A 57,671-nucleotide genomic window follows, 5' to 3' on the forward strand; every position below is an offset into this window, starting at 1 on the left:
AAGTCAACATTCTCTTTTCTTTCATCCGTTGCAGACATGGCTGATGCAACAAAATCAACTTGTTCGGAGTTAAGTGCTTGAATCAGTCCACCAAAATCCATATCTTTAATTTCTAAATTGTATCCTAGCTTTTCAGTCACTGCTTTTGCGATATCAGCATCAATCCCAATAATTTCCTCTCCTTGTGCTGTATCGATATATTCAAATGGTGGATAATCAGCTGACGTACCCATTACTAATGTTTTTTTATCGTTATCGCCACCCGCTTCTTCACTTGATCCACATGCAGCTAAAAATCCTGCAATTAATACCAATAACGCACTTAAAAGTATCCATTGTTTCTTCACAATCTTTCCTCCTAAAAATTATATAGTATGAAAATAAATTTCGTTTTTAATCAATTAATATTTATTCATCTAGATGTATTTTAACACATTCACATGAATATGCAATGATATATTTGCATAATTATATTTTTATAATATTTTTTTGATTTTTCTAACTAATTTTCAGTATAAAGGAAGGAATTGTATATGAAAAGAAAAAGTTTACTAGTTTTCAATTCTCTATTAAAAAATGGTAGAAGTGTTAAATGCAAAAAAAAGAATAACCGTACGGAACGGCTATTCTTTCCATGATAAAATAATGATATTATACTTCTTCACAATGTTCTTCGAATGATGCTTGAAGCTTTTGAACAACTGCCATTGGATCGTGTCCCTCAATATCATGGCGTTCAACCATCGTAATAATTTCTCCATCTTTTAACAAAGCAAAGGAAGGTGAAGATGGTGGAAAACCTGTGAAATATGAACGTGCTTCAGCAGTTGCTTCTTTATCCTGACCAGCAAATACTGTTACTAAATGATCAGGGCGCTTATCATAATGAATAGAGTGTGCTGCAGCAGGACGAGCAATTCCCCCTGCACACCCACAAACAGAGTTAACCATTACGAGCGTTGTTCCTTTTTTATCTAATGCTTGTTTCACATCTTCTGCTGTTCTTAACTCTGTATATCCTGCATGAACGATTTCTTTACGAGCTTGTTGCACAACATCATTCATAAACAAATTAAAATCCATACTCATGATTTCATTCCCCCTAAAGAATAATTAGGATCAAAGTGTCCTTATACGTTTTATTCGTTTACGTATAATTATATCATACCAAGGTCGTGAGTTTTTTTACAGTATAGAAACTTTTATCTTTTAGTTTTAAAAGAAAAACTTTGGGGTAACATACAATATATAACCCTCCCCCTGGGTGTTCCTGCTAGTAAAGCAGGCTTATATATACTAGAACTGCCCCTATCACGGTGAAGGGGCAGCTTTTTTTATTCTCTTGTATACCGCCTAAAAAGTTCCTCGACAACCGCTGTTACGGTTCGGTTACCTGCAATCACATCATTTTCAATTTTAGGCAGCATTTCTTTCACGACAGGTGAACCAAAAAAACGATAATGAAGTTGATCTGTGATCATGGAATAAATCCATTCTTTCGCTTGTTCTCTTCTTCTCTGCTCGAAGACACCAGAAGTTTGTGTATTGGCAATAAATTGTTGAATCACTTCCCACACTTCTTTTATACCTTCTTCATAAAGGGAAGAACAAACATAAGCCCTAGATGGCCATCCTTTCGTTGCAGGTTGAAGGAAATGAAGAATCTTTTCATATTCAGCTTTCGTTTTTTTGGCTGCATGTTTATTTTCCCCATCTGCTTTATTAACGATAATCGTGTCTGCTAACTCCATAATTCCCTTTTTCATTCCTTGCAGTTCGTCACCAGCTCCAGTTAAAACAAGGAGCATGAAGAAATCAACCATATCACGTACAATCACTTCGCTTTGACCAACACCGACCGTTTCCACTAAGATGACATCAAAACCAGCCGCTTCACATAAGATCATCGTTTCTCTTGTTTTGCGATGGACACCACCTAGTTTTCCTGATGTTGGTGATGGACGGATAAATGCGAGAGGATTTCTGGCGAGTTGCTCCATTCTCGTTTTATCACCAAGAATACTACCACCACTTAATTTTGAACTAGGATCAACAGCCAAAACAGCTACTTTTGCCCCTAACTCATTACATAAATACGAACCAAAAGATTCTATAAAAGTACTTTTCCCTGCACCAGGCACCCCAGTAATGCCAATACGAATAGATTGATTCGCATGTGGTAAAACTCTATGCAATAACTCTTGAGCTCCTTGAAAATGATGCTCAGCATTACTCTCTATTAAAGTAATGGCACGAGCAAGTGCACTTCGGTTACCTTCTAATAAGCCTTTTTCCAGTTCATCAATGGGTGGAGAGGTTTCTTTTTTCTTTTTAAAGTTACTTCCTCTTGTCAGAGACGAAAAACTGGATGAGAAGTCACCAGCCTGAACAGAATCTGTAAAAGCTTCATTAGACGGCCTTCCACGCTTCTTATATGTGTCCATATTAATTCGTCACTTCCTCATAGCCTAAACGATGATAAATCTCTCTTATTACCTTTTGCGCAGCCACTGGAATCACTGTTCCTGGTCCAAAGATAGCTGATGCACCATTAGCAAGCAAATACTCATAATCTTGCGGTGGAATTACGCCTCCTACGACAACTAAAATATCTTCACGCCCTAGCTTTTTTAACTCAGCCACTAATTGTGGTAACAATGTTTTATGACCAGCAGCAAGAGAACTAAACCCAACCACATGCACGTCATTTTCGACTGCTTGAATCGCTGTTTCCTCTGGCGTTTGAAAAAGTGGTCCAATGTCCACATCAAACCCTAAATCTGCAAAGGCTGTAGAAATGACTTTCGCTCCTCTATCATGTCCATCCTGTCCCATTTTAGCAATTAAAATACGAGGTCTTCTCCCCTCATTTTCTAAAAATTCATCAGCCATTGTCTTTACTTCATTAATTTCCTCTTCATTAGAAAAATGGGAGCTATATACACCACTAATAGAGCGAATCATCGCTTTATGTCGTTTAGCTACCAATTCAATACTATCAGAAATTTCTCCTAAAGATGCCCGCACTCGTGCCGCCTGAACGGATAAAGCTAAAAGATTCCCTTCACCTGTCTCAGCTGCTCTCGTAATAGCTGCAAGCGCTTCTTTCACCTTATCTTCATCTCTTGTCGCTCTTAAATGCTCTAAGCGTTCTATTTGCTTTACCCGCACTGCAGTATTATCAATATTTAGAATATCTAGAGGCTCCTCCTGCTCAAGCCGGTATTTATTTACACCAATGATTGTTTCTTTATTCGAATCTATCTGTGCTTGCCTTCTTGCAGCCGCCTCCTCAATCCTCATTTTTGGTAATCCTGTTTCAATCGCTTTAGCCATTCCGCCAAGTTCTTCAATTTCCTCAATATGCGCCCAAGCTTTCTCTACCAACTCATTTGTTAGACTTTCTACATAATAAGAACCGCCCCAAGGATCGATTACATTGGTTATGCCTGTTTCCTCTTGTAAAAATAACTGTGTATTGCGCGCAATCCTTGCTGAGAAATCGGTTGGTAAGGCAATCGCTTCATCTAGTGCATTTGTGTGTAGTGACTGTGTATGTCCCATCGCTGCTGCATGCGCTTCTATCAAAGTTCTTGTCACATTATTGTATGGATCTTGTTCTGTTAAACTCCAACCGGAAGTTTGCGAGTGTGTTCTTAACGCCATCGATTTCGGATTTTTTGGTGCAAAGTTTTTCATCATCTTTGCCCATATAAGTCTAGCCGCTCTCATCTTTGCCACTTCCATAAAATAGTTCATCCCAATTGCCCAAAAAAAGGACAATCTAGGAGCAAAAGAATCGATATCAATCCCTGCTTTCATCCCTGTACGCACATATTCAAGTCCATCTGCGAGCGTGTATGCTAATTCTATATCTGCCGGCGCACCTGCTTCTTGCATGTGATAACCAGATATACTGATACTATTAAATTTAGGCATATAATGTGACGTATACTCAAATATGTCTGCAATGATTTTCATTGACATATCGGGTGGGTAAATATAGGTGTTTCTCACCATATACTCTTTAAGGATATCGTTTTGAATCGTCCCCGCAAGCTTTTCCTGGCTCACTCCCTGCTCTTCAGCCGTGACAATATAGAACGCCATAATCGGTAAAACTGCTCCATTCATTGTCATGGAGACTGACATTTGGTCTAAAGGAATGCCATCAAACAATATTTTCATATCTAAAATACTATCAATGGCTACGCCTGCTTTTCCGACATCGCCAACCACTCGCGGATGATCGGAATCATAGCCACGATGTGTAGCAAGATCGAAAGCGACTGAAAGTCCTTTTTGCCCCATCGCTAAATTACGACGATAGAACGCATTACTTTCTTCCGCTGTTGAAAACCCAGCATATTGCCTAACAGTCCAAGGTCGATTAACATACATCGTTGGATATGGACCTCGTGTGTAAGGTGCGATTCCTGGCATATCATCAAGATGTTCCATCGACGTTAGATCATTATGGGAATAAATTGATTTAATATTTATACTTTCATTTGTTTCAAACACATCATGATGGATTTTATCAGGATGTTGCGCTTTGTCACCCTCATCAAATAATTTCACTTTCGTAAAATCAGGTTTGGTCATTTCACTTCACCCTCCCAATCTTCCACAATGGTGCTTAGTATATGGTAGCAATCACTTTTCATATGGAGAAACTCGGTGATGCCCGCCTCTTTCCAACATTTTTGTTCCTCTACTGTAGGATGACCAGCCAAATATAGTTTAAATATGCTTTGTTTCTCTGTCATTACTAACTTCACAGCAGTTAAAAGATCATCATCATATTGATCGTTTGCACCACAAATCACGTAATGAGATAAAGGATTATTTTCTATTTGTTCCTTTAGGTTCTCTGTATGCATAATTGGTATAAAATGAGAACGAATACCACCTGGAGCTAAAAAGCCGGTTACAAAATCCATACGCGGCTTATGCTTTTTTAAATCTCCAAGACATAATAAGCCCACCTGAATATCAACGCTACTCGCCTTCATCATTTCTACTTGATAGCGCAGCTTTTCATATGGAATGGATAAACGGTTGCCTAGGGTCACTGCATTCTGCAGCGGTGATTCATCTAAATTCGCATATTTGTTCGTGCCAACAATACTTTGCTTTCGCGTATAAATATCAGCTAACCGCTTTTTTTGCACTTGCGTAATCTGTTCTTGAATCCAACCTGTCTCTATGGCAACTTCCATACCACCTTGATCTTCTATTGCTAAAAATAAATCCCAAGCTCTTTCAGCAATTTGATTCGTGATTGATTCAATATAATAAGACCCTCCTGCCGGATCAATGACTTTATTTAGATGCGCTTCTTCCCTTAAAATCAATTGGGTATTTCGAGCAATTCGATTCGCAGTAAAAGAGGAGGCTTCACTAGGTTCATCAAATGGTGACACGTGTAAATAATTGATCCCACCTAGTATGGCTGCAAAGGCCTCATTCCCTGCCCGTAAAAGATTGACATAGGGGTCGTACAATGTTTTTGTAAATGGTGAAGTTTGAGCAGAAATGGTCATGTTCATTAGCTTCTCATTTAGTCCGTATGCTTCTAAAACTTTAGACCATAGGATTTTTGCCGCTCTTAATTTACTGATTTCCGTAAAAAACTGAGCGCCAATGGAAAAATGAAATACGACCTTATCTACTATTTCTTCTATAGAGAAGTCTTCGCTGAGCAAGCGCTCAATATGAGAAACAGCAGAAGCAATGGCAATTGCCAGTTCTTGAATAGCATTTGCACCTAGTTCATGATATATGGTCGTATGAATTAAAATGGTTTTTAGCTTAGGTGAGGACTTTTTCGCATGTACAATTGCTTCTAACCAATCATTATCGTAACCTTTACTATTATTCATTAAACTGGCTAACGGATCTTTCCCAATAAACCCCTTCGAATTTTGCTGACCAATCGTTTTGTATAAATCTAGTGAAGAATTTTCCGTCATTAAACAAAATGGATATTCTTCTAAGCCTTCAACAATCGCTGATACTTCTGAAAGCTTGTAAAGATCAGGGTTAAATGAAATGGCTGATTGCCCTTTATTTAATTCTTCTAATAATTGTTTTTTCATTTCTTTTGCCGATGTAGAAGAAAGCCGTTGCGAGACGTTCCATGGTTCTTCAAGATATCCTGAAGAGGTATATCCTCGACGAAAGTCTGAACTTCCTGGAAGTGGATTTTGGATAGGTGATGGTAAATCTTCTCGTGAATAAAGCGGTTTCAATTTAATCCCTTCATAAGTGACTGTTGATAAACGATCGATGGACCCACCCTTTAATGATTCCTCTGCTTTCTCCTGCCAATCGCGTAAAGTCGGCTTTGTAAATGTCTCATTTTTCATTTTATTTAAATTCATAAAATATCTGTCTAAAAAGACAGGACCTCCCCTCATCATAGCGATCAAAACATTAATAAAATTCTAATAAATCTTAATTTTATTGTAGTATAGATAGGAAAAAGCTGCAATCTTTTGTAGAATTCCATCAATTTATCATCTAGAAATACTTTATTTATGGGGTAATTTATTGTGGTTCTTGAAACTTGATATTTATTTTCATAAAAAAAAGAGAGGCGAATGGCCTCTCTTTTTTTACGATCACTTCTTAGTATACAGATGTATTTTCTTTAGAAGTATTTTCAAGAATTTCTCTTACACGTTGCATGAATTGACCACATACTAATCCGTCTAGTACACGGTGGTCAAGTGACATACAAAGGTTAACCATGTCACGAACAGCAATCATACCGTTGTCCATAACAACTGGACGCTTCACAATAGATTCTACTTGAAGAATCGCTGCTTGAGGGTGGTTGATGATGCCCATTGATTGAACAGAACCGAATGAACCAGTGTTATTTACAGTGAATGTACCACCAGACATATCAGCACCTGTTAATTTACCAGCACGTACTTTACCAGCTAACTCACCGATTTCACGCGCAATACCTTTGATTGTTTTTTCATCAGCATTTTTGATAACTGGTGTATAAAGAGCGTCTTGAGTTGCTACTGCAATATTCAAGTTGATGTCTTTTTTACGTACAATTTTGTCGCCAGCCCACATAGAGTTGATTTGTGGATATTCTTTAAGTGCTTGCGCAACTGCTTTTACGAAGAAAGCAAAGAATGTAAGGTTGAAGCCTTCTTTCTTCTTGAACTCACCTTTAATTGAGTTACGATACTCAACAAGATTTGTTACGTCTACTTCCATCATTGTCCAACCATGAGGAGCCTCATGTTTGCTCTTAAGCATGTTAGCTGCAATTGCTTTACGTACACCAGTCACAGGAATTTCTTCATCTCCTGGTACAACTGGTACATTTGTGCCTGCTGCTTTTGCTGGTTTAGAAGCTGCCGCTTTTGGTGCTTCTTGCTTAGGTGCTTCTGCTTTTGCTGGTGCTTCTGCTTTTGGTGCATTATCAGCAGTTGGAATATTACCAGACTCAATAATTTTGTTTAGATCTTTACGTGTGATTCTTCCGCCTGCTCCAGTACCAGCTACTTGGCTAAGGTCAATGCCATGCTCTTGAGAAAGCTTAAGTACAGCTGGAGAATAACGTCCACCTTTAGGTGCATCTGCTGCAGGTGTAGAAGCGACTGATTTGCTTTCTGATTTTGGCGCTTCTTCTTTTGCTGGTGCAGAAGTTTCTTCAGAAGCTTGAGGCTCGCTGCTTCCGCCACCTTCAGTTTCAATTGTTAAAATGACTTCTCCTACTTCATATGTGCCGTCTTCTTCGGCAATTAGCTCTTTAATTACTCCATCAAAAGATGAAGGAACCTCAGCATTTACTTTATCAGTCATTACTTCTGCAAGTGGATCGTACTTATTTACTTTATCCCCAACAGATACTAACCATTTACTAATTGTACCTTCTGTTACACTTTCACCTAATTGAGGCATTTTTATTTGTTCGATAGCCATTATTAAAGTGACCTCCTTATTACTTATCAACATCTATTTGGAATGTGGCAAAAAGAGTCGGATTTCCGCTCTCATTGCCACTTTTGATTAATATTCAGCTAATTCTCTCATTGCTTTTTCTACTTTATCCGGGTTAACCATGAAGAATTTCTCCATTGTTGGTGCATATGGCATTGCTGGTACATCTGGACCTGCAAGGCGCATAATTGGTGCATCTAAGTCAAATAGGCAGTTCTCAGCAATAATCGATCCTACTTCACCCATAATGCTTCCTTCTTTTGTATCTTCTGTAAGAAGAAGGACTTTACCCGTTTTAGAAGCTGCTTCGATAATCGCTTCTTTATCTAATGGATAAACCGTACGTAAGTCTAAAATATGAGCAGAGATACCATCTTTCGCTAGTTTTTCTGCTGCTTGAAGAGCAAAGTGTACGCATAATCCGTAAGTGATGATTGTAATATCTTCACCTTCACGTTTAACGTCAGCTTTACCAATTGGAAGTACATAATCATCTTCAGGTACTTCACCTTTAATTAAACGGTAAGCACGCTTATGCTCGAAGAACATAACAGGATCGTCATCACGAATCGCTGCTTTTAAAAGTCCTTTTGCGTCGTATGGTGTAGAAGGCATAACAATTTTTAAACCTGGTTGGTTTGCAAATACAGCTTCTACTGATTGAGAGTGATAAAGGGCACCATGGACACCGCCACCATATGGTGCACGAATAACCATTGGAGCACTCCAGTCGTTATTTGAACGGTAACGAACTTTTGCTGCTTCTGAAATAATTTGGTTGACAGCAGGCATGATGAAATCAGCAAATTGCATTTCTGCGATAGGACGCATACCGTACATTGCCGCACCAACACCAACACCAGCGATTGCAGATTCTGCAAGTGGTGTATCTAGCACACGGTCTTCACCAAATTTTTCATATAAGCCGTTTGTCGCTCTGAAAACTCCACCTTTACGACCAACGTCTTCTCCTAGTACAAATACTTTTGGGTCTCTTTCCATTTCTTCGCGCATCGCTAAAGTGATCGCGTCAATATAAGACATTACTGCCATGTGTTATTCCCCCCTACTTATTCTGCGTACACATATTTCAATGCATCTTCTGCATCTGCATATGGTGCATTTTCAGCATAATCAGTTGCTTCATTCACGATTTTCATAATACGATCGTTCATTTCTTTTTCTTTTTCATCATCGAAAAGACCAATTTCTTTTAAGTAGGCTGCAAAAGTAATAATCGAATCTTTTTCTTTCGCTGCATCTACTTCTTCACGATCACGGTAGCTGCGATCATCATCATCAGAAGAGTGTGGAGTTAAACGATAAGAAACTGTTTCAACTAATGTAGGACCTTCACCTTTACGTCCACGATCAGCTGCTTCTTTAACTGCTTGGTACACTGCTAATGGATCGTTACCATCTACAGTTACACCAGGCATACCGTAACCGATTGCACGATCTGATACTTTCTCACATGCCAATTGTTTTTCAATTGGTACAGAGATCGCATACTTATTATTTTCACACATGAAAATAACTGGTAATTTATGAACACCTGCAAAGTTTGCTCCTTCGTGGAAATCTCCTTGGTTAGAAGAACCTTCACCGAAAGTAACAAATGTACAAAGATCTTTATTTTCCATTTTCCCAGCAAGTGCAATACCTACTGCGTGAGGAACTTGTGTTGTAACTGGAGAAGAACCTGTTACGATACGGTTTTTCTTTTGCCCAAAGTGACCTGGCATTTGACGGCCACCTGAGTTTGGATCTTCCGCTTTAGCGAATGCTGATAACATTAATTCTTTCGCAGTCATACCGAATGCAAGAACAACACCCATGTCACGATAATATGGAAGGGCATAATCTTTCTCTCTGTCTAATGCAAAAGATGCACCTACTTGCGCAGCCTCTTGTCCTTGACATGAAATAACGAAAGGAATTTTACCTGCACGGTTTAAAAGCCACATACGCTCGTCAATACGGCGTGCTAAAAGCATGGTTTCATACATTTCTAATACTTGCTCATCACTTAAACCTAAAGCTTTATGACGATTTTTAGTTTTACCCATTTCAAAACCTCCTAAATATATATAGAAGAACGTGGAACGCTCTTATATTCTCCACTTAATGAAGTGAGGCTTCTAGATTTCCAACAAAATCTAGAAGTCCACTTTAATAAATCCTAACGCTTATCCGTGAATTGCTTTTCCGTCTACTGCTAATGCAGCTTCTCCGATTGCTTCAGATAAAGTTGGGTGAGGGTGAATCGTATGTGCTACTTCCCAAGGTGTAGCATCTAATACTTTTGCAAGACCTGCTTCAGAAATCATATCTGTCACATGTGGTCCAATCATGTGTACACCTAAGATGTCATTTGTCTCTTCGTCAGCAATAATTTTAACAAAGCCGTCAGACTCACCGAATACAAGCGCTTTACCAATCGCACGGAACATGAATTTACCGACTTTCACTTTATAGCCTTGTTCCTTCGCTTGATCTTCTGTAATACCTACACTTGCAGCTTCTGGTGAAGAATAGATACATTTAGAAATAAGATCATAATCCATTGGCTCTGGATTTTGGTCTGCGATATGTTCTACTGCATGAATACCTTCATGTGAAGCAACATGTGCAAGTTGAAGTCCACCAATTACATCACCAATTGCATAAATATGAGACTCTTTTGTTTGGTAATGCTCGTTCACAACGATGCTTCCTTTTTCTACTTGAATATCAGTATTTTCAAGACCAATACCTTCAGTATTTGCTTGACGACCTACAGATACAAGAAGCTTTTCAGCTGTGAATTCTTTTGTTTCGCCTTTTACTTCAGCAGAAACCGTTACACCGCCATCTTGTTTCAATGTTTCAGGAAGTACTTTCGCTTTAGTAACGATATTTACGCCACGTTTTTTCAGTAGACGTTGCATTTCCTTACTTACATCCTTATCTTCAGTAGGGATAATACGGTCAGCAAATTCTAGTACAGTTACTTCTGCACCGAAATCAGCAAGCATAGAAGCCCACTCGATACCGATTACACCGCCACCAACGATAATAATTGACTTAGGAATTTCCTCCATCGATAATGCTTCATCAGAAGTCATTACATTTCCGCCAACTTCTAAACCAGGTAATGTTCTTGGACGAGAACCTGTTGCCACAATAACATTTTTAGGTACAAGCATTTCATTCTCATCACCATTATTCATTTCAACAGAAATTGTTCCTGCTGTTGGAGAGAAGATGGATGGTCCTAAAATACGTCCAAAACCGTCGTATACATCAATTTTTCCTTGCTTCATAAGGTGTTGAACACCTTTATGCAATTGATCAACAATTTTGCCTTTTCTCTCTTGCACTTTTGCAAAGTTTACTGATACTTCGCCAGTAGAAATACCGAACTCATCACTATTCTTAGCAGTCGCAAAAACTTCCGCACTTCTTAGCAATGCTTTACTTGGGATACAACCTTTATGAAGGCAAGTACCGCCAAGATTTCCTTTTTCTACTAACGCTGTTTTAAGACCAAGTTGAGAAGCACGAATAGCAGCTACATAACCACCAGTACCTCCGCCAAGAATGACTAAATCATATTCTTGTGCCATTAATAAACCCTCCTATTACTACTTACTTAACTGTTGTTGTATTTAATTCATCAATAGAGTAATTCTTAGCTTCTTCTTCGCCACGAAGAACACGAAGTGCACCTTCTGCAAGCGCTTGAAGTTCATCTTCACCAGGTTCAATGATGACATCTGCAATCCAGTTAACATAGCTTGAAATATCATTTACAAATGCTTTCCCATAAGCTAGTCCACCTGTTAAAATGATCGCGTCTACTTTACCTTTTAATACCGCACTTGCAGTACCAATTTCTTTTGCAATTTGGTAACCCATCGCATCGTAAACGAGCTTCGCTTTTTCATCGCCAGCTTCAATCATTTTTTCCACTTTAACAGCATCGTTCGTACCAAGGTAACCTACAAGTCCACCTTCACCAACTAACATGCTCATGATTTCTTCACGGTAATATTCACCAGAGAAGCACATATCAATAAGGTCGCCAGCTGGAACAGTTCCTGCACGTTCAGGACTGAATGGCCCTTCACCATGAAGTGCATTATTCACATCAATTACACGGCCTTTTTCATGAGCACCAACAGAAACTCCGCCACCCATATGTGTAACAATTAAGTTTAAGTCTTCGTATTTCTTACCTAATTTTTTTGATACTCTTCTTGCTACTGCCTTTTGATTTAATGCATGGAATATGCTTGTTTTATCAATTTGTGGGAAACCAGTAACGCGGGCGATCGGTGCTAATTCATCAACAACAACCGGATCGACAATAAAGGAAGGAATATTTAGACCTGAAGCAATTTCGTAAGCCAAAATCCCACCTAAATTGGATGCGTGCTGACCAGCATAACCAACTTTTAAGTCCTCAATCATCTCTTTATTAACCGCATAAGTACCACCAGGAATTGGGCGTAAAAGTCCTCCGCGACCGACTACTGCGCTTAGTTTTGAAATGTTAATTCCTTCAGCGTCTAAAGTTTCTAAAATAGCGTTTTTACGGAATTCATATTGATCGAAAATTGTTTTAAACTTTTTAATCTCGTCTGTATCATGTCTTAATGTTTTTTCAAACACAGAACTATCATTATCGAAAACACCGATCTTCGTTGAAGTAGATCCTGGGTTGATGACGAGCATTCTCTTGATTTGATCTTGCACAACAGACCCTCCATTATTTATCCATTTTTGAAATTACATAAGGAAATAGCTAGCGCCTTATGAAGGCGCTCGCCACTTCAATATGAACCATAATTACTTACGGCGGCTTAAGATGTGATGACCATTTTGAAGGAATGTGCTGCGAGATTGTTTCATTGTCGCAATTCTTTCTTCTGCCATACGGTCAGCAGCTTTATAAGTTGGGATATTTTCTTCTTTAGAAATTTGCATAATACGGTCAATTGTATCGTATAGACCTTCAACTTTTTTCATTGCACGTTCAGCATTGTAACCATAAAGTTCGTCAGCAACGTTAATGACACCACCAGCATTGATTACATAGTCAGGAGCGTATACGATACCCATTTCGTGGATTTGATCGCCATGACGTTCTTCTTTTAATTGGTTGTTAGCAGAACCTGCGATTACTTTTGCTTTAAGTTGTGGAATTGTATCATCATTTACAGTTGCACCTAATGCACATGGGGCATAGATATCACATTCAACACCATAAATGTCATTAATTCCTACTGCTTCTGCACCGAAATCATCAACTGCACGTTGAACAGCTTCTTTGTTAATATCAGTTACGATTAATTTTGCTCCTTCTTCATGAAGGTGTTTACATAAGTGATATGCAACATTACCTACACCTTGAACAGCAATTGTTTTACCTTCAAGAGAGTCAGTTCCGAATGCTGCTTTTGCTGCTGCTTTCATACCTACGTACACACCGTAAGCAGTTACAGGAGAAGGATTACCAGAAGAACCAAATGCTGGAGAAATACCAGTTACATAATCAGTTTCTTCATGAATTAAGTCCATATCAGCTACAGTTGTACCAACATCCTCTGCAGTGATATAACGTCCGTTAAGACCTTGAATATATCGTCCGAAAGCACGGAATAATGCTTCATTTTTATCTTTCTTAGGATCACCGATGATAACTGTTTTACCGCCACCAAGGTTAAGTCCAGCTGCAGCATTTTTATAAGTCATACCTTTCGCAAGACGAAGAGCATCTTCAATCGCTGCTTCTTCTGACTCATAAGTCCACATACGTGTTCCGCCTAATGCAGGTCCTAAAGTTGTATCATGAATAGCGATGATTGCTTTTAATCCTGATTCTTTATCTTGGCAAATAACGACTTGTTCGTAATCATATTTCTCTAGATATTTAAAAATTTCCATGGTTGTAAATCCTCCTTGTTTTTAAAAGAAAATATATTATTTAGCAGAGCAAATAGCTAAAGCAAGTGAATATAATTTACTCTCTGCTGAGTCTGCTCTGGAAGTTAAAACGATTGGTGCTTTTGCACCTGCAATCACTGCACCAACTTTTGCTTGAGCAAAGTAGATCAATGATTTGTATAAAGCATTTCCAACTTCAATAGTAGGCACAAGTAAGATATCTGCTTGTCCAGCAACATCACTTGTAATACCTTTATGCTCAGCAGCTTCAATAGAAACTGCATTATCAAGTGCTAAAGGTCCATCAACGATGCAGCCTTTAATTTGACCACGTTGATTCATTTGCGTTAATGCCGCTGCATCTAATGTTGCTTGCATATTTGGGTTTACTACCTCAACCGCAGCAATTGGTGCAACTTTAGGCATTTCCACCCCGATACTCTTAGCAATACCTACTGCATTTGCTGTTATTTGCGCTTTTTGACTTAAATCAGGCGCAATGTTCATCGCAGCATCAGTGACAATCGTAAATTTGTCAAAGTTAGGAACTTCAAAAACAGCAACATGTGAAAGAACGCTACCAGTTCTCAAGCCATATTCTTTGTTAAGTACGGCTTTTAGAATAACTGCTGTAGGAACATTTCCTTTCATAAGTACGCTTGCTTTTTTTTCTTTGACAGATTTAACCGCCATTTCAGCAGCTAAAGCAGCTGTTTCAGCATGCATAATTGTTAGGTGGTCGCTACTAGCGACATCTGCATGGTTTGCATTCAGTATTTGCGTAATCTTTTCAGAGTTACCGAATAATAGAAAGCTTGCCATGTTCTTCTTTAGTGCACCAGCTACAGCTTCTAAGACTTCTTCGTCTTCTGCTGCGGCAACTGCAACTACATTGCCTTCATATTGGGTTGCTTTCTCTATAAGCGAATCCAATTTCATCTGTCTCAACCCCTTTACTTCAAAGTGCGTGCAAGTAAAAAGTTTTTTTGCTGCACTCATATTTTTATTATGCAATTACCGTGCCAAAATTAAAATGCGATGAAAACGCTTTATTGCTCAAAATCTACCGTGAAATTTATTGCAAACCATGCAAATTATTGCATGCTTTTATTTTCAATTTGATATTTTTCCAATTTATAGTATAAATTCCTTACAGATAGCCCTAAATGTTTGGCTGCTTGTGTCTTATTACCATCCGCTTGTTTCATTGCTTTCGTAATAATTTCTTTTTCAAAACCTTCCAGTTGCTTTGCTAATGGCTCTCCTTGTTGAATAGATGCATGCATTTCAGAATCTACGAGAACTGGACTGTCACTATTCGCTAATGTAGATAAATGTTCACTGTCAATATGTGTTTGATAGCCCATAAATATAATCGCTCTTCCAATAATATTATCTAGTTCACGGACATTACCTGGCCAATCATATGCCATTAAAACCTTCATCGCTTCTTCTGTTACACCTTCTACATTACGGCCATATTCAATATTGATTTTTTCAATTAAGCGGTCCACTAGTAAAGGGATATCTTCTTTTCTTTTTCTCAAAGACGGAATATGAATTGGCATTCGATTCAAACGGTAGTATAAATCCTCTCTAAATCCGCCGTTCGCAATGGCTTTTTCCAGATTAACATTGGTTGCAGCAATAATTCGGACGTTAATCTGAAGAGGCTTTGTACCACCTACTCGGGTAATCTCTCCTTCTTGTAGCACCCTTAATAGTTTAGCCTGTGTGCTGGCAGTTAACTCGCCAATTTCATCCAAAAAGATACTTCCTTTATCCGCTTCTTCAAATAAACCCCTTTTTCCGCCTCTTTTCGCGCCAGAAAAAGCACCTTCCTCATAACCAAATAATTCACTTTCCAGTAGTGATTCCGATAAGGCAGCACAGTTTACACGAACAAATTTATTATATTTACGGTCACTTGCATTATGAATGGCATGTGCAAATAATTCTTTACCTGTTCCAGATTCACCTCTCAATAGAACGGTTGCTGGCGTTTTTGCTCCAAGTTTAGCTTGTTCAATTGCAATGGCCATTTCATCAGACTGACCAATAATATCTTCAAAAGTATACTTAGCTTCTAAATTTCGAATAATTTGTCTCGCGCGGTTTAATTCGCGACTCATACTTTGTAGATCTGAAACGTCATGCAAAACCCCGACGCTTCCTTTTAAAATACCATCTACAATTACCGGAGCTACATTGACGACAACTTCTTTTCTCTTCGGACCTACACGCATTGGTACACCCCTGATGGCTCTGCGTGTTTTAAGCACCTTCATATGAACACTTTCACCTTCTGAGATATCAGCAGTTGCCGGTTTACCAATGACTTCCTCTTCTGCTAATCCAGTGATTTTTGAATAGGCCGGGTTAATAATTAACCCCTTCCCATCTTCATCTACTACAGAGATCGCTTCATCACTTGATTGTATAATAGCTTGAAGCATTGTTTTTAAATTTTTCAAATCAGTAATTTCTTCAGCTAAATCAACTAATTCCGTAATGTCTTTAAAAATAGAAACCGCACCGATTAATTGACCGTTATCACCGATTACAGGAATTCTCGTAGTAATAATTTTCAACCCACTACCTAAAACAAACTCTTGGTTTGTTTCCACTCTCCTTGAATGCAACACTCTCGGCAGTAAGCTTCCGCTAATTACATCTCCGATCTTTTTACCTATCGCCTGTTTCTTTTCTATTCCTGTCATCGTTTCTGCGCTTTTATTAAAAAGTATAATTTCCTCGTCAGGATTGATGACGATCATACCGTTATCGGTCGTATTAAATATGAGGTTGAATTTATATGTTTGATTAGAAAGTGCGGATATGAGCTCTTCCTTTTGAGACAAAAGTTTGGCCATTAAATAAGCGACACTACCAGGGATAAAAATTACCTCTTCTTTGATTGAAGATCTAATTTGTTTACTAACTTCTTCATCTCCTGTTACTTCAATAATAATATCAACAGGTTCTTTAATAAATTGGCGCCAATCATAACCAATTTGCACACCATCTTCACTCGCAAGTTGAAGTCCTTTTGCTTCGCGATTAATATCAACAACCGCTGTTACTATTAACATTTCTGTTTCTTTCAATAATCGATATATCGAGGAGCCACCTTGACCAGCCCCGATGATAATTACTTTTTGCATACTTTCACCTTACCCTGAATATTCTTTCAAATCTACTATGCAATTTCTTTCATTTATAATGTAACCTTAATTGTTCTTGTTGACAAATATCTTATACTGTTAGTGTTAATATTTTTTCTCATATGATGCACCTATGAAATCTCCCTTTAATAAACGTTTCCTATCATATATAATGAGTTTATTGAATATTTTAGCAGCGGAAGAAAGGAATAATATGATTAGACTAATTGCATTAATGATACTTGTACTTCCCGGTGTTTTAGCGGTATACGGAATTAAATTAATGAGGGATATGGTATTTGGCATTTTACAAAGCCCTTTCCCATCTTTACCTTTGCAGTTTGTGTGTGGATTATTATTTGTTATATTAGGAATTGGCTTTATTGCCGGATTTATTTTGCATCGTGATCGTAAAAGAAATAAAGTGCAAGACCGTTTTAAGAAAGAATCATAAAAAGCGTCAGCATAATAAAAATGCTGACGCTTTTTTGTTTATTCGTGTGGACGATATGTTCACACGCCTAGCTTTTTCAAGAAGCCTTATGCTCTAACCTTAACTTATCGGCAACCATTGCAATGAATTCTGAGTTTGTTGGCTTGGCCTTTGTCATGCTGACTGTATAGCCAAATAAAGAAGAGATAGAGTCAATATTTCCTCTGCTCCATGCCACTTCAATTGCATGACGAATTGCCCTTTCCACTCTACTAGCTGTTGTATTATACTTCTTGGCAATGTCAGGATACAGAACTTTTGTAATTGAGCCAAGTAACTCAATATCATTATATACCATTGAAATCGCCTCTCTTAAATATAAGTAACCCTTTATATGAGCAGGCACACCAATTTCATGTATGATACTTGTAATACTTGCATCGAGATTTTTGGGTTTTGTCTCTGCTTGTGAACGGTAATTGGTTGTAGAAGGTGATTTACGAATCATCGGACTTGATTTTCCGCTCACTTGGCGGATATGACTAGCCAAATTATCCATGTCAAAAGGTTTCAATATAAAATAAGATGCACCAAGATCAACAGCTTTCTTTGTCACGTCTTCTTGACCAAAAGCAGTTAACATAATAACGCTAGGAAGAGTTTTTAAGTTAAGTTCTCTCATTTTTTCGAGAACTGCAAGTCCATCAAGATGCGGCATAATGATGTCTAATACAAGCACATCTGTTTCGATTTCATCAAGAATATTTAAACAGTCTTGTCCATTATGCGCCACTCCGACTATTTCCATATCTTCTTGAGAAGAAATATACTCTTCAAGTAAAGCTACTAGCTCTCGATTGTCATCAACTACACATACTTTGATTTTTTTCACTAATTTTTTCCTCCTCAACCCATAGTTGAATCTATTTTCTATTTTTTTGTCTCTATTTGCTAAGTGACAATTTCGACAAAGGGGATAAAAATCCTTTACCAAATTTTATTTTTCTTTAAAAAACTAATAAAATCTTAAGTTTTCTTTGTTTTCCTCTATTTTTCGACTATAATCGATATCTTTCTTCTTCATTGTCGAAAAATCTTTGTTTCTTTGCTTATTTTAACATATATATGTTAGTCATGCTTTTTCAAATTGAATGATTTAAATCCACATTCACCTTATATATCTAAACAAACAAAAAAGCGGGCAAAACCGCTTTTTTGTTTAAGATGCTCGCTCTTCATGGTTTTCGTAAATATTAATGCCCGCTTCATTTAACATCCATTCAATATGCACACCATAACCACTGGTCGGGTCATTCACAAAAACATGTGTTACCGCTCCTATAACCTTGCCCTTTTGAATAATCGGGCTGCCACTCATACCCTGGACAATACCCCCTGTTTTTTCGAGCAATTCATCGTCAGTGACCTTAATGACCATTCCTTTTGTAGCAGGAAATTTTTGCGGGATCGTACTAACAATTTCGATATCAAACAGTTGAACTTTATCATTTTCAACGACTGTTAGAATTTTTGCTGGTCCTTCCTTTACTTGATGTGAAAGAGCAATTGGCATTGGTTTATCCATTAGCCCGTTAGCCAATCCACGATTAAGCCTTCCAAAAATGCCAAATGGACTATTTCGATCAATGTTGCCTATAACTTCTTTTTCATCTTTAAAGCGTGCTAATTTTTCTCCTGGATTCCCATTACTCCCCTTTTCAATGGAAGTAACAGTAGACCGTAGTATTTGACCATCATCAACGACAATTGGCCTTTTTGTATCCATATCAGAAATAACATGACCAAGAGCACCATATTTTTTTGATTGTGGATGATAAAAAGTCATTGTGCCTATTCCAGCCGCTGAATCACGTATATATAATCCAAGCTTAAAGTTTGGTTCATTTTTATCTTTCAATGGTAATAATTCTGTCTCAAATTTCCCTTCATCACGAGTAACTGATATTTTTAGGGGTTTACCACTATCTCCTGCTGCTTGTACAAATGGAGCAACATCAGACATTTTTTCAATTTTTGTTCCGTTTATTTCTGTAATAATATCACCTATTTTAATACCTGCTAAATCTCCCGGTGACATCTTTCCATTTATTGTATTAATTTGGTGATGTCCGACCACCAATACGCCAACTGTATTCAATTTTACACCTATTGATTGCCCACCCGGTATAACTTTAAAGTCCTTTAAAACTTCCACATCTACTTTTTTTATCGGAAAACCAGCCAAATCAAGAAACATTTCATTCTTGCCTGGTTCATTAGCAGAGAGTGTAATGACTTCTTTATCCTGAACAACCGCCAATTGTCCATCGGGTGCTTGTGTTGTTGCATTTACTGTTTCCGCCATATTATATCGTACTTGTTCACCCTCAAATACGGTAAGGTTTATAGGAATGTGAATATACTCTTGAAACGGTTTAGAAAATCCTATACATATGATTGAAACAAGGAGAATTCCACCAATTATTTTTCTCAATATATCTCTTGTCATTTCAACACTCTCCTCGCTTCTTGTTTCATGGCTACATATATAATTTTGCCTGCTTCAAGAGCAATTATAACTGGCAACTTAATAAAAAAAGCTACCCTCCATTGGATAGCTTTTCATGGTATTTTTACATTTTTGGCAAGGCTCAGTAATTCCTTCGCATGCTCCCTTGTCAGTTCAGTCATTTCCACACCAGAGATCATACGACCAATTTCTTTAATCTTTTCCTCGTCATCCAACGGCTTTACCGTTGTTTTTGTACGGCCAGCTTTGAGTGTTTTAGAAATAAATAAATGCGTATCTGCCATTGCAGCTACTTGTGGCAAATGGGAAATGCAAAGAACTTGCGAATCAATCGCTACTTGATGAATTTTTTCGGCTATAGCTTGTGCGACTCTTCCACTTACCCCTGTATCAACTTCATCAAAAATAATAGATGTTACCCCTTGATGTTTAGAAAAGATACTCTTTAAAGCAAGCATAATTCGGGATAGTTCACCACCTGATGCAATTTTTGATAATGGTTTTAACGGTTCTCCTGGGTTAGTGGATAAGTAAAATTCGACTGTATCAATACCTTTTTTATGAAAGCTTTCTTTATCCGTAATAAAATGGACCTCAAATACAGTCTTTTCCATATAAAGTGCTTTTAATTCACGATGAATCATTTTTGTTAATCGTTCCGCAGCATTTCTTCTTAATTCACTCAATTCCTTTCCTTCGACAAGTAAATCAGCTTGTAATTCTTTAGCCTGCTTGAGCAAGTGTTCGATATGAGTTTCTTTGTTGGTTAATGTTTCAATTTCTTCCTCAATCTTTGCAACATATTCCAATATTTCCTCTATTGATGGTCCATATTTTCGTTTGAGCATATTGATTTCATTTAATCGCTCTTCAATTTCATTCAATCGAACAGGATCAAATTCCATAAAATCTAATTTACTCCTTAAAATAGCTACCGTGTCCTCTAATTGATAAAAACTGTTGGCAACAACTTCTTGCAACTCAACTAACTCTTCATCAACTTCTGCCGATTGTTGAAGGTGATTCATAGCTAAACTAATCCAATCAAGCCCTTTTTGTTCTCCTTGCAAAGCATTATAGCTAATTTTTACGCCTTCATACATCTTCTCAAAATTAAGTAAGCGGTTTCGCTCTTCTAAAAGTGCATCATCTTCATTGAATTTTAAATTGGCGTTTGTTATTTCTTCATATTGAAATTGAATAAGATCCAGGCGATGAGCCATTTGCTGTTCATTTTCTGTTAATGTCTTGATTCTTTTCATTGTTTGCTCGTATTCTCTATAGACCTCTTCGTATTCTTGTCTGCTTTTAGCGATTTTGGTACCACCAAATTGATCTAATAAAGGCAAATGCAAACTTTCATTCATTAATTCTTGGTGTTCATGTTGACCATGTATGTCAATTAGAGTACTACCAATTTCTCGAAGAATAGAAATGGTTACAAGTTTTCCATTTATTCGACAGACACTTTTACCTGATTTAGATATATCTCGTCTTAGAATCAACATTCCTTCATCGATATCTATACCAAATTCTTGCGCCCGTTTGTAACACGGATGTTGTTCATCATCTAATATGAATAAACCCTCTATCTCAGCTTTCTCTTCACCATGTCTTACATACTCTGAAGAACCCCTGCCACCAACAAGCAGGTGAACGGCGTCAATAATAATTGATTTTCCTGCTCCTGTTTCTCCTGAAAGCACAGTTAGACCTTTATTAAAGGCAATTGTGATTGATTCGATAATAGCAAAGTTTCTAATTGATATTTCATTTAACACTGACATTTCACCCCAGCTTATAGCATTTCTAAAAATCTTTTGGAAATCACTTCAGCTTCTTCAGGTGTTCGACAGATAATTAAGCAAGTATCGTCGCCACAAATTGTTCCTAATATTTCATCCCAATCTAGGTTATCCATCAATACACCAATCGCCATTGCATTCCCTGGCAAAACTTTCATCACAAGTAAATGACCGGCAGAATCTAGACGAACAAATGCATCCATTAAGTTACGCTTTAATTTTTGTAAAGGGTTAAAGCGTTGATCAGCTGGTAAACTGTACTTATATCTTCCATCCAAAAGGGGAACTTTCACTAAATGTAGTTCTTTAATATCTCTTGAAACCGTTGCTTGTGTGACGTTAAACCCAGCATTTCTTAACTCTTCTACTAGTTCATCTTGGGTTTCAATATCATTGTTCGTAATTAAATCCCTAATCTTAATATGTCGTTGTCCTTTATTCATTCTTTTCACCTCTATGAATACAAAGCGCTGCCTGAAATCAGCAACACGATTCTTATTATCTTTTAATTCATATGTTAGCTGATTTTCTCTATATTGTACAATTTATTCTGCATAATTTGTGTTTTTTTGGTAAAAAAGATTGTTTCATAAGAGAATTTCAAATCTCATTTATATCCGTTATGATGCCTGACACAAAAGAACAGGCTGGAAAATGCTCCCCTAGCCTGCTCACTTTAGTCTGTGTTCATTCTTTCAGTTTTGCTTTTAATTGCTTGTGGGCTTCTTCTACTACTGATTGGATATCAAAATCATTGGTAGCATGCACTTCCTCTGAACCATGTGGCCACTGCAAATGAGCGAGGAATTCAATATTACCATCTCCACCTGTAATCGGAGAATAGGATAAGCCTTTAATATGATATCCTTCCGTTTGAGCGAAGGTTAGAATTTTATCAATTACTTGTTCATGTACTGACGAATCACGAACAATTCCCTTCTTCCCAACTTGTTCTCTTCCTGCTTCAAATTGAGGCTTGATTAATGCGATCACGTCGCTACCAGGTACGAGTAATGTTCGCAAAACAGGAAGAATTAGTTGTAAAGATATAAATGAGACATCAATGGAAGCTAAATTTGGCATTTGACCGACTAAATCAGCAGGTGTAACATAGCGAAAATTAGTCCGCTCCATTACAACCACACGTTCATCCTGTCTTAGCTTCCAGGCTAACTGATTATATCCAACATCTAGGGCATAAGACATTTGTGCCCCATTTTGCAATGCACAATCTGTAAAGCCCCCTGTTGATGCCCCAATATCTAATAGAATTTTATCTTCAACGGTTAAATCAAATACCTCTAATGCTTTTTCGAGCTTTAAGCCACCTCTACTTACGTAGGGCATTGCTTTCCCTTTGATTTGTAATGGAATATCACTCTTTACCTTTTCTCCAGGTTTATCTAGCCTCATTTCATTACTATAGACGATGCCTGCCATTACCGCTCTTTTTGCTTTCTCTCTTGTTTCTGCCAAGCCTCGTTCTACAAGAAGAACATCCACTCGTTCCTTTTTACTCATTATCGCTTCATGCCCTCTTTTGTTTTTTTTCAGCTAATCTACTCATGCGCTTTACAATTTCTTCAGATGTTAAATTTATCTCTTCTAAGAGTTTGTCCACACTACCATGTTCAATAAAATGATCCGGGATACCAAGTCTATCCACTTTCGCATGATGGTAATGATGATCATGAGCAAATTCTAACACGGCGCTACCAAATCCACCTTGTAAGACGGCTTCTTCAACTGTCAAAATAGGCATGTTCATACTAAAAATATCATGTAACATTGTCTCATCTAATGGTTTAATAAAACGGGCATTAACAACTTTTACTGAATAGCCTTTCGCTTCAAGAAGAGCTGCCGCTTCCATAGCCATTGGAATGGTTGTTCCAAATGTTAAAATAGCTGCGTCTTTACCTTCTTTTAACACTTCCCATGAACCAATTGGAAGTGCCGTCATCTTCTCATCAATCTCAACTCCAAGTCCATTTCCTCTTGGAAACCTCATTGCAATTGGACCATCATTGTATTGAATAGCGGTATATGTCATATGACGACCTTCATTTTCATCTTTTGGCATCATCAGTACCATATTTGGTAAATGTCTTAAAAAGGCAATATCGAAAACACCTTGGTGCGTTTCTCCATCAGCACCTACTAACCCAGCACGATCGATCCCAATAAAAACATTTAGGTTTTGCCTAGCAATATCGTGGACCACTTGATCATACGCTCTTTGTAAAAATGTCGAATAAATTGCTAAAAATGGCTTCATTCCTTGTGTAGCAAGACCTGCCGCTACTGTAGCCGCATGTTGTTCCGCTATTCCTACATCAAACATGCGATCGGGAAATTCACTTGCAAAACCTTCTAACTTAGATCCCACAGGCATCGCAGGCGTAATGGCAACAATTCGTTCATCTTCTCTTGCCAATTCTCTGACTGTTTCACTAACTAACTTACTCCATGCCGGTGCAGTATTAACAGGTTTCAGGAAGTCACCTGTTTCCGTTTTATAAGGGCCTGTTCCATGCCAAGTACCAACTGTATCACGTTCTGCAGGTTCAAAACCCTTTCCTTTTTTCGTAATTACATGTAAGAGAACTGGACCTTCTGTTTTCTTGGCATAATTAATGTTCTCAAATAATTCTTCATAATTATGACCATCAATTGGTCCAAGATAAGTAAAGCCGAGTTCCTCAAAAAACACGCCTGAAACAAGTAAATACTTTAAGCTATCTTTTAATCTTTCAGCTGTTGAAGCAATTTTACCACCGACAGCTGGGATCTTTTTCAGAAAAGCTTCTAACTCATCTTTTGCCCATTGGTATTTCCCCGCAGTTCTAAGACGACCTAAAACATTATGAAGGGCGCCAACATTAGGAGCGATTGACATTTCATTATCATTCAAAACAACAATCATGTTTTTCTGCTCGTGACCAATATGGTTGAGCGCTTCTAATGCCATTCCACCAGTCAAGGCACCGTCCCCTATTACTGGTATCACATGGCTATTTTCTTTTTTAATATCTCTTGCAATGACCATTCCCATAGCACCTGATAAAGAGGTGGAGCTATGGCCGGTTTCCCATACATCATGAGGACTTTCGATCATTTTAGGAAACCCGCATAATCCTTTATACTTTCTTAACGTATCGAATTGGCTAGCTCTACCAGTAAGGATTTTGTGAACATATGACTGATGCCCAACATCCCATAAAATTTTATCTGTTGGGCTATCAAACGCTTTATGCAGAGCAATGGTCAATTCAACAACACCTAGATTAGGCCCAATATGGCCACCAGTAACTGACAATTTTTCAATCAAAAAATGTCTAATTTCCGAGGCTAGATTCTCTAATTCCTCATTAGAGAGCTTCTTTAAAAAGCTTGGGTCTTTAATTGATAACAGATCCATAAGACGGATCACTCACTTTCATTACTTATTCATAAATTGAGTATACTTCTTCTCATTTCCTTTTCATGATTAGTACTAGATTACAGCAAAAATAAAAATAAGCCAAATGTTATCCCTTTTAATGGTTTCTTTCAGCTAGCATATCTGTAATTTTTTCCAAGTAATAAGTATTCAAACCTGTTTTTGCTAATTTTTCTTTCGCTAACTGTGTATGCTCATCAAGAGCTGCTTTTGCACCATTCATTGTTAATATGCTTGGATAAGTACTTTTCGCATTGACTTCATCACTACCTACCGGCTTACCAATTAGTTCCTCAGAACCTTCTAAATCTAAAATGTCATCTCTTATTTGGAAGGCTAGACCTAAATGTGTGGAAAATTCAAGTAAAAGCTGCTTTTCCTTATCTGAGGCACCAGCTAAAATGGCACCAGCCATGACACCAAAACTTAGTAACTTTCCTGTTTTATGTACATGAATGTATTCTAATTCAGGAAGTGTAAGTGTTTTCTTTTCACCCAACATATCAGCAACTTGGCCACCAACCATGCCTTCTGCTCCTGCTGATTGAGCAAATTCTTTAATTAAAGCTAATTTAGCTTCAGGAGAAGCAAATGCTTCATCCGTTTCTGCAATTAATTGAAAGCTAAAAGTTAAAAGCGCGTCCCCTGCTAAGATTGCATTGGCTTCCCCATACACTTTATGGTTTGTCGGCTTTCCTCTTCTTAAATCATCATCATCCATACTAGGAAGGTCATCGTGAATAAGAGAGTATGTGTGCACCATTTCAAGTGCGCATGCACTGTTAAGCCCTTTAATTGTTTCTTGTCCATAAGCAGCTAAAGTAGCGAAGAGCAATAAAGGTCTGATGCGTTTACCTCCAGCCGATAAAGAATATTGCATTGCTTCTTTTAGCACAGCTGGAGATTCTAATCTCTCTACAAAGGATGCCATTTTCTCTTCCAGTAGTGTTTTATGATGTTGTGAAAAAGCTTGTAGTGACTCACCCATTCTCCCTACTCCTCCTCATGTATAACAAACGGCTGTTTTTTTCCATCATCAGTAATCATTTCTGTTAATTGTTCTTCTACATTTTTTAGTTTATCGTGACAAAGCTTGGAAAGTTCCATCCCATTTTTATAAATGGAAATAGCCTCTTCTAGAGGGACATCCCCTTCCTCTAACTTTTCTACGATTTGCTCAAGCTGCTCCATTGCTTCTTCGAAAGTAGGTGTTTTCTCTTTAGCCATTACTTTTCACCTCGATTATCGATTATATTCTTTACTTCAGCTAAGATCGTTCCATCTTTTACCTTTACTTTTATTTCGTCATTTTGTTTAACTTGATGAATAGATTTGATGAGTTCTTCTTTTTCCGAATACAGTAAACTATAACCACGGTCCATAATCTTTAAAGGACTTAACGTCTCTAATTTTGATATAAGATGTGAGAATTCCCTTTGCTTTCGCTCATTCATGACATTCATGGAACGCCTTAACCGTTTATTCATATCTATATATAGCTTTCTGCTTTCTATGGCTAATGAGTGTGGTGGTGTTCTTAGCAAGCGTTTTCGTTGCTGATCGACTTGTTCCTGCTTATATTTTAATAAACGTATTGTACTTTTAATTAATTGTTCTTTCGTACGATCAACTTGTTCTAATTTTTGCTCATAAAGTTTTTGGGGGTATCGAAAAGCATAAGATTTCTCCACTCTATGAAGACGTTCAAACTGCCTTGTTAACCTCTCCCTCGTTGCTCGGATCATCCGTGCTTGTTGGTTATGGATCCGTTCACTTAGGTCATCTATATGAGGCACTGAAAGCTCAGCAGCACCGGTCGGGGTCGGTGCCCTTAAATCTGCGACAAAGTCTGCAATCGTAAAATCCGTCTCGTGACCAACCGCTGATATAATTGGGATAGATGAAGCAAATATCCCTCTAATCACTTCTTCTTCATTAAATGCCCATAACTCTTCAATTGAACCTCCACCTCTACCAACAATTAACACATCAACCTCTTTCCTTTCATTCGCTCGATTGATTTGTTGAGTGATGGAAGGTGCGGCCCCTTTTCCTTGTACAAGTGCTGGGTAAATATAAATAGGAACAGCAGGATATCGGCGTTTCAATGTTGTAATCATATCTCTGATTGCTGCACCAGTTGGTGAAGTAATCAGCCCGATCGCTTTCGGATACTTAGGAATCGGTTGCTTATATTTCTCTGAGAACAACCCTTCCTTTTCAAGTTTCTGTTTTAACTGTTCATAGGCTAGATAAAGGTCACCAATACCATCAGGGGTCATTTCTTTCACATATATTTGATATTGTCCACTTGCTTCATATAAGGACAAATCACCGGTAATAAGAACATTCATCCCATTCTCAGGGACAAATTTCATCGTTTGATTGTATCTTGAAAACATCACTGCAAGAACTCTTGATTTCTCATCTTTTAATGTAAAATACATATGACCACTCGAATGGCGCTTGAAATTTGAGATTTCACCTTTGACCATTACTTGTTGTAAATGTGGATCTCTATCAAATTTCCGCTTTATATATTTTGTTAATGCGTAAACTGTTAAATATCTCTTTTCTTCCATTCTTATCTCCTTCTTTATTACAACGAATTAATTGTAATAGGAAAGTTTAAGCAGCGGATTCAAATGATGTAATCGCATAAAATAGATGCTCTTAATTCTCACTATAATTTTCTTTTATTTTTGATAATACACTATTTATAAACTTTGGCGATTGGTCGTCTCCATACATCTTTGCAATCTCAATGGCTTCATTAATAACAACATTAACCGGTATATCATCCTCGCTAAAAGCAAATTCAAAAGTGCTAAGACGTAGTAAATTGCGATCCACGGTTGCCAAACGATCCAATTTCCAGTTCTCCAGATTGTTAGATATTAATTCATCAATCTGGGCTTTATGCTGAAGAACACCACTGACAAGATGGTTTAAATAAGCATCCTCTCGCTGTTCATCTAACACATGATGAATGGCCTCATTCATTTCCGTTCCACTTAAATCGATTTGAAATAGCGCTTGCAATGCTTTTTCTCTTGCTGTTCTTCTTTTCATTCTTATTTCTCCTTTGTCATTCAATCTATTATATAAATGTCCTCGTGGATTTCTTTAACGACACATAAAAAAACACATAAGAAGATAATAGCATAACTGACTATGATTCGCACAGTGTAGTCAATAATTTTTCCTCTATTTTTACTTACAGTCTGATGAACTTTAAATAATGAGAACATAGTTATTAATATGAATAGACTTATCTAAAATTTGTTGAAACAAACCTTTAAGTCATGAAGCGGATATATCAATACAAAAAAAAGACGACTAAAGACACCGATGTCTCTAGTCGCTTTTTTTGTCTTTTTATATTTCTTGTTCGTATTCATCTTCTTGTTTTTGGCTTTCAAAAAGAATACCAACTACATGAATATTAATTTCTTTCGTTTCAAGCGCTGTCATATTTAATAGAGCTTGACGAATATTATCTTGAATACTTTGTGCAACAGTTGGAATAGATACGCCAAATTTCATTAAACAGTAGACATCCACTTTAATGCCTTCTTCAGCTAATTCGACTTTTACACCTTTTCCATGGTTTTTCTTGCCTAATTTTTCAACTACACCTGATGCGAAGTTGCCGCGCATTTGTGCAACACCTTCCACTTCAGATGCCGCAATTCCTGCAATTACTTCAATTACTTCAGGTGCAATTTCCACCTTACCTAACCCTGTTTCCTCTTGGTTCATTTCTAGAATATTTTGATCGCTCATTTTGAAACCTCCAATTCTTATTCAGATTTCATAACGTCATTCAATTCCAGGAATTTCGTATTAAACTCCCCTGCAACAAAATTCTCATTCTCAAGAAGTCTTAAGTGGAACGGGATTGTAGTATGAACACCTTCAATAACGAATTCACTTAGTGCTCGTTTCATTCTAGCAATTGTTTCCTCCCTCGTATCACCATAAGTAATCACTTTTGCAATCATTGAATCATAATACGGAGGAATCGTATATCCAGGATATGCAGCAGAATCAACACGAACACCTAAACCACCTGGTGGAAGGTACATCGAAATTTTCCCTGCTGATGGCATAAAGTTTTTCGCCGGGTTCTCTGCATTTATTCGACATTCCATCGCCCATCCACTATAAGTAACATCCTGTTGGGTCATACCTAAACGTTCACCAGAAGCAACTTTAATTTGCTCTTTAATCAAGTCAACGCCTGTTACCATTTCTGTTACTGGATGTTCCACTTGAATACGTGTATTCATTTCCATGAAATAAAACTTACGGTTATGATAATCATAAATAAACTCGATTGTACCTGCACCGGTATAATTTACTGCTTCTGCAGCTTTTACTGCAGCTTTCCCCATTTCTTCACGTGTTTCACCATCTAAGGCTGGAGAAGGCGTTTCTTCAAGTAGTTTTTGCAATCTTCTCTGAATGGAACAATCTCTCTCTCCAAGGTGAATCGTATTTCCATAAGTATCTGCTAGTACTTGAATTTCTACATGTCTAAAATCTTCAATGTATTTTTCAATGTATACACCTGCATTACCAAAAGCTGTTAATGCTTCCTGCTGTGTAATGTTGATTCCTTTCGTTAACTCTTCTTCATTACGTGCGACGCGAATTCCTTTACCGCCACCGCCAGCAGTTGCCTTTATAATAACAGGATAGTCTATTTTTTGCACCAATTCAAGCGCTTCACTAATGTCTTCAATAATTCCATTTGAACCAGGTACGATTGGTACGCCTGCTTCCTTCATCGTTTCACGAGCAATATCTTTCGTACCCATCTTGGCAATCGCTTCTGGAGTTGGCCCAATGAATGTAATATGACACTCGCGACATAATTCTGCAAAGTCACTGTTCTCTGCTAGAAAACCGTAACCTGGATGGATCGCATCGCAATCTGTTAACTTCGCCACACTAATGATACTAGTGAAGTTTAAGTAACTATCCTTTGAAGAAACTGGACCAATACAATAAGCTTCATCAGCAAGCTGAACATGTAGAGCTTCTTTATCACCTTCTGAATAGACAGCTACACTTTCAATACCCATTTCACGACATGCACGAATAATACGTACAGCGATTTCTCCTCTATTTGCGATTAATACTTTTTTTATCATCGACAAAAGCCCTCCTTACTCAGGCTTCACTAAAAATAATGGTTGCCCGTATTCAACTAATTGACCATCTTTAACTAAAATTTCCACAATTTCTCCATCTACTTCTGCTTCGATTTCATTGAATAATTTCATTGCTTCAACAATACACAGAATAGAATCTTTGGTGATTTTAGAACCAACTTTTACATATGCATCTGCATCTGGTGAGGATGACTGATAAAAAGTTCCAACCATAGGAGAAACTACTTGATGCAGATTTGAAGTATCTTTATCTTCATTCTTTTCATTTACTTGTTCTACTTTTTGTACTTCCATTTGGACTGCTGCTGTTTTCTGAGGTTGTTCAGGAGGCGCTACTACAGCCTGTGCCTGTGGTTGAACAACTGGTACTGCTGCAGGTTGAATAGCAGTGACATTTTTCTTCATTTCTACTTTTGTACCTTCATGTTCATAAACAAATTCATCAATATTTGATTGATCAACTAATTTAATCAATTCACGAATTTCTTGGACTTTTAGCATTCTTACACCCCTGTTCTTCATTTACGCTTCAACTTTAATAGATGAAATACTAGTTATGTAAAATAATTATGACTAGCTACTATAATCATACGCTAAGACCTAATGAAAGTTCAACACTAACTTTAATAGTAAATATTATCCAAATAATAAATCTCCCTCTAAATACACCACTTATATCCCTTTCTTTCCTTCTGATTTATTAAGAGAACAAGTGAAAGTTGAAGTTCTTCATTTTTGCTAGGCTCGGATTATTTAACTATGTAAAATATTTCATCAGTCAAACACGTACAAAAATTATGCACTTATCAAAAACTATTATCTAACTATTGTAATTATTTTATCATTCCCCTATAAATAAATGCAAAAAACTGAGCGACTGTATTCATCGCTCAGTTTTCATACTACTTACTTACTTGAAATTCTACTGCTACCAAAGCTTGTGTGCCTAACTCATTCATTACTTCTCTAATAATCTTGTTTGCTTCAGCTTTTGATTGTTCTTCCGCCTTAACAACCACTTTTACATTGGCACCATCAGCTTTCACAAGAACATCTTCGTAGTTCATTGATTTTATCAAGTTCTCTAACATTTCTTCCTTAGCAGCTAACTCATTAAGTGAATCAAGTTGATCCTTCGCTTCACTTCTTTCCTCTGCAGGTAATTCTGTCGAAGCTGCGACTTCTGTTAATCTTTCTTTTTCCATACTTCTTTCGTTCATTTGATCAAGTCTCTCTTGGGCAAATTCTTCATCAGATGCTACATCTGAAATTACCGCACCACCGGTTTCTGCATTTTCATTTTCTTCTTGGTCATTTCCCGCAAGATTCATTTGTCCATCTGGAGAAGTTAAGTAATAAATTGACAGAACAACGACTAAACTCAACATAGTTAATAACCATACCGTTTGCTTTTTTAATAACATCATTAAATCCCCCTTAAACATTATTTTTTCTTAGGTAAAACAGAAACTTTATGTGCAGGTACATCTAGTACACGTGAGACAGCTTCCACAATCCATGTTTTCACTTGGATATTATCAGCACCTTTTGCTACTATGAGAACGCCTCTTATATTAGGCTTTTTTGTTTCTATTACAATTGGAACTTCTTTTTCTCCTTCACGGATGATGACAACCTGTTCTTCTTTCGATTGATCTTCCACCACCCTTTTGCCACCTTCTCTATCCGTCTCATCAGTAATTTGTCCTTGATTCGTTGTATTTTTTTCTAATACTTTTTTCTCTGTGGAATCAACATTTACAACAATAGAGACATCATCCACTCCAACTATTGTGTCAAGCGCTTCTTTAATCTGTGCTTCATATGCCTTTTCATAATCAGCAATTGAATTGGCTGATTGTGGTTTAGATTGTCCAAAGACTTCTTGCTCTTTCTCTGTTTGCTCACTCTCGGAGTTAAAGACAGAGACTTCATCAGACGTGTCATTATTAAAAAATATATTACTAATTAGCATAATAGCGGCACCAAATAAGAGAACGATCATCAAGTATTGAACTTTACCGGGTTTTTTTTCGCCATCTTTTTCTTTTGATAACCATTCTTTCAGTAATGTAATTGGTCCTTTTTTACCCATCGTTTTTCGCCATCCCCCCTTCTTCTAAAAATACTTCCATCACTTTTTCATCGATTTCCCAATTAGTAGACAGAAGAGAAGTAATATCACCTGGGACAGTAGTTGTTGCTTCTGATTCAATCGGCTTTCCTGTGTCTACTTCTACATTTTGGACAACTTCAACTGCTTCTTGTTCCCCTTCTTCTACTGGTTGTACTTGCACATAGACCTTTTGAAGGTTTTGAGGGAACTCAAGCTCGGACCTATCGTCTTCAATCATTTCTATCTTTGTAATTTCTAAACCGTACTTTTCTACCAACTCCTCATTCGCCGATGCTTTCATGGCTTTTTCTACGTTTTCTAAAGCATATGCACGAGAGGAGGCTTGTATTTCTTTTTTTTGCATTTCTATTGAATTTTCTATTTCTTCTTTTGAAGAAGTAGACTCAATTGATGGTAACGACATAATCGTTTGTTCGAAATCACTAGAAACAAATTTAAATATAGGAGTTAAAATAATCGCTATTAATAATAAGCCCGTAACCATTTTTGTGTATTTCTGTAGCTTTGAACTTGGAAGAATCATATCAATAACCGTTGCTAGCAAAATAAATATGATAATTGTTGTAATCCATTCTTTTAAAAATTCCATTAGCGACCCTCCCTATCTCACCATCATCGTGAGATTTCCAGCTACGATCACGACAGTAATACTAAGAAAAAACATAAGAGACACAATGGCTAATGCTGCAAATACATACATGACACTTTTACTGATAATATCTAAACATTTAATAATCGGCCCTCCGCCTAAAGGTTGAAGAACAGCTGCTGCAAATTTATATATAAACGCAATCATTAATATTTTGATTGCAGGAAAAGCTACTATAATCATCAAAATGGCGACACCAGCAATTCCGACAGTGTTTTTCAATAATACAGATGCTGTCACTACCGTATCCGTTGCGTCTGTGAACATTCGCCCGATTACAGGGATAAAATTACTTGTTACATACTTCGCTGTTTTTAGTGTGACACCATCTGTAATGGCTGTAGAAACTCCTTGGATTGATATCACAGCCAAAAACACAGTAAGGAAAATACCGAGTAAGCCCACACTCCAATTCCTCAAGAGGTTCCCCAATTGTGTAACCTTATATTGATCTGACAAAGTACTGACGATATGCAGTAGCGTGGATAAAAAAAGCAAAGGAAACACAACATATTGAATTAACACACCACTCGTATTCATTAAGAAGAGAATAACTGGATGAAAAAAGGCTGCTGAGATGAGTCCACCTGAGGAGGCAATTAATGCTAGCAGCAAAGGAATGAGCGCTAGAATGAATGAAGTCATCTTATGGACAGTATCACTTGCATACTCCATCGCGATATGGAAGCTATTCAATGCTAAAATAACCAATACCATCAAAACAATCGCATAAGCGACTTTACTTACTGTTCCGGATTCGAAAGCATTTTGCAATGATTGCAGAAACATGCTAAATACAGCTAGTAAGATTAAGGTTCCTAAAAGTTTTCCATTTACAACAAATTCATGAAAAACGAATTTAAGTATGCCTAATGCCCATTGATCAAACGAAAACTCTTTTTCACCTTTTATAAAATCGTAAATGCTGCCCTTTTGACTTTCCGGCAAAAAACCTCCATATTCATTGGTGATATCTTCCCAGAATCCCTTTAATTCATCCAAATGGAGTGTATCTATTTGTGACTCTACAATATCTTCCGGATTAAAAACTTCTTGAGCTTCTTCAGTTCGGTATTCATCTGGCTTATCTGCCTCTTCATCTGAGGCATGTACAATGTGGCTTGTCATGAAAATAAACAACATACTAAACAGCAATGTTTTCAATAAATAGTGCTTCATCTTTTACACCTCTTTATATAGGGAAGGTGCTACTCTCTTATGATGTTGTCATTTTCTATTCACACCGCATGGGTGGCTCCTTCTTTTTCTCTTTACACTGATTAACTTGGGATCATTTGAATAATTGTTTCAATCAAAACCGTTAATATCGGGATAGCCATTGCTAAGATAAAAATCTTCCCTGCCATCTCAATCTTTGCAGCAATTGCACCTTGACCAGCATCTTTCGTAATTTGCGAGGCAAATTCTGCAATATAGGCTATACCCACTATTTTCAGTATGGTCTCCAAATACACCATATTAATATTGGCATTAACAGCAATGCGCTCTATCATATGAATAATCATATATATCTGATCGACAAGATATAAAAAAATCGTACAACCAACAAAAACAACTAAAAGAAAAGCAAAGTTAGGTTTTTGTTCTTTAATAATTAGTGCCAAGAATGTAGCTATTAAAGCAATTCCTACTATTTTAAGAATATCAATGGCATACCTCTCCCTTCTTATTGAAATAAGAATACTGATTTGATTTTTTGAAAGAGGTTATCTACCACTGATGCAACCAGGAATAAAATATAGATAAATCCAAACAAAGTGACCCATTGGGCATATTCTTTCTTTCCCACTTGGTCAAGAATCGTGTGTAAAAAAGCGACGACTATCCCAACACCGGCAATTTTAAAAATAATCTCGACATCTAATCCCATTATTTTCTCCTCCTACACTCAAACATGAGAAATTTTCTCTACATTAATAAAATAATTAGCAGAAGTCCTGATAAAAACCCGAGGCTTTTCGCCATTCTTTCGTATTTTGCCTGTTTCTCATGCGCATCTACTTCTTCACGTTCAAGATGGGCTAATGTCAGCAAAATTTGCTTTTGTTGGGAGATGCGATCATGTCGCCCTAATGTCTCTCCGAATTGTTTCATGATTTCAAATTCACTGTTTTTCAGAGCCGTTTTCTTCCAAATGTGATTCAAGCTATTCTCCCAAGCCCTCATCACTGTCGTTTCAGTTTCTGTTAGCCGAGAAGCAAAATCAGCAAAGAATAACGAAACTGGGTGACTTAACTGAGAAGCGAGCCGTCGTGATGCCTCATGTAATGGAGTGTGGCCATACATGATTTCCGCTTCCAATGATTGCAAGGCACTCTTTAGCTGCCTTAGTTGACGCGGCCTTTCACTTAATCGTTTTGATATCTCAAATCCTACGAGAGTAGTAGCTACGATGATTAGTATTGCTCCCACTATTTTAATCATGGTCCTAATACCTCTTGCCTTCCATGTAACCGCATACCATTACCATCTTTGACAGCTTGTATATTCCCCGGTCCTGCACGCCTATTAAGTTCAACAAAACGTTCAAATATATCTAATTCAAGTAAAGGTGCCATTAACGGACGTTTTTTTATATCTTCATACGAGAAGCCGTGGGTAGTAGTAATTAACTTTATACCAGCATTAACTGCTTCTAATACGGCTTCTACATCTGCTTTGCTACCCAATTCATCGACCACAAGGACATCTGGGCTCATCGAGCGAATCATCATCATCATACCTTCAGCTTTTGGGCACGCATCTAACACATCAACACGCGGACCAAACCTCATTTGTGGTATACCATGAATACTTCCAGCTATTTCTGATCTTTCATCGACGATGCCTACTTTTTTAGCAGTTGTGTATTTATTTTCACTAGAGACCATTCTCGCTAAATCTCTAAGCAAAGTTGTCTTTCCAGTTTGTGGAGGGCCGATAATAACTGTATGCATCCAACCATTCTGATAAATATGGTGAGCAATAGTTTCGGCAATCCCGATTTTTTCTTTAGCAATACGAATGTTAAAAGAAGCGACATCTCTAATCACTTTTACTTGTCCGCCTTCTAAAATAACTTTACCTGCTAGTCCGACCCGGTGACCGCCCTCTATCGTGATATAACCTCTACGTAACTCTTCTTCCAAAGTATAAATAGAGAAGTGACTCATCTTATCTAATAAATGAATCGCATCCTCTTCCGTTGCTTGATAAGGTAACAAAACATAGTTACCATGTGTAACAACTTCAATCGGGCGATGAGTCCTAATCCTAATTTCCTCTATTTCTGCTAACTGACGAGTTGGTAATTGCCGTAACTGTTGTGAGATTGAACGTGGTAAAAATGCTAGAATTGTTTCCACCTCGAAAGTCCTCCCTTTCCTTTGTCTCCATAGGACTTGCTCTTTTCTACTCTCAATGTATGCAAGATGAATCTAACGTATGACCAGATAACAAATAATTATTATTAAAAGAGAGACAATAATTCACATGACAATCTATTAAAGAGGATGTGAAATGAGTGAGGAAATTAAAGTACTTATCTATGCTATGTTTTTCTTTATTACTACTAATAAATACTTCGTCTGTTACGGCAGAAGGAAACAAACCTACAAACATTATCTATATGATTGGAGATGGTATGGGGGTGGGCCAACTAGAGATAGCGCGCGAATTGGAAAGAGGTAAAGAGGGGCAATTGTTTCTGACTTCCCTCCCCTTTAGTGCCCTTGTTCAAACCTATTCTGCTAATCGAGTCGTAACTGATTCTGCTGCTGCCGGTACTGCCCTCGCAACAGGAAGCAAAACCAATAATGAAATGATCGGAGTCACGCCAGATGGCAAGGAGGTAAAAAGCATCCTCGATTTATTTAAAGAGCAAAAGAAAAAGACTGGTATCATCTCCACCAATGCCATCACGGATGCCACACCTGCCGCTTTCACAGCAAGCGTTCTTAATCGTTGGGCAGATCAGGCGGATATTGCGAAGCAACAACTCACACTCGCCCCTGATGTCATGTTAGGTGGGGGAGAAGTTTTTTATGGTCCTGCCCTGTTAGAAAAAGCAAAGAAGTTAGGTTATACCATTGTCAGAAATAGACATGATTTATTAAGCAATCAGACAGAGGGTAAACTGCTGGGCCTTTTTGCTCCGTATCATCTGTCATTTAAAATAGACCGCAAATATACAGATGGCACAGAACCCAGCTTAAGTGAAATGACAAAAACAGCACTACAAAAGCTTAATAATGGAAATGGTTTCTTTTTAATGGTGGAAGGGGCAAGAATTGACCATGCAGCCCATTCAGCAGATATAGCAAGTGTTTGGAGAGAAACAGTAGAATTTGATGAGGCTGTGAAAACGGCCGTCGAATGGGCTCATAACCGTTCAGATACTTTGATAGTTGTTGTTGCTGATCATGAAACAATGGGTATTTCTGCGACCGAACCACTAAAGCGAAAGATGATAAAAAAAATTCAAGCTTCACCAGAATATGTGCTTGCACAAACGAAAAAGGGAGAGGATGGTAAATTCATTACCTCTCACATAGTAGACAATTTAGTTAAATATACTGGGATTGTTTTAACTGAGGAAGAAGGTATACAGCTCAATGCAAGATTAATGAACGCTCGGGGAAAAGTATACAAAAAAAATAAAGCTGCATGGGAACTTGGTAGCTTTATCTCAGAAAGATATAATACTGGTATCGTTAATCACCAAATCCGTAGTATAAGCAGTGCGGGTGGCCATACAGCCAATCCAGTTCCGTTATTTGCATACGGTGCAGGTGCAGAACATTTCCATGGTATGTTGGATAATACGGATATTCCTAAAAAAATGGCGGAATTATTGGGTTATCAATGGGATTAATGATGGAAGTATAATAGGTGGGGGAATTCCCACCTTTATCTTTAAGATGGTTGTAAAAAATTTTACTCATGCTTTTATAAAGTAAACCAATCGGGTTTATAAGACTTACTTGTTATCTTCATTTTATTGTAAACTTCGACTTACTTTAACCTCTCTTTGGAAGTCATTCTAAAGGTTGAAACGTAAAAAAGACATCTGAGAACCATCTCAAATGTCTTCATTAGTAAATCAAGTAGCCGCTGTTGCCGCCGATTTATATGGAGTTTCATACCTGCTCCACCAGGTGGGTGCTTGCAATAATCTTCCTAACGTCCTAAACAATGTAGGCATGTTATTTCAATTATGATCTTAAGCTCCCTAAATTAACGTAAAGGTTGAAACTTCATATACAAACGAACAACGCAGCAAGTTGATTATTATATTACTATAAGATCACGAAAATAACAAGTCATCAAACGCAAAAATTAAGCACGAGATACGTAAGAAGCATCTGTTGTGTTAATAATAAGCTGATCGCCTTGGTTCACAAAGAAAGGTACTTGCACACTTAAGCCTGTTTCTAAAATGGCTGGTTTTGTACCACCAGAGGCCGTATCACCTTTGATGCCAGGTTCTGTTTCAGTTACTTCAAGTACTACCGTATTTGGCAATTCAACACCTAATGTTTCACTTTGATATAACATAATGGAAACTTCCATATTTTCTTTTAAGAACTTCAATTCATATTCAATTGCTGAAGCACTTAATTCAATTTGATCATAAGATTCTGTATCCATAAAGACGTGTTGATCACCATTAGCATATAAATATTGCATTTTACGATTATCAATTTGTGCTTTAGCTACTTTTTCACCCGCACGGAAAGTTTTTTCTTGAATAGCTCCTGTACGTAGATTACGTAATTTTGAACGAACAAACGCCGCACCTTTACCTGGTTTCACGTGTTGGAAATCCATTACACGCCAAATCCCATTATCTACTTCAATGGTTAAACCTGTTTTAAAATCATTTACTGAAATCATGCAAAAAGTTCCTCCTACTATTCACTCATTAAAGAATAACTAATTCTTTTGTTGATGTATTAAGGTTTTCGTTACCCTCTTTAGTTACAATCGTATCATCTTCAATTCTAACGCCACCGATGCCTGGTAAATATATACCCGGTTCACAAGTAACAACCATTCCTGGTTCTAATACGATGTCAGATTTAAAAGAGAGTCCTGGTCCTTCATGGACTTCTAAGCCAATACCGTGACCGGTAGAATGACCAAAATATTCACCATAGCCTTTTTCTGAAATATAGTCTCTCGTTAAAGCGTCAGCTTGCTTCCCAGTAATTCCAGCTTTAATCCCTTTCATACCGCGTAACTGTGCTTCTAAAACAATATCATATACTTCTTTCATCTTATCACTTGGTTGACCGATGGCAACGGTTCTTGTTATATCGGAAACGTATCCATTATATAACGCACCAAAGTCAATTGTAACAAGCTCACCTTTTTCGATGACTTTATCACTCGCTACACCGTGAGGTAATGCACCACGAACACCTGAAGCAACAATCATATCAAACGAAGATGAAGTTGCTCCTTCTTTTCTCATAAAAAATTCTAATTCATTTGCGACTTCTATTTCTGTTTTACCAGGTTGAATAAAGTTAAGAATATGAGAAAAAGCGCTATCCGCTATTTTCGCGGCTCCCTTTAATATCTTAATCTCTGATTCATCCTTTATCAAGCGTAACTTTTCAATTTCGCCTGATACAGGAATTAATTCAGCATCAATTGTTTCATTAAAAGTTTGGTAAGAAGCATATGTAACATAATCTTTTTCAAATCCCAATTTCTTAATACCTAATTGCTTTACGATTGATGCCACTTCTTCAGGTATAGTTCCTTTATGTTGCACAACCGTATATCCAGTACATTGCTTGCTAGCTTGCTCAGTATAACGAAAATCAGTAATGAACAATGCATCTTTTTTGCTAATTAAAACAGCACCGGCAGACCCTGTAAAATGAGAAACATAACGTCTGTTATAAGCACTCGTAATCAAAATAGCATCAATACCTACTCGATCAAAACTATTTCTTATTTTATCTATCTTTGTCATAACTTCTACTCTCCCTCTTATTCATCTGTTAATGCAAATAAAGCAAGCTCATAGCCTTTCATTCCTAAACCAACAATTTGCCCCTTTGTTACTGCTGCCATGACGGAATGATGTCTGAATGATTCTCTTTTATGCACATTGGAAATATGTACTTCAATAACAGGGACATCAATGGCTGCAATGGCATCACGAATAGCAATACTATAGTGAGTAAATGCTCCTGGATTAAATATAATACCTTCATATTTCCTATTCGCCAGATGGATTTGATCAATGATTACGCCTTCGTGATTAGATTGCATACAAGTAAGCGCAACATTTCTTTGTTCTGCTATTTGTTTTAAATTATGTTCAAGCGACTCTAATGTGTCCGAACCGTAAATCCCTGGTTCACGTTGGCCTAGAAGATTCAAATTCGGTCCATTGATGAGCAATATTTTTTTCATGGCGCCACTCCTACGAATACTGAAATATTCAATATGGCTATTTTATCACAAAATAGAGAACACTCACTATAATAAAGCAAATAAAAGCAATCAATCTTCTAACAATTTAAGCTTCTTCCGTTTCTTGTGCTTCTTTCATCTTTTGTTGTTCTTCATTTTCATATGAAATGGAATAACCAACAAATACACCATACAATAAATATAAGCAAACAGATGTTATAATTGTATTTATTTTCAAATCTCCTACAGGGGCAATATTAGGAAACATCGGATTTAGGACAAAAAAAACAAGGGCAAATAAAACAAGTCCATAAAGGGCACCAAACCACATTTTCTTGAACCTTCTCATTGTCCAATAATAAATATAAGCGGCTACAACTGAAACAGCTCCAATTAAAATAATCGAAATCACTGTTCCAAGCCAACCATCCTTCCAATCACCTATTGTCCATGGTTCTAAAATGACTCTTGGTCCTACTTCTGTTAAATTAAGGACATAAGCGATGTAACCAATCGTACTCCAAAAAACACCTCCGACAAATCCAGTGATAAAAGTTAAAGATGTCATTGATAATGGTTGTTCCCGTTCGTTTTGTTCTAATTCATGTTTATCACTCATATGATTCACCTCCGTGCTTATTATGTCCAAAGCAGGTAGAAACCATTGCATCTTTCATAAAATTGTTAAAATCCGTATTTTTTTCTTGTTTTTTATCTATTTGTAGAGGGTTTCACAGTGAAAATAGAGAAATTTATATATAAAATCTTATTGATTGTACAAGATAGTCTAAGATAATATTTTTCTTATATAAGTACTGCTTGAAATCTCAAATATTGGGTAAGATAACTTTAAAAGGGTACGATAAATTGGTTTTTTGCTCTTTCGAAGTTTAAAAGCTTACAAATATGCTCATCATGCTCATAGGGAGGTGGCTTTCTTGAAGAATCGGAAATCCTTATATATTTTTGGCGCACTTATTTTACTTGCAATGATTGGGCTTGGTTCTCAATTAATTAAAGACCCAGCCGGATTATTTCGAGGTATAGCCATTATGGCGCTTGTTGGGGTCGTCATCTATTTTGTCGTCCAGAAACTTAGCGGGTCATCAAGTCCCAATAAGAGTGAGCGAAAAGCATTTGCGCAAGCCGCTAAAAAGTCAAAAAAACGTTTTAAAAATAAAGAGAATCAAACTTCTTCAAACCGAAGAAGTAAGCCAGTCACTTTAACTTCTATAAAAAAATCAAAAAGAAATACCTCTGTACATCTAACAGTCATTGAAGGAAAAAAAGGCAAAAAGAAAAATCGGGCTTCTTTATAAGAGCTCCGATTTTTTTAATGTCAGATTGCGTTATTTGAGACATTTTAGGCTAATTTTCAATAAGTCCATGTGGCAAGAAATTCCTTCGCTCTTTCCCTCCCTAGTTTCAGTAAATCTCTCTTCCCTTCTTCAGTTAACTCAAACTCTGTTGCTAATACTCCTTCTGTAGGAACAAAAATAACATTCTGTTCATGACTTCTCGAAATATAACGGGAATCATGAGCATCCTTCATAGTTTCAAATAATGCTTCAAACATTTGAATTGCATTCTTGATTCTTCTTGGTGGTTGTTCATTATTATTAATACTCAATTTCACCCCGAGAACCGGTCTCGTTTTCTTTACATTATCTTTATCAAACAACCACATAGGGAAGTTACTTAAGACACCACCGTCCACCATTAAATTATTACGCTTGCCACGACCACCGATTTTCACAGGTTCAAAAAAATAAGGCATACTACAACTCATCCTCACTGCCTTGGCTACGGAAAAACGATTCGGGTCAATTTGGTATTTCGGTAAGTCATCTGGAAGCACGAGTAATCTCCCATTCGTTAAATCTGATGCAATAATGCGTAGAGAAAGCGGGGGAACGTCTGCAAATGTACGGATCCCCCTTGCTGCTAATCGAGCTTCTATCCACTTTTCTAATTCATTTCCCTTATATAATCCCAAACTCCAAAATAGAAATATCCATTTTGCTACAGCAATAGGAATAAGTGATTTTCTACTATCTAAAAACACTTTTAAATCCAAATCATCCATCATTCTTTCTATCTCATCACTTGAATAGCCTGCGATAATTAATGCAGATATAATTGACCCGGCACTCGTTCCAGCCACACGTTTGAATTGGAAACCTTGTTTTTCTATTTCCGCAAGAGCACCAATTAGAGCGAACCCTTTAATGCCCCCTCCTGAAAAAACACCATCGATTTCCATGTATACAATCACCCCATTCTAATTTGCATACACCCTTTTGCAAAAAGAAAAAGCATTATAATACATTTGTAATCACTTGAGCTTGGCAATAGTCCGATTTTTGCGAAAATCAAAAAACTGACAGTTGTTCATAAAAGAACTCGGTAAATCCCTTATTAAACGGACTACTCTTCCAGGACAATATGTTGAAGCTAATGATGATGACAGTGAAATTAATTGTTAAGTCCCTAGGAAGAAGAAGTGTTGAGGGGAGTTTTCATGTGGATGATTAGAATTTCTGGTGGTGCTGGCATTCTTTTTTATCCCACGTTTTATGATCAGCGTAGGCAGGAATTTTTATATTCATGAAGGCCGATGAAACTCTTTTGTTCTGCTATCTATGGCGATTACTCTTTTGATGTACGAGCCATTCTCTTTTGCTTCGTTATCTTTGACCTAGTTATACGCATATGTTCAAGCAAACGATCTTATGTCAATTGTACGTGAACTCCAACTAGAACCGTCTAGCGACCATTCCTGATTATACAGACAAAAAAAAAGCATGAACAAATTCGCTAGATAATTTGCTCATGCTTATATTTTTATTTAGTGAGCTCGGCTCGCTTTCCTTTCAGTCTTGCTACTTATAATCCACATTTTAATTGTGCATTACAATTGGTGCATGTATTACAGCCACCGATTTCTTCCACTTTCCCTTGACGGCAGACAGGGCAAGTGTTACCAACTTCAGATCCAATAGTGACATCAGTTGAACGTAAGTCATTGATGGTATCAACAAGGACAACATGCTGTTTAGTGGATGATTTCTTCTCTAAGGCTTCTTCTTCAAAAGAATTTTCTTCAGCTTTTAAAGTTAATACTTGAGAGTCTCTTGAGCCATCCACGTATACAGTGCCGCCTTTTGCTCCACCTTTGTATAAACGCTCATATACCTTTTGCACTTGTTCTACACTATAACCTTTAGGCGCATTTACTGTTTTACTTATGGAACTATCAATCCAACGTTGAATCACACATTGCACGTCAGCATGCGCTTCCGGAGCTAAATCCATTGCAGCAATAAACCAGTTTGGTAAATTTTCAGGATCCGCCTCTGGGTGACGATCTAAATATTCTTGAACAATGTCTGCTTTTACTTCAATGAATTTACCAAGGCGACCACTTCTAAAATAAGAGAATGAGAAATATGGTTCTAATCCAGTAGAAACACCAACCATTGTCCCTGTTGAACCTGTAGGAGCAACTGTTAATAAATGGGAATTACGAATCCCCGTTTCTAGAATTGCCTGTTTGATATCAGCCGGCATCTTTTCCATATAGCCTGTTTCGATAAAGGCTTTTCTTAAGCGGTTCGTTTCCTCCGTTGTTTCTCCGTTTAAGAATGGGAAGCTACCTTTTTCTTTAGCGATTTCTACTGACGCACGATAAGCCGTTGTAGCAATCGTTTCAAACACTTGGTCAATTAATACATTACCTTCTTCTGAGCCATACTCTGTTTCACAATAAATTAATAAATCATGCAGACCCATGACACCTAAGCCAACTCGACGTTCACCCAAAGCTTGTTTTTTATTGTCTTCAAGGAAATAAGGTGTAGCATCGATGACATTATCTTGCATACGTACGCCAATCTCAACAGTTCTTGCCAACTTTGCGAAATCAACTGTTTTATTTTCCTTGTCAGCCATTTCAGCTAAGTTCACTGCTGCTAGGTTACAAACACTGTAAGGAGCTAATGGCTGTTCGCCACAAGGGTTTGTTGCTACTACCTTTTGGCCATAGCTTTTCGCATTGGTCATATCATTGGCGTTATCAATGAAGAAGATACCTGGTTCAGCTGAATAAGTTGCGCAAATATTGATCAAGTTCCAAAGCTCTTTTGCTTTAATTTTACGATATACACGAACACCGTGACCTAACTTTTCCCATTCACGCACATCGCCAACTTCATGCCATTGCTTGTTGTAGTTGTCCATTTGCTCACGATCGTAACTCTCTACATCTGGGAAACGAAGTTCATATTCACCATCATTTTCAACTGCTTCCATAAACTCCTTCGTTAAACAAACTGAAATATTCGCCCCAGTAAGGAATTCAGAATTATGAACAGCATATGTTCCACCTATTAATAGTTTTTCTTCTGCATCTTTAATGATTTTCTCATTAAATCCACCTAAACCTGGAATGGTTTTATAATTAATTATTCCTTGATACATGGCAATCTCTTGCTCTGTAAATGGAGTGAATTTTAGTTTTTCCTTAGCGTAACGTTTAATTGTCTCATCTTCCGTATTTTCAAGTAAGAAACGAAGAATTCTTGGATTTTGCATTTTAGAAATAATAAATTCAATAATATCAGGATGCCACGTTAACTACCGTCCCTTTCAGGATATTTACACTGCTCTTAGCAGTCGGACTAGACTATATCATCACCCTTTATAGGGGCCGGGCGCTATTTGAGAGTTTATTGTTGGGGCTCACTCTCTAGTCGTTGAACCTTCACCACTACCTATGCCCAGTGGCGCTTGGCTGCGGATTGTCCCATGCAAAACATTTTTTATAGCGTTCACGCTCACCGTTGCCAGTCACGTTGTAGCAGTTTTGCCTTTAACAGGATATCCCCGCAATTCACCCGATTTTCTAGTCATTCATTGGTTTGAATGACGCGGACTACAGCATCAATTAATCCGCTAACATTATCATCTGCGCACCTCTTCTTGAACCACCTTGTTCAACGAGATGTGTTAACTTCGCAATATCATCTAACCAAGAAACAGAACCGGAAGATTTCCCATTCACTCCTTTCGCTAGTGTATTACGCGGTCTTAATGTCGAACCATTCGTTCCAACACCGCCACCTCTAGACATGATTTCCATGACTTGTTTACGATGCTCTGAGATACCTTCACGAGAATCTTGTACAAACGGCATTACATAGCAATTAAAGTATGTAACCTCAGTATCAGCACCGGCACCATACAAGACACGACCAGCTGGAATAAAGTTCAAATCAGCTAATTCCTGATAAAACTTCTCAAACCATTCATTCTGTTTTTCTTCAGTCTTCTCAACCGAAGCTAATCCTGTGGCATTGCGCTTAGCAATTTGCTCGTAAAACACTTCTAACGGCTTCTCTATAACGTCTAAAGAACGTACAATGATTCCCGTTTCTATCTCTTCTTGTGTATCGAGTACACCGCGATAATCTTGTTCAACTTGTACAACTGCTTTTTTATTTTCCCAATCAATCTCTACAATGTACCCTAAACCTCGCGCAGGAAACTTCGGATCCTCCTTAATCGTTAGAACAACAAAGTCACCTTCAGATAACGTTACTTTTTCTGTATCTTTAAATGTATATCTATCAAGCATAACTAGGCGGGAAACACCTTTATGGGTTAATTTCATCTCTGGAGTAATAGGATGCACTTGTGGAAATAAGCGGATGTCCTCATTTAACCTCTCAACATTTAACTTTAATTCTTGTCCTACAGCAACAGACATTACGACAACTCCTTCAATCATTAAAAATTTACTTCTCTTTATGTTTACATCGTATATGCTTTTATATTGTTTTTAGAGAATACCCTTACGTTATCATAAATAAACCTCGATAATCAATATATAGTACCTACTTTATAAAATATAACACTATATATTGTGTTATTTTTATTTTGTCAAATGCAAGAAAGAGGATAAACACTCGAAAACAAGAGCAATTATTTATTTAAGTTAATAAAATAAATGATTTTCACCAATTTTACGACTTGCACTTTAAATCGTTTCTCGCAAATCTAGTAGACAAAACAATTCGACTCTACTCTTTTAAAAATAAAAGAGCGAGTCGAAAAAAATTTATTATCGTTTAAATGTCCATTCATCATTTTCATATCTTTCTTTTGCCAGCTTTTCAACATAAGTTATTTCTTCTGCACTAAGTTCGTAAGGTTCTAGAATGATGTCAAGTCCTTCTTCAAACCCCTTTTTAAAAGCCACTACTGCTTCTTCATATGTAATTGTGCGATCCGTCAGTTCATTTATCGCTACCGCTTTACTACTAAATGCTCTTTGCATTCTTTCTTTCACGCGATCGTTTGAATATTTAAACAGACTAAATAATTTATCCTCATCTAAATCAAGTAGAATGGATCCATGTTGTAGAATCACACCTTTTTGCCGTGTTTGGGCGCTACCTGCTACTTTACGACCTTCTACAACTAATTCATACCAGCTTGGTGCATCAAAACAAACGGATGAACGAGGATTCTTTAGCATTTCTTTTTCTTCCTTTGAACGAGGTACAGCAAAGTATGCTTCTAAGCCTAGTTGTTGAAAACCTCGTAATACCCCTTCTGAAATCACACGATAAGCCTCAGTAACTGTTTTCGGCATTTGTGGATGTTCTTCAGGAACAATTACACTATAAGTCAGCTCATGTTCATGCAGAACCCCACGTCCACCTGTAGGCCTACGAACAAAACCTAATCCATTTTCCTTTACAGCTTCAAGCTTAATTTCCTTATCAACTTTTTGAAAATACCCGATAGATAGTGTGGCTGGGTTCCAACCATAGAAACGAATCACTGGTGGCATTTTCCCTTCGCTATTCCAATCTAATAAAGCTTCATCTAAAGCCATATTAAATGATGGAGAACCCATACCTGAATGGATAAATCGCCATACTTCCTTCCCCATAATAACCCTCTTTTACATCTATTTTTAGTAAACGTTTAAGCGTATTTTAGTCTATCAAAATTCGACCAGAAAAAAAAGCCATACATTCTTCTTTCCATCTAGTCTAGAAAAATGATTTGTCCTTACAACTGATGAAGCATTAAAAAGATGAGCGCTTAATGGAAAGATTTTTTACCTTTCTAAATGTGCAAAAAAAGCGGGCTTCATTAAGTTTTCATTACAATTTTCTCGTTCTTGTCCTTTACTAAACCTATGAAAAACTTATATAATATATCTTGGCGTAAGCAATGTTTGAAAGGAGCAAATATTAATTGTCTACTCTATATTTTTTATTAATTATAATCGGTGCTATTATTGTTTACACAGTAATCACAAGGTTGTATCAAAAGAGAATTGTAAAAACATTATCAGAACAAGAATTCAGAGAAGGATATCGTAAAGCGCAATTGATAGATGTCCGAGAACCAAATGAATATGAAGGTGGCCATATTTTAGGTGCCAGAAATATTCCCTTATCTCAGTTAAAAACAAGACTTGTTGAACTTCGTCAAGATAAGCCTGTTTATTTATACTGCCAGAGCGGAATGAGAAGCGGTAGAGCGGCTCAACTATTGTATCGGAAGGGATACAAAAATCTTTCTCATTTACAAGGCGGCTTCAAAAAATGGGGCGGAAAAATTAAATCTAAAAAATAAATCTCTCATACCACCCGACTTAAAACGGGTGGTTTATTCTCATTCGTCATGATGCCTCTATTCCCTCTAAACTACATATTACTAACCACGTTAAACCATTTATATCATACGTAAAGAGTCCCAATATACTTATCTTTTTTATTTAGAAGAATAAGATCCGTTCTTAATCTACAATTATAAACTCCTGTTAGGGGTGATTTTCGCAAAAAAAAACGCGAACAAATACACATAAATGAATTTGTTCACGTTTTATTTAGACCTCGTACATATTTGTAGAGGGCGTTTTATATTAGTCCTTTTGATAACGTAATACTGGCTTTCTTGCTGCTAGCGTCTCGTCTAAACGGCCAATTACTGTCGTGTGTGGCGCTTCTTGGACGACCTCAGGGTTTTCCTCAGCTTCCTTGGCAATCTGAAGCATCGCATCAATAAAGCTGTCGAGTGTTTCTTTAGATTCAGTCTCTGTTGGTTCGATCATCATACACTCTTCAACATTTAACGGGAAGTAAATAGTCGGTGGATGATAACCGAAATCAAGCAAACGCTTCGCGATATCAAGCGTGCGTACACCTAATTTTTTCTGGCGTTTTCCACTTAATACAAACTCATGTTTACAATGTTTATCATATGGTAAATCGAATGCTGGTGCTAGCTTACGCATCATATAATTAGCATTAAGTACTGCATTTTCAGTAACAGCTTTCAAACCATCTGGACCCATAGAACGAATATACGTATAGGCACGGACATTGATACCGAAGTTACCGTAATAAGGCTTGACTCTTCCAATTGACTGTGGACGGTCATAATTAAATGTATAACCTTCTTCTGTTTTCACTAAGATTGGTTTAGGCAAATAAGGAATTAAGTCTTCTTTTACCCCAACAGGACCTGATCCAGGTCCTCCTCCACCATGGGGACCAGTAAATGTTTTATGCAAATTTAAATGAACAACGTCAAATCCCATATCTCCCGGTCTTGCTTTAGATAAAACGGCATTTAAGTTGGCTCCATCATAATAAAGTTTCCCGCCTGCTCCATGGACTATTTCTGCCATTTCTAGAATATTTTCTTCAAACAAACCTAACGTATTAGGGTTTGTTAGCATAAGAGCAGCTGTATCATCTCCTACCACTCTCCTCAAATCTTCTAAATCTACTAAGCCTTGATCATTAGACTTAACTGTTAAGGTTTCGAAGCCCGCCACAGTTGCCGAGGCAGGGTTTGTACCATGAGCTGAATCTGGAACAATAACTTTTGTACGGTTAAAATCACCATTTGCTTCATGATAGGCACGAATCATCATCAACCCAGTCCATTCGCCATGGGCACCTGCTGCCGGTTGTAGAGTGACTTCGTCCATTCCTGTGATCTCAATTAAATGCTCTTGTAAATCATATAACAACTCCATTGCACCTTGAACAGAGCTTTCGTCCTGTAATGGGTGTAAATGAGCAAAGCCGTTATAGCGTGCTACATTCTCATTTACTTTAGGATTATATTTCATCGTACAAGACCCAAGCGGGTAAAAACCAGAATCTACTCCGTGATTACGCTTAGATAAAGCTGTATAATGACGCATAATATCAAGTTCAGATACTTCAGGTAGATCCGCGTCCTCTTGACGGATATATTCAGCTGGGAGCAAATCAGATAATTCTACTTCTGGAATATCCATCTCGGGAAGGCTATAGCCGATTCTCCCTGGTTTACTTAGCTCAAAAATGAGCGCCTGGTTTTCGTTATGCACGGTAATCCCTCATTTCTGCCACAAATGTATCAATTTCGTCTTTTGTTCTTAGCTCTGTTACAGCAATAAGCATATGATGAGCTAATTCACTATAATCTCTGCCTAAATCATAACCACCAATAATATTCTTTTTCAGTAATGCTTGATTTACCTCACGAACTGGACGATTACACTTAATAATAAACTCGTTGAATGAACCGCCATCAAAAGTAATTTCAAAGCCTGCACTTCTAAATTGTTCTTTCGCATAATGCGCCTTTTGAATATTATCTATCGCCATTTGTTTGACACCGTTTCTACCCAAGGCTGTCATTGCAACAGATGCGGCTAGTGCATTTAAAGCTTGGTTTGAACATATGTTAGATGTAGCTTTATCCCTACGAATATGTTGCTCTCTTGCTTGAAGTGTGAGTACGAATCCACGTTGTCCGTTCTCATCAACCGTTTGCCCCACTAAACGTCCAGGTACTTTCCTCATGAGTTTCTTTGTCACGGCAAAGTAACCACAGTGAGGACCACCAAAAGCCGTTGGAATACCAAAAACTTGCGCATCGCCAGCAACGATATCTGCACCAAATTTTCCTGGAGGTGTTAACGCTCCTAAGGATAGTGGGTTACTTGATACAACAAATAAGGATTTATGAGCATGGATAATTTCTTCTAATTCTGCAAGTGGCTCCACTCTTCCAAAAAAGTTAGGATATTGCACGACTACTGCGGCAATGTCATCACCGATCATTTCTTTTAGTGCGCTCATATCTGTTAATCCATCTTTATGTGGGATTTCAACTACATCGATGTATTGGCCTTTTGCATAAGTCTCAATTACAGCTTTTGATTCAGGATGTACTGTACTTGAAATCAATACTTTTTTACGCTTCGTATGTCCAGTTGCTAACATAGCAGCTTCCGCAAGTGCCGTTCCACCATCATACATAGATGAGTTTGCTACATCCATTCCTGTTAGTTCAGATATCATTGTCTGAAATTCAAAAATCGCTTGCAACTCACCTTGGGAAATTTCCGGTTGGTATGGTGTATAAGCAGTATAGAACTCTGAACGAGATAACACGTGATCAACAATAACTGGCATATAGTGATCGTAAACACCTGCACCTAAAAATGAAGTATTTGTTTTTAAATCTGCATTTTTTTGTGATAGAAGCATCAATTCTTTCATTAAAGCAGATTCCGTTTTAGCTGGTTTAATATTATATTCCCTTTTAAAACGAACGCTTTCAGGAATATCACTAAATAAATCATCAATTGTTTTGACTCCGATTGCTTCAAGCATTTCTTTTTGATCAGAATCAGTCATCGGTAAATAACGGTGTTTCATCGCTTCTCTCCCCCTGATTAGTTAGTTCTTTTTCTCTTTTTTATAAAACGGTGTGGCAATTACTTTGGCACGGACACGCTTATTACGAACTTCAACTTCCACTTCAGAATCTAGCGCTGTGTATGGACTGTCCAGAAGTGCTAAGCCGATATTTTTCTTTAAAGTAGGAGATTGTGTACCCGTAGTAACTTCACCAATCCGTTGGTCGTCAGCATAAACTGCATAACCATGACGAGGAATCCCACGTTCAATCATTTCAATCCCAACAATTTTTCTACTTAACCCATTTTCTTTTTGTGATTTTAATGCCGCTTTTCCAATAAAATCTTCTTCTTTGTTCACTTTTACGGCAAAGCCAATACCTGCTTCAAGCGGAGAAATTTCAGAAGACAACTCTTGACCATATAAGGCTAAATTGGCTTCGAAGCGAAGGGTATCTCGGGCACCTAGACCACAAGGAAGAACTCCATCTTCTTTTCCTGCTTCTAAAATCGACTGCCATAAAAAGACTGCATCCTCATTTTGACAATAAATTTCAAAACCATCTTCACCGGTATAGCCAGTTCTCGATACTAATGCATTTTTGCCATTTATATTTACTGTTTGGTTAAATTTAAAAAATCCAATTTCACTTAAATCAACATCTGTAATCTTCTGTAAAACAACCTCAGCCATAGGACCTTGCAAGGCCAATTGTGACATATCCTCTGAAAGGTTTTTAAGTTCAACCTTTCCTTCTAAATGATTTTGTAACCATTGATAATCTTTTTCGATATTAGCTGCGTTTACGACTAAAAGGTATTCATCTTCAGTCATTTTATAAATAAGCAAATCATCCACAGTTCCACCATTTTCATAACACATTGCTGTATATTGTGCGCCAAACGTTTTTAGTTTCGCGACGTCATTTGTCATCATTTTCTGAAGATAACGTAAACTATCTTGACCTTTAACCTCAATTTCTCCCATATGGGATACATCAAACAGACCCGCTTTAGTACGTACCGCTTCATGTTCTTCTTTAATACTAGAAAATTGAACAGGTAGAGCCCATCCACCAAAATCAATCGTTTTTCCACCATACTCTTGATAAATGTCATGTAGTGGTGTTTTCTTCAACTGTGACATTCACTCATCCTCCTTTATATTTCTGTTTTTTTCTAAGATGAATATTTGCATACTAGCCATAGAAGTACTTGGCTTCTCGCCAAATGCTACGACGAAAGCTAAACGCTTTCCACTTTAACCCATTAAAGAAGCTAAGTTTTCTAAAGCACACAAAAAAGGACAGAGAATCTCCTCAAAACCGATCATTTGAGCAGATTCTCTGTCCTTTCACCTGAGAGTTTACGGCGATATTGCAGCCTTTCCCCTTTGGTGGCTCGCTTATTACCTTGAGCTCTCTCCAGAGTTGCGTCAAGCAAGTGTTCTTTTGCCTGAGAGATTCACAATACGATGATTGTTTGCTCCTTCGGCGCTGCAGCACTGCAGTCTCTCCCCTTGCTATCATTCGCGTTTATAATTTTTTCCATTTTTGCACATACTATAATTAACTGCTTTAGAGAGTCGAAGCTTACAAAGACGTATTGTACGTATTTGCAGATTTAGCGTTGAAAATTCACAACTTTCAAAGCTACTTACATCCTACCATCCTATCATTATTTGAGCAATATTTTTATTTAAAAATCTCATGTTTTTTCAACAAGACTTAAGCTTAATACGAACATTATCTTAGAAATTTAAAATAACGTTCGTATAAAAAGGAGAGAGCAAATGACTTTACAAATAAATTTTGATGCAACTTGGCAAGATGAATTTCAAAATCGTATTGATAATGATGGACCATGGGGAAACTGGGATTTATTCAAGCTTACCATTGAGGTTGAGAATCAAACGGTCATCCCTGCGTTTGATGGACTGCAAGTAGACAAACATTTATCAAACCTCACCCCACTACCACATCAACTAGAGGTTGCCGAACAAGTAGTGGAAAACATGCATGGTAAAGCAATTCTAGCTGATGAAGTCGGATTAGGGAAGACGATAGAAGCAGGGTTAATATTAAAAGAATACATGATCAGAGGGCTTGTAAAGAAAGCACTCATCCTTGTACCCGCTTCCTTAGTGTCTCAGTGGGCAATTGAATTAAACAGTAAGTTCTTCATCCCAGCTGTCGCTCAAAAAAAGAGCTATGTGTGGGAGCAATGTGATGTCGTCGTATCATCAATCGACACAGCAAAAAGAGAACCACATAGGAGTTTAGTCTTTGAACAAAACTATGATTTGATTATTATTGATGAAGCGCATAAATTAAAGAATAATAAAACGAAAAACTATGAATTTGTACAGTCTTTAAAAAAGAAATTTTGCTTACTCCTTACAGCAACACCTATACAAAATCGAATTAGTGAGATCTTTAATCTTGTTTCTTTGTTAAAACCAGGTCACTTAGGAACAGAAACATCTTTTTATGAAAAATACAAAAAAAATGCACGCTCTCTCGATGATGATGAAGGTTTAAAGGAACTAGTCAATAAAGTAATGATTCGTAATCGTAGACAAGATACGGGTATTGAATGGACAAAAAGACATGTCGAAACCGTTCCCATCCATTTCTCAAAAGAAGAAAGAGCCTTATATGATGCGATTTCTTCCATGCACAGAGAAGGTAATTGGATGACTGATAGCCAATTTTCACTTATGACTTTACAACGTGAAGCATGTAGCAGTCGCGAAGCGGTATTTTACACTTTAAGAAATATGTTAAAGAAACAGGAACAACCCTCAGTTGCCTTTCAGCAAAAAATGGAAGAGTTAATTGGGTTAGTAGAAAATATCCAACAAAATGCAAAAGCACAAAAAGCATTAGAGATCATTCAACAAATCAATGATAAAGTCATTATTTTTACAGAATATCGTGCCACACAGCTATTTCTACAATGGTTTTTAAAACAGCATAACATTACGTCTGTTCCTTTTCGCGGTGGTTTCAAACGTGGGAAGAAAGATTGGATGCGCGAGTTATTCCAAAACCATGCCCAGGTGTTAATTGCCACAGAAGCAGGCGGTGAGGGGATCAACCTACAATTCTGTAGTTATATCATTAACTTCGATCTTCCTTGGAATCCGATGAGACTTGAACAACGTATAGGTAGAATTCACCGTCTTGGACAAAAAAACGATGTCCATATTTATAACTTCGCCACAAAAGATACGGTAGAAGAACATGTACTCAAACTATTGTATGAAAAAATCCATCTCTTCGAAAAAGTGATTGGCGAATTGGATGATATTTTAACTAAACTACAATTTGGCAGTATTAATGATCACCTAATTGATATTTTCGGGCAATCGGCTTCAGAAGGAGAAATGCGCATAAAAATGGATAATTTAACATCTATGATTGAATTTGCTGAGTCCGTAAAGGAGGAAAATCAACATGCAGCAACATGAAATCCACCATTTTCTATTAAGATACTTTCATGCCAATCATTGTGAAATCCTTGAAAATAAACCAGGCTATTTAGTCATTCAGTTGACAGTAGAATTAGACAAGGAATTAATGAACCGTCCCTTTTATTGGCATTATTTAGAGAAAACAGGCGGTGTTGCAAACCCTATGGAACTTACACTTATAACCAACCCGTCCTTAGCACCAGATGATATAAAGGGAGAGATTATTCACTTTGGATCACCTCGCTTGCATCAAATTTTTCAATCGACGAAAAACTTGGCTGGTTATATCCGTCTGTATGAAAATTACGAGGCCCCACCAGGAACGCAAACTGCCTTACGTCCTTGGCTAGGGCTAAATCTACGGATATCCTATCAATGTGATCGTAAAAAAGATTTGTTCAAGTCAATCGGCTTGCACTTAATTAACGGGCAGATGGTTGAACAATTCCATGATAAGCTCCTTCATTTATCACTTACTCCTAAAATACCAGACTTTAGCTTTACATTGTCACCATTTATCAAGCCTCAAAGTGGTGTGATGCGTGTGGCGAATTTTTTACAGTCGGAAATTGAAAAGGAAGATCACACATGGGCAAATGAAGCACGACTAAGATGGCAAAAGGACCTGCAATTATTAGAAAGATTCTATGAAGATGCGGATGAAAAAGGAGAAAGCTTCGAAAACGAAATGACTGCATTACAAGAGCAATATGAACCCCAAGTTCATATTTCTATTGTTAATGGTGGATTATTTTATTTAACAGATGAAGCGATTAGTTAAGCATTAACTAACGTGGACGACTCATGAGATTGCTTAAGGGAACATTTTTTAAGTACCTATACTTAACCATACTGCTAGCGTATTCCTCATTTTTCTTTTTACAACGGTGGCACCAATATTCTTATCGATACTAAAAAAATATGAACAAACCCAACAATGGGGTTTGTTCATATTTTTTGTTGATTGTCGTTTGATTAATGATTTCTTTTTTTCGTTCCTTTCATTCCGTAAAACAAAAGATAAGGTACAATTCCAAACCACCTAAATAAAACAGGCGCTTTTTCTTGCTTTCTTTCTATTCTTTGTTTCTTTCTCTCAGACTTTGGTTGTTCCATATATTGAACGAATGTCTGAGTAATAAACTTGACATAATCATTAGAATTCATCTGGCATCCCTGCTTTTTTAGCTACTAGTCTTTCCCATTCATAAACCATTTATTCCTATTATTTTCTCTCGATTTCTATCCATTTGACCACTTCTCTTTCAATCAATGAATAATACGCAATCGCTTCTACGTTCGCAACACCGTTTATTTGTACTTCCAGAATGATTTTGATGAGGTTTCCTTCTTGATCTTCTAAATCATAATAAACCGTTCCATGATTGAATGAATACTCCCCTTCTATTGGTAGCTCACCATTCAAATGAAATTGTTCATCTAAATAAATAATAGATTGTTTAAAATAGTACTCCTGTTGTAAAAGGATACTACTTAATTTCAAGATTCTTTTTTCTCTTATTAAAAAATCTGCTTGAATGGTAATCACAAAAGAAAGCAAAACAATGAGGATTAATACAAAAGGATAAAAGAGTCCCTTTTCATTCATTTTCTTCGTCACCGTTTGTACTCCTTATTTTCATTTGATAAAAAGAAGACCGATACTCTTTTTGGAAAATATTTTTATAAATAAGCACCATGTTATCTTCCTTCACCTCAAATTGAACGGATTGAAGCTTTTGTAACACAACTTCATGCCCTGCCCCATTCACACGCCTTCTTAACTTATCACCATATTTTTCATAGCTAATAGATTGATTGTCTATTAATAAAATGAGCACTCCTCGATTATCTAATGATATCTTCTCAGCAACGCGTACTTCTTTTTTTAATTGCTGAATAAATACGAGCCATTCAATCTTTTGCTTTCTTTCATCAATATTTTCGTTAACGGAAATAACCTTAAACACAAGTGGCATAAAGCTCATAATGATTAAAAAGCAAGCTAAAGTTATAAGTGCTTCTATTAACGTAAAGCCGTTTCTTTTAATACTTTTCACAGATCATCACTTCTCGTTGATAGAGATAAGAGATACAAATATTATTAGCCTCACTGTTAAAAAGGTGAAATGACATTTCGTCTTTTCTCACCGTCCTAGGTAGCACCCTATCATTGTCCATCATTTCCTCATATAAAATTTGAGTGGCTTCATATCTCAAATTTTCTATATGTGTGTACGTATAGAGACGAATCATGACAGGAATAAAAAGAGTGGCGATTAAAAGCATCGCCGATAACGTAAAGAGTAAATCAATGAGCATAAAACCACTAGTATGCTTCCACATAAAATCTCCCTCTGCCTATTTGAAAAACAAATTTGTACTGCTTAAGCGAGCTTTTGATTTGCAAGTAACCGAAACGGTTAATTTTCCCAGTATTTAAAAATTTGAAATGTAATGGCATTGTACCGCTAGTAATGAAATAATCCTCACTATATTTCTGACGAAGGAAAATATTTCGACCATTAGAAAAGATATATTCATGCTCATCAGGTAAAAGATAAACACTAACCGTTGTTTGATTTACAATCGCATACTGCTGAGCATATAGAAGGTCACCTTCAAATTTGGCAAAGAAAGCTTGATTATCATACTCTTCAAATTGGTGCTGCATGCTTATAGCAGTAATAAAAAGAATAACACTAAAAACAGACCAAACAATTAATGATTCAATCAAAGTAAACCCTGACTGTAAATTTATTCGTCTCTCACCGCCGTCACAATGCCATCTATTAAAACA

At 37.2% G+C, this 57,671-nt stretch carries 55 protein-coding genes, 1 other RNA gene, 2 pseudogenes and 1 riboswitch (3 of these 59 running past the window's edge); of the genes and pseudogenes, 6 read left to right on the forward strand and 52 right to left on the reverse strand.

All coding sequences use genetic code 11. The features are described 5' to 3' along the window. The 13 genes from MHI57_RS06705 to MHI57_RS06765 form a co-directional block, all read right to left on the reverse strand. Positions 1-347, reverse strand: the beginning of a protein-coding gene (locus tag MHI57_RS06705) for a transporter substrate-binding domain-containing protein (RefSeq protein WP_095372654.1). Its footprint begins 427 nt before the window's first position; only the first 347 of its 774 coding nucleotides appear in the window; the start codon lies at positions 345-347; its stop codon lies off the left edge, out of view. Positions 348-651: 304 nt separating this feature from the next. Continuing rightward, positions 652-1,089, reverse strand: a complete 438-nt coding sequence (locus MHI57_RS06710; protein WP_095372653.1) for a BrxA/BrxB family bacilliredoxin — start codon at positions 1,087-1,089, stop codon at positions 652-654. A gap of 245 nt (positions 1,090-1,334) precedes the next feature. Then, positions 1,335-2,444 (reverse strand): methylmalonyl Co-A mutase-associated GTPase MeaB, encoded by a 1,110-nt coding sequence (gene meaB, locus MHI57_RS06715; protein WP_095372652.1) that lies wholly within the window; start codon positions 2,442-2,444, stop codon positions 1,335-1,337. A gap of 1 nt (position 2,445) precedes the next feature. Beyond that, positions 2,446-4,605: a methylmalonyl-CoA mutase gene (gene scpA, locus MHI57_RS06720; protein ID WP_340975433.1), complete on the reverse strand. Its 2,160-nt coding sequence runs from the start codon at positions 4,603-4,605 to the stop codon at positions 2,446-2,448. Beyond that, positions 4,602-6,386, reverse strand: coding sequence for a methylmalonyl-CoA mutase subunit beta (locus MHI57_RS06725; protein WP_340975434.1), 1,785 nt, complete (start codon positions 6,384-6,386; stop codon positions 4,602-4,604). Before MHI57_RS06725 ends, scpA begins: the two co-directional genes overlap by 4 nt. A gap of 247 nt (positions 6,387-6,633) precedes the next feature. Next, the gene (locus MHI57_RS06730) at positions 6,634-7,953 is read right to left on the reverse strand and encodes a dihydrolipoamide acetyltransferase family protein (RefSeq protein WP_095372649.1); all 1,320 of its coding nucleotides are present in this window, start codon (positions 7,951-7,953) and stop codon (positions 6,634-6,636) included. 87 nt (positions 7,954-8,040) lie between these two features. Continuing rightward, on the reverse strand, positions 8,041-9,024 hold the full coding sequence (locus tag MHI57_RS06735) for an alpha-ketoacid dehydrogenase subunit beta (RefSeq protein WP_095372648.1): 984 nt from the start codon (positions 9,022-9,024) through the stop codon (positions 8,041-8,043). Positions 9,025-9,041: 17 nt separating this feature from the next. Then, a complete protein-coding gene (locus MHI57_RS06740; RefSeq protein ID WP_095372647.1) occupies positions 9,042-10,040 on the reverse strand; it encodes a thiamine pyrophosphate-dependent dehydrogenase E1 component subunit alpha in 999 nt (332 codons plus the stop codon). A gap of 120 nt (positions 10,041-10,160) precedes the next feature. After that, positions 10,161-11,579 (reverse strand): dihydrolipoyl dehydrogenase, encoded by a 1,419-nt coding sequence (lpdA, locus tag MHI57_RS06745; RefSeq protein ID WP_095372646.1) that lies wholly within the window; start codon positions 11,577-11,579, stop codon positions 10,161-10,163. 22 nt (positions 11,580-11,601) lie between these two features. Beyond that, positions 11,602-12,690, reverse strand: coding sequence for a butyrate kinase (gene buk / locus MHI57_RS06750; RefSeq protein WP_225230430.1), 1,089 nt, complete (start codon positions 12,688-12,690; stop codon positions 11,602-11,604). Positions 12,691-12,804: 114 nt separating this feature from the next. After that, positions 12,805-13,902 carry a branched-chain amino acid dehydrogenase gene (bcd, locus tag MHI57_RS06755; protein WP_095372644.1) on the reverse strand — a complete coding sequence of 366 codons (1,098 nt, stop codon included), beginning with the start codon at positions 13,900-13,902 and terminating at the stop codon, positions 12,805-12,807. 36 nt (positions 13,903-13,938) lie between these two features. Then, positions 13,939-14,841, reverse strand: coding sequence for a phosphate butyryltransferase (gene yqiS / locus MHI57_RS06760; RefSeq protein WP_233435223.1), 903 nt, complete (start codon positions 14,839-14,841; stop codon positions 13,939-13,941). 155 nt (positions 14,842-14,996) lie between these two features. Next, on the reverse strand, positions 14,997-17,066 hold the full coding sequence (locus MHI57_RS06765; protein ID WP_095372642.1) for a sigma-54 interaction domain-containing protein: 2,070 nt from the start codon (positions 17,064-17,066) through the stop codon (positions 14,997-14,999). A 214-nt stretch (positions 17,067-17,280) separates the two neighbouring features. Between MHI57_RS06765 and MHI57_RS06770 the strand changes: the two genes are divergently transcribed. Further along, positions 17,281-17,520: a DUF2627 domain-containing protein gene (locus MHI57_RS06770; protein WP_095373649.1), complete on the forward strand. Its 240-nt coding sequence runs from the start codon at positions 17,281-17,283 to the stop codon at positions 17,518-17,520. 76 nt (positions 17,521-17,596) lie between these two features. On the opposite strand, the gene spo0A is transcribed toward MHI57_RS06770, so the two are convergent. The 21 genes from spo0A to spoIIIAA all read right to left on the reverse strand — a co-directional run bounded on the left by spo0A (position 17,597) and on the right by spoIIIAA (position 36,607). Next, the gene (spo0A, locus tag MHI57_RS06775) at positions 17,597-18,391 is read right to left on the reverse strand and encodes a sporulation transcription factor Spo0A (RefSeq protein WP_307312941.1); all 795 of its coding nucleotides are present in this window, start codon (positions 18,389-18,391) and stop codon (positions 17,597-17,599) included. 327 nt (positions 18,392-18,718) lie between these two features. Then, on the reverse strand, positions 18,719-20,008 hold the full coding sequence (spoIVB, locus tag MHI57_RS06780) for a SpoIVB peptidase (RefSeq protein WP_095372621.1): 1,290 nt from the start codon (positions 20,006-20,008) through the stop codon (positions 18,719-18,721). A gap of 113 nt (positions 20,009-20,121) precedes the next feature. Next, positions 20,122-21,810, reverse strand: coding sequence for a DNA repair protein RecN (gene recN, locus MHI57_RS06785; RefSeq protein ID WP_340975440.1), 1,689 nt, complete (start codon positions 21,808-21,810; stop codon positions 20,122-20,124). 17 nt (positions 21,811-21,827) lie between these two features. Continuing rightward, positions 21,828-22,277 (reverse strand): transcriptional regulator AhrC/ArgR, encoded by a 450-nt coding sequence (gene ahrC, locus MHI57_RS06790; RefSeq protein ID WP_095372619.1) that lies wholly within the window; start codon positions 22,275-22,277, stop codon positions 21,828-21,830. 244 nt (positions 22,278-22,521) lie between these two features. Continuing rightward, entirely contained in the window at positions 22,522-23,358 is an 837-nt protein-coding gene (locus MHI57_RS06795) for a TlyA family RNA methyltransferase (protein ID WP_307313730.1), read from the reverse strand. Between the two features lie 4 nt (positions 23,359-23,362). After that, positions 23,363-25,255, reverse strand: coding sequence for a 1-deoxy-D-xylulose-5-phosphate synthase (gene dxs, locus MHI57_RS06800; RefSeq protein ID WP_340975443.1), 1,893 nt, complete (start codon positions 25,253-25,255; stop codon positions 23,363-23,365). Positions 25,256-25,373: 118 nt separating this feature from the next. Then, positions 25,374-26,264: a polyprenyl synthetase family protein gene (locus MHI57_RS06805; RefSeq protein ID WP_095372616.1), complete on the reverse strand. Its 891-nt coding sequence runs from the start codon at positions 26,262-26,264 to the stop codon at positions 25,374-25,376. 5 nt (positions 26,265-26,269) lie between these two features. After that, positions 26,270-26,503 carry an exodeoxyribonuclease VII small subunit gene (locus MHI57_RS06810; protein ID WP_095372615.1) on the reverse strand — a complete coding sequence of 78 codons (234 nt, stop codon included), beginning with the start codon at positions 26,501-26,503 and terminating at the stop codon, positions 26,270-26,272. After that, positions 26,503-27,858 carry an exodeoxyribonuclease VII large subunit gene (gene xseA, locus MHI57_RS06815; RefSeq protein ID WP_307312936.1) on the reverse strand — a complete coding sequence of 452 codons (1,356 nt, stop codon included), beginning with the start codon at positions 27,856-27,858 and terminating at the stop codon, positions 26,503-26,505. Before xseA ends, MHI57_RS06810 begins: the two co-directional genes overlap by 1 nt. 91 nt (positions 27,859-27,949) lie before the next feature. Further along, positions 27,950-28,348: a transcription antitermination factor NusB gene (gene nusB / locus MHI57_RS06820; protein WP_340975446.1), complete on the reverse strand. Its 399-nt coding sequence runs from the start codon at positions 28,346-28,348 to the stop codon at positions 27,950-27,952. A gap of 306 nt (positions 28,349-28,654) precedes the next feature. Then, on the reverse strand, positions 28,655-29,062 hold the full coding sequence (locus MHI57_RS06825; RefSeq protein WP_095372612.1) for an Asp23/Gls24 family envelope stress response protein: 408 nt from the start codon (positions 29,060-29,062) through the stop codon (positions 28,655-28,657). Between the two features lie 17 nt (positions 29,063-29,079). Next, positions 29,080-30,435 (reverse strand): acetyl-CoA carboxylase biotin carboxylase subunit, encoded by a 1,356-nt coding sequence (gene accC / locus MHI57_RS06830; protein ID WP_095372611.1) that lies wholly within the window; start codon positions 30,433-30,435, stop codon positions 29,080-29,082. Between the two features lie 15 nt (positions 30,436-30,450). Next, positions 30,451-30,957, reverse strand: coding sequence for an acetyl-CoA carboxylase biotin carboxyl carrier protein (accB, locus tag MHI57_RS06835; protein WP_095372610.1), 507 nt, complete (start codon positions 30,955-30,957; stop codon positions 30,451-30,453). A gap of 401 nt (positions 30,958-31,358) precedes the next feature. Continuing rightward, entirely contained in the window at positions 31,359-31,880 is a 522-nt protein-coding gene (locus MHI57_RS06840) for a SpoIIIAH-like family protein (protein ID WP_095372609.1), read from the reverse strand. A gap of 20 nt (positions 31,881-31,900) precedes the next feature. Continuing rightward, on the reverse strand, positions 31,901-32,551 hold the full coding sequence (spoIIIAG, locus tag MHI57_RS06845; protein WP_340975454.1) for a stage III sporulation protein AG: 651 nt from the start codon (positions 32,549-32,551) through the stop codon (positions 31,901-31,903). After that, positions 32,544-33,182, reverse strand: a complete 639-nt coding sequence (gene spoIIIAF / locus MHI57_RS06850; RefSeq protein ID WP_095372607.1) for a stage III sporulation protein AF — start codon at positions 33,180-33,182, stop codon at positions 32,544-32,546. The genes spoIIIAG and spoIIIAF overlap by 8 nt, the downstream gene beginning before the upstream one ends. A 12-nt stretch (positions 33,183-33,194) precedes the next feature. After that, positions 33,195-34,421, reverse strand: a complete 1,227-nt coding sequence (spoIIIAE, locus tag MHI57_RS06855) for a stage III sporulation protein AE (RefSeq protein ID WP_095372606.1) — start codon at positions 34,419-34,421, stop codon at positions 33,195-33,197. A gap of 101 nt (positions 34,422-34,522) precedes the next feature. Further along, on the reverse strand, positions 34,523-34,912 hold the full coding sequence (gene spoIIIAD, locus MHI57_RS06860; protein WP_095372605.1) for a stage III sporulation protein AD: 390 nt from the start codon (positions 34,910-34,912) through the stop codon (positions 34,523-34,525). A gap of 17 nt (positions 34,913-34,929) precedes the next feature. Further along, complete coding sequence (gene spoIIIAC, locus MHI57_RS06865) at positions 34,930-35,133, reverse strand: stage III sporulation protein AC (protein ID WP_095372604.1); 204 nt, start codon at positions 35,131-35,133, stop codon at positions 34,930-34,932. A 38-nt stretch (positions 35,134-35,171) separates the two neighbouring features. Next, entirely contained in the window at positions 35,172-35,687 is a 516-nt protein-coding gene (spoIIIAB, locus tag MHI57_RS06870) for a stage III sporulation protein SpoIIIAB (RefSeq protein ID WP_224936007.1), read from the reverse strand. Next, positions 35,684-36,607: a stage III sporulation protein AA gene (spoIIIAA, locus tag MHI57_RS06875; protein WP_340975458.1), complete on the reverse strand. Its 924-nt coding sequence runs from the start codon at positions 36,605-36,607 to the stop codon at positions 35,684-35,686. Before spoIIIAA ends, spoIIIAB begins: the two co-directional genes overlap by 4 nt. Positions 36,608-36,765: 158 nt before the next feature. Between spoIIIAA and MHI57_RS06880 the strand changes: the two genes are divergently transcribed. Further along, the gene (locus MHI57_RS06880; protein ID WP_340975460.1) at positions 36,766-38,115 is read left to right on the forward strand and encodes an alkaline phosphatase; all 1,350 of its coding nucleotides are present in this window, start codon (positions 36,766-36,768) and stop codon (positions 38,113-38,115) included. A 229-nt stretch (positions 38,116-38,344) separates the two neighbouring features. Here MHI57_RS06880 and ssrS read toward each other — a convergent pair. The 5 genes from ssrS to MHI57_RS06905 all read right to left on the reverse strand — a co-directional run bounded on the left by ssrS (position 38,345) and on the right by MHI57_RS06905 (position 41,292). Next, a non-coding RNA gene (gene ssrS / locus MHI57_RS06885) (6S RNA) lies at positions 38,345-38,526 on the reverse strand. Positions 38,527-38,579: 53 nt separating this feature from the next. Further along, on the reverse strand, positions 38,580-39,137 hold the full coding sequence (gene efp / locus MHI57_RS06890; protein ID WP_095372602.1) for an elongation factor P: 558 nt from the start codon (positions 39,135-39,137) through the stop codon (positions 38,580-38,582). 28 nt (positions 39,138-39,165) lie between these two features. Next, positions 39,166-40,227: a M24 family metallopeptidase gene (locus MHI57_RS06895; protein WP_095372601.1), complete on the reverse strand. Its 1,062-nt coding sequence runs from the start codon at positions 40,225-40,227 to the stop codon at positions 39,166-39,168. A gap of 17 nt (positions 40,228-40,244) precedes the next feature. After that, a complete protein-coding gene (gene aroQ, locus MHI57_RS06900; RefSeq protein ID WP_095372600.1) occupies positions 40,245-40,673 on the reverse strand; it encodes a type II 3-dehydroquinate dehydratase in 429 nt (142 codons plus the stop codon). Positions 40,674-40,779: 106 nt separating this feature from the next. Then, positions 40,780-41,292, reverse strand: a complete 513-nt coding sequence (locus MHI57_RS06905) for a YqhR family membrane protein (protein WP_224936001.1) — start codon at positions 41,290-41,292, stop codon at positions 40,780-40,782. A 310-nt stretch (positions 41,293-41,602) separates the two neighbouring features. Between MHI57_RS06905 and MHI57_RS06910 the strand changes: the two genes are divergently transcribed. After that, positions 41,603-41,992 (forward strand): SA1362 family protein, encoded by a 390-nt coding sequence (locus MHI57_RS06910; RefSeq protein ID WP_224936000.1) that lies wholly within the window; start codon positions 41,603-41,605, stop codon positions 41,990-41,992. Positions 41,993-42,048: 56 nt separating this feature from the next. On the opposite strand, the gene MHI57_RS06915 is transcribed toward MHI57_RS06910, so the two are convergent. The 4 genes and pseudogenes from MHI57_RS06915 to MHI57_RS06930 form a co-directional block, all read right to left on the reverse strand. Then, the gene (locus MHI57_RS06915) at positions 42,049-42,936 is read right to left on the reverse strand and encodes a patatin-like phospholipase family protein (RefSeq protein WP_224935999.1); all 888 of its coding nucleotides are present in this window, start codon (positions 42,934-42,936) and stop codon (positions 42,049-42,051) included. 623 nt (positions 42,937-43,559) lie between these two features. Beyond that, a pseudogene (locus MHI57_RS06920) lies at positions 43,560-45,302 on the reverse strand (vitamin B12-dependent ribonucleotide reductase); the annotation flags it as partial. Positions 45,303-45,621: 319 nt separating this feature from the next. Continuing rightward, positions 45,622-46,440: pseudogene (locus MHI57_RS06925) on the reverse strand (ribonucleotide reductase N-terminal alpha domain-containing protein); the annotation flags it as partial. Between the two features lie 354 nt (positions 46,441-46,794). Further along, positions 46,795-47,631, reverse strand: a complete 837-nt coding sequence (locus tag MHI57_RS06930) for a lipoate--protein ligase family protein (RefSeq protein ID WP_224935998.1) — start codon at positions 47,629-47,631, stop codon at positions 46,795-46,797. Positions 47,632-47,942: 311 nt separating this feature from the next. On the opposite strand from MHI57_RS06930, the gene MHI57_RS06935 reads away from it, so the two are divergent. After that, positions 47,943-48,326, forward strand: a complete 384-nt coding sequence (locus tag MHI57_RS06935; protein ID WP_095372596.1) for a rhodanese-like domain-containing protein — start codon at positions 47,943-47,945, stop codon at positions 48,324-48,326. A gap of 289 nt (positions 48,327-48,615) precedes the next feature. Here the strand turns inward: MHI57_RS06935 and gcvPB are convergent, their stop codons facing one another. The 3 genes from gcvPB to gcvT are packed head-to-tail and all read right to left on the reverse strand — an operon-like array spanning position 48,616 to position 52,543. After that, positions 48,616-50,076, reverse strand: coding sequence for an aminomethyl-transferring glycine dehydrogenase subunit GcvPB (gene gcvPB, locus MHI57_RS06940; protein WP_095372595.1), 1,461 nt, complete (start codon positions 50,074-50,076; stop codon positions 48,616-48,618). Then, on the reverse strand, positions 50,069-51,415 hold the full coding sequence (gcvPA, locus tag MHI57_RS06945; protein WP_340975471.1) for an aminomethyl-transferring glycine dehydrogenase subunit GcvPA: 1,347 nt from the start codon (positions 51,413-51,415) through the stop codon (positions 50,069-50,071). Before gcvPA ends, gcvPB begins: the two co-directional genes overlap by 8 nt. 21 nt (positions 51,416-51,436) lie before the next feature. Further along, entirely contained in the window at positions 51,437-52,543 is a 1,107-nt protein-coding gene (gene gcvT / locus MHI57_RS06950; RefSeq protein WP_340975472.1) for a glycine cleavage system aminomethyltransferase GcvT, read from the reverse strand. A gap of 286 nt (positions 52,544-52,829) precedes the next feature. Next, a riboswitch (glycine riboswitch) is annotated at positions 52,830-52,925 on the reverse strand. A 263-nt stretch (positions 52,926-53,188) separates the two neighbouring features. On the opposite strand from gcvT, the gene MHI57_RS06955 reads away from it, so the two are divergent. Together MHI57_RS06955 and MHI57_RS06960 are read left to right on the forward strand one after the other, a co-directional pair. Continuing rightward, positions 53,189-54,868, forward strand: coding sequence for a DEAD/DEAH box helicase (locus MHI57_RS06955; protein ID WP_340975474.1), 1,680 nt, complete (start codon positions 53,189-53,191; stop codon positions 54,866-54,868). After that, a complete protein-coding gene (locus MHI57_RS06960) occupies positions 54,855-55,652 on the forward strand; it encodes a YqhG family protein (RefSeq protein ID WP_340975475.1) in 798 nt (265 codons plus the stop codon). The genes MHI57_RS06955 and MHI57_RS06960 overlap by 14 nt, the downstream gene beginning before the upstream one ends. Before the next feature lie 194 nt (positions 55,653-55,846). Here the strand turns inward: MHI57_RS06960 and MHI57_RS06965 are convergent, their stop codons facing one another. Continuing rightward, positions 55,847-56,038, reverse strand: coding sequence for a YqzE family protein (locus tag MHI57_RS06965; RefSeq protein ID WP_095372590.1), 192 nt, complete (start codon positions 56,036-56,038; stop codon positions 55,847-55,849). Between the two features lie 58 nt (positions 56,039-56,096). Beyond that, positions 56,097-56,492 carry a competence type IV pilus minor pilin ComGG gene (gene comGG, locus MHI57_RS06970; protein ID WP_224935992.1) on the reverse strand — a complete coding sequence of 132 codons (396 nt, stop codon included), beginning with the start codon at positions 56,490-56,492 and terminating at the stop codon, positions 56,097-56,099. After that, complete coding sequence (gene comGF, locus MHI57_RS06975) at positions 56,473-56,931, reverse strand: competence type IV pilus minor pilin ComGF (RefSeq protein ID WP_340975480.1); 459 nt, start codon at positions 56,929-56,931, stop codon at positions 56,473-56,475. The genes comGG and comGF overlap by 20 nt, the downstream gene beginning before the upstream one ends. Then, positions 56,918-57,217 carry a hypothetical protein gene (locus tag MHI57_RS06980; RefSeq protein ID WP_340975482.1) on the reverse strand — a complete coding sequence of 100 codons (300 nt, stop codon included), beginning with the start codon at positions 57,215-57,217 and terminating at the stop codon, positions 56,918-56,920. Before MHI57_RS06980 ends, comGF begins: the two co-directional genes overlap by 14 nt. Further along, positions 57,201-57,671: the 3' portion of a competence type IV pilus minor pilin ComGD gene (gene comGD / locus MHI57_RS06985; RefSeq protein WP_224935989.1), read on the reverse strand. The gene runs 21 nt beyond the window's last position; 471 of the gene's 492 nt are visible here — the last part of the coding sequence; its start codon lies beyond the right edge, outside the window; the stop codon is at positions 57,201-57,203. Before comGD ends, MHI57_RS06980 begins: the two co-directional genes overlap by 17 nt. Further along, a protein-coding gene (gene comGC, locus MHI57_RS06990; RefSeq protein ID WP_289434092.1) for a competence type IV pilus major pilin ComGC crosses the window boundary here: on the reverse strand, positions 57,629-57,671 show its final stretch. It continues 245 nt past the right edge of the window; 43 of the gene's 288 nt are visible here — the last part of the coding sequence; its start codon lies beyond the right edge, outside the window — the gene reads right to left on this strand; the stop codon is at positions 57,629-57,631. The genes comGD and comGC overlap by 64 nt, the downstream gene beginning before the upstream one ends.

It is taken from the genome of Cytobacillus sp. FSL K6-0129 (genome assembly GCF_038007625.1).
Classification (GTDB): domain Bacteria; phylum Bacillota; class Bacilli; order Bacillales; family Cytobacillaceae; genus Cytobacillus; species Cytobacillus kochii.

What these genes read in the sequence shown, in the direction of transcription:
- MHI57_RS06710 (WP_095372653.1), bottom strand. Translation starts at nt 1,089, where the DNA reads ATGAGTATGGATTTTAATTTGTTTATGAATGATGTTGTGCAACAAGCT.
- meaB (WP_095372652.1), bottom strand. Translation starts at nt 2,444, where the DNA reads ATGGACACATATAAGAAGCGTGGAAGGCCGTCTAATGAAGCTTTTACA.
- scpA (WP_340975433.1), bottom strand. Translation starts at nt 4,605, where the DNA reads ATGACCAAACCTGATTTTACGAAAGTGAAATTATTTGATGAGGGTGAC.
- MHI57_RS06725 (WP_340975434.1), bottom strand. Translation starts at nt 6,386, where the DNA reads ATGAATTTAAATAAAATGAAAAATGAGACATTTACAAAGCCGACTTTA.
- MHI57_RS06730 (WP_095372649.1), bottom strand. Translation starts at nt 7,953, where the DNA reads ATGGCTATCGAACAAATAAAAATGCCTCAATTAGGTGAAAGTGTAACA.
- MHI57_RS06735 (WP_095372648.1), bottom strand. Translation starts at nt 9,024, where the DNA reads ATGGCAGTAATGTCTTATATTGACGCGATCACTTTAGCGATGCGCGAA.
- MHI57_RS06740 (WP_095372647.1), bottom strand. Translation starts at nt 10,040, where the DNA reads ATGGGTAAAACTAAAAATCGTCATAAAGCTTTAGGTTTAAGTGATGAG.
- lpdA (WP_095372646.1), bottom strand. Translation starts at nt 11,579, where the DNA reads ATGGCACAAGAATATGATTTAGTCATTCTTGGCGGAGGTACTGGTGGT.
- buk (WP_225230430.1), bottom strand. Translation starts at nt 12,690, where the DNA reads ATGCTCGTCATCAACCCAGGATCTACTTCAACGAAGATCGGTGTTTTC.
- bcd (WP_095372644.1), bottom strand. Translation starts at nt 13,902, where the DNA reads ATGGAAATTTTTAAATATCTAGAGAAATATGATTACGAACAAGTCGTT.
- yqiS (WP_233435223.1), bottom strand. Translation starts at nt 14,841, where the DNA reads ATGAAATTGGATTCGCTTATAGAGAAAGCAACCCAATATGAAGGCAAT.
- MHI57_RS06765 (WP_095372642.1), bottom strand. Translation starts at nt 17,066, where the DNA reads ATGCAAAAAGTAATTATCATCGGGGCTGGTCAAGGTGGCTCCTCGATA.
- MHI57_RS06770 (WP_095373649.1), top strand. Translation starts at nt 17,281, where the DNA reads ATGATTAGACTAATTGCATTAATGATACTTGTACTTCCCGGTGTTTTA.
- spoIVB (WP_095372621.1), bottom strand. Translation starts at nt 20,008, where the DNA reads ATGACAAGAGATATATTGAGAAAAATAATTGGTGGAATTCTCCTTGTT.
- ahrC (WP_095372619.1), bottom strand. Translation starts at nt 22,277, where the DNA reads ATGAATAAAGGACAACGACATATTAAGATTAGGGATTTAATTACGAAC.
- dxs (WP_340975443.1), bottom strand. Translation starts at nt 25,255, where the DNA reads ATGGATCTGTTATCAATTAAAGACCCAAGCTTTTTAAAGAAGCTCTCT.
- MHI57_RS06805 (WP_095372616.1), bottom strand. Translation starts at nt 26,264, where the DNA reads ATGGGTGAGTCACTACAAGCTTTTTCACAACATCATAAAACACTACTG.
- MHI57_RS06810 (WP_095372615.1), bottom strand. Translation starts at nt 26,503, where the DNA reads ATGGCTAAAGAGAAAACACCTACTTTCGAAGAAGCAATGGAGCAGCTT.
- xseA (WP_307312936.1), bottom strand. Translation starts at nt 27,858, where the DNA reads ATGGAAGAAAAGAGATATTTAACAGTTTACGCATTAACAAAATATATA.
- nusB (WP_340975446.1), bottom strand. Translation starts at nt 28,348, where the DNA reads ATGAAAAGAAGAACAGCAAGAGAAAAAGCATTGCAAGCGCTATTTCAA.
- MHI57_RS06825 (WP_095372612.1), bottom strand. Translation starts at nt 29,062, where the DNA reads ATGAGCGATCAAAATATTCTAGAAATGAACCAAGAGGAAACAGGGTTA.
- accC (WP_095372611.1), bottom strand. Translation starts at nt 30,435, where the DNA reads ATGATAAAAAAAGTATTAATCGCAAATAGAGGAGAAATCGCTGTACGT.
- accB (WP_095372610.1), bottom strand. Translation starts at nt 30,957, where the DNA reads ATGCTAAAAGTCCAAGAAATTCGTGAATTGATTAAATTAGTTGATCAA.
- MHI57_RS06840 (WP_095372609.1), bottom strand. Translation starts at nt 31,880, where the DNA reads ATGTTATTAAAAAAGCAAACGGTATGGTTATTAACTATGTTGAGTTTA.
- spoIIIAG (WP_340975454.1), bottom strand. Translation starts at nt 32,551, where the DNA reads ATGGGTAAAAAAGGACCAATTACATTACTGAAAGAATGGTTATCAAAA.
- spoIIIAF (WP_095372607.1), bottom strand. Translation starts at nt 33,182, where the DNA reads ATGGAATTTTTAAAAGAATGGATTACAACAATTATCATATTTATTTTG.
- spoIIIAE (WP_095372606.1), bottom strand. Translation starts at nt 34,421, where the DNA reads ATGAAGCACTATTTATTGAAAACATTGCTGTTTAGTATGTTGTTTATT.
- spoIIIAC (WP_095372604.1), bottom strand. Translation starts at nt 35,133, where the DNA reads ATGGGATTAGATGTCGAGATTATTTTTAAAATTGCCGGTGTTGGGATA.
- spoIIIAB (WP_224936007.1), bottom strand. Translation starts at nt 35,687, where the DNA reads ATGATTAAAATAGTGGGAGCAATACTAATCATCGTAGCTACTACTCTC.
- efp (WP_095372602.1), bottom strand. Translation starts at nt 39,137, where the DNA reads ATGATTTCAGTAAATGATTTTAAAACAGGTTTAACCATTGAAGTAGAT.
- MHI57_RS06895 (WP_095372601.1), bottom strand. Translation starts at nt 40,227, where the DNA reads ATGACAAAGATAGATAAAATAAGAAATAGTTTTGATCGAGTAGGTATT.
- aroQ (WP_095372600.1), bottom strand. Translation starts at nt 40,673, where the DNA reads ATGAAAAAAATATTGCTCATCAATGGACCGAATTTGAATCTTCTAGGC.
- MHI57_RS06905 (WP_224936001.1), bottom strand. Translation starts at nt 41,292, where the DNA reads ATGAGTGATAAACATGAATTAGAACAAAACGAACGGGAACAACCATTA.
- MHI57_RS06915 (WP_224935999.1), bottom strand. Translation starts at nt 42,936, where the DNA reads ATGGAAATCGATGGTGTTTTTTCAGGAGGGGGCATTAAAGGGTTCGCT.
- MHI57_RS06930 (WP_224935998.1), bottom strand. Translation starts at nt 47,631, where the DNA reads ATGGGGAAGGAAGTATGGCGATTTATCCATTCAGGTATGGGTTCTCCA.
- gcvPA (WP_340975471.1), bottom strand. Translation starts at nt 51,415, where the DNA reads ATGAAACACCGTTATTTACCGATGACTGATTCTGATCAAAAAGAAATG.
- gcvT (WP_340975472.1), bottom strand. Translation starts at nt 52,543, where the DNA reads ATGTCACAGTTGAAGAAAACACCACTACATGACATTTATCAAGAGTAT.
- MHI57_RS06955 (WP_340975474.1), top strand. Translation starts at nt 53,189, where the DNA reads ATGACTTTACAAATAAATTTTGATGCAACTTGGCAAGATGAATTTCAA.
- MHI57_RS06960 (WP_340975475.1), top strand. Translation starts at nt 54,855, where the DNA reads ATGCAGCAACATGAAATCCACCATTTTCTATTAAGATACTTTCATGCC.
- MHI57_RS06965 (WP_095372590.1), bottom strand. Translation starts at nt 56,038, where the DNA reads ATGAATTCTAATGATTATGTCAAGTTTATTACTCAGACATTCGTTCAA.
- MHI57_RS06980 (WP_340975482.1), bottom strand. Translation starts at nt 57,217, where the DNA reads ATGTGGAAGCATACTAGTGGTTTTATGCTCATTGATTTACTCTTTACG.